Source organism: Pseudomonas sp. KT_2_4 (assembly GCF_041410225.1).
GTDB lineage: Bacteria > Pseudomonadota > Gammaproteobacteria > Pseudomonadales > Pseudomonadaceae > Aquipseudomonas > Aquipseudomonas paracarnis.
The window spans coordinates 3,641,812-3,699,482 of the sequence record NZ_CP166962.1; the positions used below are offsets into that span (position 1 = coordinate 3,641,812).

The window sequence follows — 57,671 nt, forward strand, 5'->3', positions numbered from 1 at the left end:
TAATGGACGATTTCGCCCGTTACTTGGATAAACAGCGACGTAAACGTCGCGAGTACATTTATTGTGGCTCGCTGTACGTGGCGCAACAGAAGCTGGATATCAAGAACTGGCGCGACAGCCAGCAATCCCCAGGCTTCCTGGCGCCGGAACGCGCCTGGATGGACGAGATTGTCGGCAACATGGGTTATGTCGATGCCCTGCGCGAAGTCAGCCGCGAAGGCGACCAGTACAGCTGGTGGCCAGATAACGAACAGGCTGAGATGCTCAACCTGGGCTGGCGTTTCGACTACCAGCTGCTGACCCCAGGCCTGCGCCGGTTCGTACGCAGTGCACGCCTGCCGCGCCAGCCGCGCTTCTCGCAGCACGCGCCGCTGATCGTGGACTACGACTGGACATTGACCATCTGAGGTCGTTTTCCAGGCACAAAAAAACCGACACTGATGTCGGTTTTTTTGTGGCCGTTCGGTTACTTGACCAGGCGCCAGGTCCACGGATAGCGATAGGCAATGCCTTTGTTGGCCTTGATACCGGCGATGATCGTCAGTATCAACGCCCCGATCACCAGCACGGTCATCAGCAAGAAGCCAACAACCACGAAGCCCAACAAGAGGCACACCAGCCAGGCGATCGCCACGGTGATCTGGAAATTCAGCGCCTCCTTGCCCTGGTCATCGATGAGCGGGTCCATGTCCTTCTTGAATTGCCACAGGATCAACGGCCCCAGCAAGCTGCCGAAGGGGAATACCAACCCCAGGAATGCCGCAAAATGACACAACATTGCCCACTGGCGTACTTCCTTGGACGGGGCCGGGACCGGCAACTGGCTGTCATTCATGGCGCTTCTCCTTGGGGCCGGCTCAGTCAGCCAGCGCGGCGTTCTGCAATTCAAAGATTTCGGTCATGCCTTTCTGGGCCAAGGCCAGCATGGCGTTCAGCTCAGCCGGCTGGAATGGCGCGCCTTCGGCAGTGCCCTGCACTTCGATGAAACCACCGGTGCTGGTCATGACCACGTTGAGGTCGGTCTCGGCGGCCGAGTCTTCCAGGTAGTCCAGGTCCAACACAGGCTCGCCCTGGTACATGCCAACCGACACAGCGGCGATCATCTGCTTGAGCGGGTCACCCGCTTTCAGGCCGCCACGCTTCTTGATCACTTTCAGTGCGTCGACCAGGGCCACCATGGCGCCGGTGATGGACGCCGTGCGGGTGCCGCCATCTGCCTGGATCACGTCGCAGTCGACGTAGAGGGTCACGTCACCCAGCTTGGACATATCCAGGGCAGCACGCAGGGAACGGCCGATCAAGCGCTGGATTTCCAGGGTACGCCCGCCTTGCTTGCCACGGCTGGCTTCACGCTGGTTACGCTCGCCAGTGGCGCGCGGCAGCATGCCGTATTCAGCGGTCAACCAACCCTGGCCCTGGCCCTTGAGGAAGCGCGGCACGCCGTTTTCGACGCTGACAGTGCAGATGACCTTGGTATCGCCAAACTCGACCAGTACGGATCCCTCGGCGTGTTTGGTGTAGTTGCGGGTGATGCGGATCGAGCGGAGCTGATCGGCAGCGCGACCACTTGGACGTTTCATAGGGGATACCTGTACTGAGGACGAAAAACTGCCGAGCATTATAGAGCCGCAAGCCGGTTCGGGGCACTTCTAAAAAATCCGGTTACCAATGCCCGGGTTTGGGCGCCTACCTCCCACTGCGCTACAATCCTGCGCCTCCAGACTGTAGGAGCGAGCTTGCTCGCGAAAAACGCCAACAATTACGGGGCTTCCTGATTCAGCGCGGCGCCTTGCGTTCTTCGCGAGCAAGCTCGCTCCTACAGGTCGGCCTGGCCAATTTCTATTTATCCAACGCGAGGTACCTCCATGGTGCACAGCATGACCGCCTTCGCCCGTGTCGAAAAAGCCGGGACCCAAGGCACCCTCAGCTGGGAACTGCGCTCGGTCAACAGCCGTTACCTGGAGCCGCACCTGCGCCTGCCAGAGTCGTTCCGCGACCTCGAAGGCGCCGTGCGTGAAGCGCTGCGCCAGGGCATTTCCCGTGGCAAGCTGGAATGCACCCTGCGCTTTACCGAAGAAACCACCGGCAAGCCGCTGCAGGTCGACCGCGACCGCGCCGCCCAACTGGTGGCCGCTGCCGAAACCATCGCCGGCCTGATCAAGCAGCCGGCCGCATTGAACCCTCTGGAAGTATTGGCCTGGCCCGGCGTGCTGGTGGCCGACGCGGCTGACCCACAGGCCCTGAATGCCGAAGCCCTCGCCCTGTTCAACCAGGGCCTGAAGGAACTCAAGGCCGGCCGTGAGCGCGAAGGCACCGAACTGGCGCGCCTGATCAGCGAGCGGCTGACATCGATCGAAGCCGACGTAGTGACCCTGCGTGAACTGGTACCGCAGATGCTCGCCACCCAGCGCCAGAAGGTCCTAGACCGCTTCACCGACATGAAGGCCGACCTCGACCCGACGCGCCTGGAACAGGAAATGGTCCTGCTCGCACAGAAGAGCGACGTGGCCGAAGAACTCGACCGCCTGAGTACCCATATCCTTGAAGTGCGCCGCGTACTCAAGTCGGGCGGTGCCGCCGGTCGGCGCCTGGACTTCCTGATGCAGGAACTCAACCGCGAAGCCAATACACTGGGCTCCAAGGCGTTCGACCCGCGCAGCACCACGGCGGCGGTCAACCTCAAAGTGTTGATCGAGCAAATGCGCGAACAAGTACAGAATATTGAGTAAGGCACCCTCCATGACCCACAGCACCGGCACCCTTTACATCATTTCCGCCCCTTCGGGCGCGGGCAAGAGCAGCCTGGTCAAGGCCTTGACCGACGCCGACGAGCAGATCCGCATTTCGGTCTCCCACACCACCCGCGCCATGCGCCCGGGCGAGGTAGACGGCGTGCACTATCACTTCGTCGAGCGTACCGAGTTCGTCAAGATGATCGAACACGGTGACTTCCTCGAGCGCGCCGAAGTGTTCGGCAATCTCTATGGCACCTCGCAAAGCCACCTGCAGCAGACCCTGGACGAAGGCCACGACCTGATCCTGGAAATCGACTGGCAGGGCGCCGAACAAGTGCGCCAACTGATGCCCAAGGCTCGCTCCATCTTCATCCTGCCGCCCTCGCTCCAAGCCCTGCACCAGCGCCTGACCAACCGCGGCCAGGACAGCGACGAGATCATCGAGGGGCGCATGCGTGAGGCCGTCAGCGAAATGAGCCACTACGTCGACTACGACTACCTGATCATCAATGATGACTTTGCCCACGCACTGGACGATTTGAAGGCGATTTTCCGCGCCAACCAACTGCAGCAAAAGCGCCAACAGCAACGTTTCGGCAAATTACTCGCCGAATTGCTCGGCTGATTGGCTCTTCCCAAAACAGCTGCAAGGGCCTTACATTGGCACTTGTAGCGGTTTTGCGAAGGCCTGCCAAAAATCAGCGCTTCCCTAAACGCTGGTGATTTTTTAAACTGCTCAGTCCGCTCGCCCAACCGGGCAGCGCGCATCTTGCATTCGCTCCGAGGAATACCATGGCCCGCGTAACCGTTGAAGACTGCCTAGAACACGTGGATAACCGCTTTGAGCTGGTCATGCTCTCTACCAAGCGTGCCCGTCAACTGGCCACTGGCGGCAAAGAGCCCCTGGTCCAGTGGGAAAACGACAAGCCTACCGTTGTAGCCCTGCGTGAAATCGCTGAAGGCCTGATGAGCTACGAGTTCATCGCCAACGCCGAAATCGTTGAAGACGAACCGCTGTTTGCAGCGTTCGAAGGCGAGTCCAACGAGGACGTCTAAGCCTATGCCTGGTCGACGTAGCACGGCGCGGGGTCACAGCCATCGGCAGGAGTTCACACTTTGCCGAGCATAGACGCCCTCGCCGATCGCTTATCGGCCTACCTCGGCGCCGACCAGGTCAACCTGGTTCGCCGAGCGTATTTCTATGCCGAACAAGCCCACGACGGCCAGCGCCGCCGCAGTGGCGAGGCGTATGTCACCCATCCTCTTGCGGTGGCCAATATTCTTGCCGACATGCACATGGACCATCAGAGCCTGATGGCCGCGATGCTGCATGACGTGATCGAAGACACCGGCATTGCCAAGGAAGCGCTCAGTGCGCAATTTGGCGAAACCGTGGCCGAACTGGTCGATGGGGTCAGCAAGCTGACCCAGATGAACTTCGAGACCAAGGCCGAAGCCCAGGCGGAAAACTTCCAGAAGATGGCCATGGCCATGGCCCGAGACATTCGGGTGATCCTGGTCAAGCTGGCCGACCGGCTGCACAACATGCGCACGCTGGAAGTGCTGTCCGGCGAAAAGCGCCGACGCATCGCCAAGGAAACCCTGGAAATCTATGCGCCCATCGCCAACCGGCTGGGCATGCACGCCATTCGTATCGAATTCGAAGACCTCGGCTTTAAAGCCATGCACCCCATGCGTTCGGCGCGCATCTACCAGGCGGTCAAGCGCGCACGGGGCAATCGCAAGGAAATCGTCAACAAGATCGAAGAGTCCCTGAGCCATTGCCTGGCGATCGACGAGATCGAGGGCGAGGTCAGCGGTCGGCAAAAGCACATTTACGGCATCTACAAGAAGATGCGCGGCAAGCGCCGGGCCTTCAACGAGATCATGGACGTGTACGCGTTCCGGATCATCGTCGACAAGGTCGATACCTGCTACCGCGTGCTGGGCGCTGTACATAATTTGTACAAGCCGCTGCCGGGCCGGTTCAAGGATTACATCGCAATTCCCAAGGCCAACGGCTACCAGTCGCTGCATACCACCCTGTTTGGCATGCACGGCGTGCCGATCGAGATCCAGATCCGCACCCGCGAAATGGAAGAGATGGCCAACAACGGCATCGCCGCCCACTGGCTGTACAAGTCCAGCGGCGACGAGCAGCCCAAAGGCACCCATGCCCGTGCGCGCCAATGGGTCAAGGGCGTGCTGGAAATGCAGCAACGTGCCGGCAACTCCCTGGAATTTATCGAAAGCGTGAAGATCGACCTGTTCCCGGACGAGGTCTACGTGTTCACGCCCAAAGGCCGGATCATGGAGCTGCCCAAAGGCTCCACGGCGGTCGACTTTGCCTACGCAGTGCACACCGATGTCGGCAACAGCTGCATCGCCTGTCGCATCAACCGGCGCCTGGCCCCGCTGTCCGAACCACTGCAAAGCGGTTCCACGGTGGAGATCGTCAGCGCACCGGGCGCTCGCCCCAACCCGGCCTGGCTCAACTTTGTGGTCACCGGCAAGGCGCGTACGCATATTCGCCACGCGCTGAAATTGCAGCGCCGCTCCGAATCCATCAGCCTGGGCGAACGCCTGCTGAACAAAGTGCTCAACGGCTTCGACAGCGCCCTGGACAAGATCCCGCAAGAGCGCGTGCAAGCGATGCTCCATGAGTACCGCCAGGAAACCATCGAAGACCTGTTGGAAGATATCGGCCTGGGCAACCGCATGGCTTACGTGGTTGCGCGCCGCCTGCTGGGCGAAGGCGAACAGTTGCCGAGCCCTGAAGGCCCGCTGGCAATTCGCGGCACCGAGGGCCTGGTGCTCAGCTACGCCAAATGTTGCACGCCGATCCCGGGCGACCCGATTGTCGGCCACTTGTCCGCGGGCAAAGGCATGGTGGTGCACCTGGACAACTGCCGCAACATCACCGAAATCCGCCACAACCCGGAAAAATGCATCCAGCTCTCGTGGGCCAAGGATGTCACCGGCGAATTCAACGTCGAGCTGCGGGTTGAGCTGGAACACCAGCGCGGCCTCATCGCCCTGCTGGCCAGCAGCGTCAACGCCGCCGACGGCAATATCGAGAAAATCAGCATGGACGAACGCGATGGTCGCATCAGCGTGGTCCAACTGGTGGTCAGCGTGCACGACCGTGTGCACCTGGCCCGCGTGATCAAAAAGTTGCGCGCCTTGACCGGTGTGATCCGCATCACCCGCATGCGTGCATAACCGATCCATTACAAGGAGTCATTCATGACCAAGACAGTTATCACCAGCGATAAAGCTCCAGCCGCCATCGGCACTTATTCCCAGGCGATCAAGGCGGGCAACACCGTCTACATGTCCGGCCAGATCCCGCTGGACCCAAAGACCATGGAACTGGTTGAAGGCTTCGAAGCCCAGACCGTACAGGTCTTTGAAAACCTCAAGTCCGTGGCTGAAGCTGCCGGTGGTTCGTTCAAGGACATCGTCAAGCTGAACATCTTCCTCACCGACCTCAGCCACTTCGCCAAGGTCAACGAGATCATGGGCAAGTACTTCGAACAACCTTACCCAGCCCGCGCCGCCATCGGCGTGGCCGCCCTGCCAAAGGGTGCACAGGTTGAGATGGACGCCATTCTGGTCATCGAGTAAAACACCCGGCGCAGCCCCAAAAGGCTGCGCCGACTTCGTTTCAGAAGGATTTCGTAATGCGCAAAGCGCTTGTAGCCTCTTCGTTGCTCGCCCTGTTGCTCGGTGGCTGTGCCAGTAACCCCGCCGACCTGGATGTAAGCGGTACCTGGATCAACCAGGCCGCCATCGACGCGGCAGCCAAGGGCGGCCCTTTGCGTGAAGCCCTGCAGTCTTATGGCCCCAACCTTGAGTGGGAGGTCAACACCAAGGCCTTGCAGGCCCGCTACTACAACGGTTTTGAAGTGGCGGAAGGCAAGTTGTCGGGTGAAGAGCCCGGCGCATGGAACGTGGATTTCTATGGCAGCTCTGCCACCGAACTCAAGCGCAAAGGCAAGCAACTGCTGCAAGTGGCCAACGACAACGAGCCCGAGCAGCTGTTTGCCCGCGCCAAAGACCCGGCCCCAGAAGGCGCGCCACTGGGCGCCAACTTCGAACGCGCGCTGTACGCGGCCTATATGGGCGGCGACTGGAAGATCAGCGACGGCACCGGCAGCGGCGCCACGGTGCAGTTCCAGGCAGACGGCAAGGTCGCCGGCCTACCGGGGGTTGATCGTTATTCACTCTGTCTGGCAGGCGATTGCGCCTCCATGAGCGGCGGCTATGACAGCATCTGGCTGCAACTGAACGGCCAGGGCAACCCTTGGATCTTCGCGCGCAAGGGTGAGCAACTGGAGATCTTCCAGGCGATCAATACCGCACAGGCCGATGAAGTGCCTTCGTTTACGCCAGGCCCTCGCCAATGGTTGCTTGAAAAGTAATAAAAGCCTCACCCAAATCCAAATGTGGGAGCTGGCTTGCCTGCGATGACGGTATTACATCCAACAAAGATGTGATTGATATACCGCTATCGCAGGCAAGCCAGCTCCCACATTTTTTGCGCGCTTCAGCCTTTCAGAATCGCCGCATAGCCTTCCCGGTAAGTCGGGTATGTCGGCATCCAGCCAAGCGCCTTGATACGCGCATTACTGCATTGTTTGCTGCCAGCACGGCGCACACTTGCATCTTCAGCCCACTCGGTCACGCCCAGGTACTCGCGCAACCAGGCCACCACCTCGGCCAGTGGTGCCGGCGCATCGTCAACGCCGATGTAGACCTTGTCCAGCGAACCGCCCTTTTCCACATGCCGCAGCAAAAAGGCGAGCAGGCCCGCGGCGTCATCGGCGTGGATACGGTTGCCATACAACGGCGGGTCAATCGCTACGCGATAGCCTTGGCGAACCTGAGTGAGCAGCCATTCACGACCCGGGCCGTAAATCCCGGTCAGTCGCACGATGGTCGCTGGAATACCGCTGTTGAGCGCCACCTGTTCAGCCTCCAGCATCACCTGCCCGGAATAGCCCTTCGCTTGCGTCTCGGACGTTTCGTCGACCCACTCGCCGTTTTGCTGCCCATACACACTGCTGCTGGAGACAAACAGCAAATGCTTGGGCGTCTGGCCGTAGTCTTCCAGCCACTCCAGCACATGCAGCAACCCTTGCACGTAGGCGGCGCGATAGCCGGCTTCGTCGTGGTCAGTGGCAGCGGCGCAGTACACCAGGTAATCCACCCCGCCGATGGGCCAGGTGTCAGGGCAGTCCTTTTTGAACAGGTCGCCGGCGATGCCGATCACCCCGTCGGGCAGGCGCGAAATATCGCGGCGCAGGCCATGAACCTCCCATTCCGAGGCCAGCAATTGGCTAGCCAGCCGACTACCCACATCACCGCAACCGGCAATCACAACAGAAGGCACAGACATCACAAAACTCCATTCTCAAAGGCGCAGATTAGCCGCGCGAGTGGATCAACGGCCAGTAAAAAGCGAAATAAAGTAACAGTGCCACTTTAGTTAACAAGAATTACTTGCAATAATAACCGCCCATTTGTCCTCGACCCGAAATGGTCTGGAAGGACGATCACCCATTTTTTCTCTCAGGTCCGGCCAGCATGACACGTCATACAAACCCCGCTTCGCCAACCAAGCTTCACAGCCCCTCCCGCGCCTGGCGTGCGATTGCTGCGATGCTGTTCAGCGTATTGCTGGCACCGACCGCCGCATTCGCTGACGCCACTGCCCCCGCCGCTCCGGCAGCTGCCGAGCAAAATGCCGCTACTGCGGCAACGCCTGCCGTCGCGCCAGTGGCCACCGACCCGGCCCAGGCCGCCGGCGCCGCCGCACCTGCCGACGAAACCGGCGTGGTGCTTGAGGAAGACAACACCCTGGGCATGGCCCACGACTTGTCGCCATGGGGCATGTACCAGAATGCTGACGTGGTGGTGAAAGCCGTCATGATCGGCCTGGCCATCGCCTCGATCATCACCTGGACCATCTGGATTGCCAAAGGCTTCGAGCTGTTGGGCGCCAAGCGTCGTCTGCGTGCTGAAATCGTCCACCTGAAAAAAGCCACCACCCTCAAGGAAGCGAGCGAAACCGCGACCAAGAAGGGCACCCTGGCCAACCTGCTGGTGCACGACGCGCTGGAAGAAATGCGCCTGTCGGCCAACACTCGCGAAAAAGAAGGCATCAAGGAACGCGTCAGCTTCCGCCTGGAGCGCCTGGTTGCCGCCTGTGGCCGCAACATGAGCAGCGGCACCGGCGTACTCGCCACCATCGGTTCCACCGCGCCCTTCGTCGGCCTGTTCGGTACCGTGTGGGGCATCATGAACAGCTTCATCGGCATCGCCAAAACCCAGACCACCAACCTCGCCGTCGTTGCCCCCGGCATCGCCGAAGCCCTGCTGGCGACCGCCCTGGGCCTGGTTGCCGCGATTCCTGCGGTGGTGATCTACAACGTCTTCGCCCGTTCGATTGCCGGCTACAAGGCTCAGGTATCGGATGCATCGGCTGAAGTCCTGTTGCTGGTCAGCCGTGACCTCGATCACCTGCCTACCGAGCGCAGCTCGCAACCGCACATGGTGAAAGTGGGGTAATCGGCCATGGGCCTGCATTTGAATCAAGGCGACGACGAACTCGTCGAGAACCACGAAATCAACGTCACGCCGTTTATCGACGTGATGCTGGTGCTGCTGATCATCTTCATGGTGGCGGCACCGCTGGCGACCGTGGACATCAAAGTGGACCTGCCCGCGTCCAGCGCCAAGCCGGCGCCGCGGCCAGAGAAACCGATATTCCTCAGCGTCAAGGCGGACCAACGCCTGTTCCTGGGCGAAGAAGAGGTCAAGGCTGAAACCCTGGGGCCGGTGCTGGATGCCAAGACCCAAGGCAAGAAAGACACGACGATCTTCTTCCAGGCCGACAAAGGCGTGGACTATGGCGACCTGATGAGCGTGATGGATGCCCTGCGGGCAGCCGGCTACCTCAAGGTAGGCCTGGTCGGACTTGAGACGGCAGCCAAGAAATGATCACGACGCGCCACAAACTGACGCGTTATGGCACCAGCCTCGCCGTCGTGCTGGGCGTGCATGCCGTCGCGATCATCATCGCGCTCCAATGGTCCGCGCCGCAGGCGATCCAGCTGCCACCCGCCGCCATGGTCATCGACCTGGCGCCGCTGCCAGCGCCACCGCCGCCTCCAGCACCGCCCAAGGTCGTTGCGCCGCCGCCACCACCGGTCGAAGAGCTGCCCCTGCCGAAGCTGGCCGAGGCGCCCAAGCCAACGATCCAGGTGCCCAAGCCGGTCAAGCCCAAGCCTAAGCCACAACCGCCAAAGCCGGTGGAGAAGAAGCCCGAGCCGCCCAAGGAGAAACCTTCCGAGGAGCCACCGAGCGAAACGCCGCCGAGCAACGCACCTGCGCAGAAGTCCGCCCAGCCTACACCGGGCCCGTCGGCACAGCAGCTGGCCGCCCAGGCATCCTGGCAAAGCACGTTGCTGGCGCACCTGCAGAAGTACAAGAAGTACCCGCCCGGCGCCCAACGCAGTGGCAAGGAAGGTATGAACCGCTTGCGCTTCGTGGTCGATGGCGAAGGCAATGTGCTGTCCTACGAACTGGAAGGCCGCTCCGGCAACGCCGACCTGGACCGTGCAACGCTTGAGATGATCCGCAAGGCTCAGCCGCTACCCAAGCCACCGGCAGACCTGTTGAAAAACGGCAGCGTCGAACTGGTCGCGCCGTTCGTCTACAACATCGACAAGCGTCGCCGCTGACAGAGCACTGTGGGAGGGACTGGTGCCCTCCCACATTCGCTTTATTACCTCAGCAAAATTCCGACACTCCCCACTCAATCCCCAGCAAAGTTCTGATAACGTGCGTCTATCGATTGCAGCCGGTATGCTTGGCCCGCAACCTCATGGACGCCCGCTATGACTCTCACAGAATTACGCTACATCGTGACCCTCGCCCAAGAACAGCACTTCGGCCATGCAGCCGAGCGTTGCCACGTCAGCCAGCCGACGCTGTCGGTGGGTGTGAAAAAGCTTGAAGACGAACTCGGTGTGCTGATTTTCGAGCGCAGCAAGAGCGCCGTTCGCCTCACCCCGGTGGGCGAAGGCATCGTTGCCCAGGCGCAGAAGGTCCTGGAACAGGCGCAAAGCATTCGCGAATTGGCCCAGGCCGGCAAGAACCAGCTGACCGCGCCGCTCAAGGTCGGCGCGATCTATACGGTCGGCCCCTACCTGTTCCCGCACCTGATCCCGCAACTGCATCGCGTCGCGCCGCAGATGCCGCTGTATATCGAAGAAAACTTCACCCACGTGCTGCGCGACAAACTGCGCAACGGCGAGCTGGACGCGATCATCATCGCCCTGCCCTTCAACGAAGCGGACGTGCTGACCCTGCCGCTCTACGACGAGCCGTTCTATGTGCTGATGCCAGCCTCTCACCCGTGGACCAAGAAGGACACCATCGACGCCGGCCTGCTCAACGACAAGAGCCTGCTGCTGCTCGGTGAAGGCCACTGCTTCCGCGACCAGGTGCTGGAAGCCTGCCCGACCCTGACCAAGGGCAACGACGGCGCCAAGCACACCACGGTGGAATCCAGCTCCCTGGAAACCATTCGCCATATGGTCGCTTCCGGCCTGGGCATTTCGATCCTGCCGCTGTCTGCGGTAGACAGCCATCACTACGCCCAGGGCGTGATCGAAGTTCGCCCACTCACGCCGCCGGTGCCGTTCCGTACCGTGGCGATTGCCTGGCGCGCCAGCTTTCCGCGCCCCAAAGCGATTGAGATCCTCGCGGACTCGATCCGTCTGTGTTCGGTGGCCAAGCCGCCCGTTGCGAGCTAAGCCACGGTATGACTGAGCTGTCGCAGGTGTCGGTGACGGCACTCAAGGGTGTCGGTGAGGCCATGGCCGAGAAGCTGGCCAAGGTCGGCCTGGAGAACCTTCAGGACGTGCTGTTCCACCTGCCCCTGCGCTACCAGGACCGCACCCGCGTGGTGCCCATCGGCCATTTGCGCCCTGGGCAAGACGCGGTGATCGAAGGCACCGTCAGTGGCGCCGACGTGGTGATGGGCAAGCGCCGCAGCCTGGTGGTGCGCCTGCAGGACGGCACTGGCGGCTTGAGCTTGCGCTTCTACCACTTCAGCAACGCGCAGAAGGAAGGGCTCAAGCGTGGCACCCGCGTGCGCTGCTATGGCGAGGCACGCCCAGGCGCATCGGGCCTGGAAATCTACCACCCGGAATACCGCGCCATTACCGGCGATGAGCCGCCACCGGTGGACACCACGCTCACGCCGATCTACCCGCTGACCGAGGGCCTGACCCAGCAACGCCTGCGCCAGTTGTGCATGCAGACCCTGACCATGCTCGGCCCGCAAAGCCTGCCCGATTGGCTGCCCCTGGAGCTGGCCCGCGACTATCAGCTGGCGCCCCTGGCCGATGCGATCCGGTATTTGCATCACCCGCCCGCCGATGCCGATGTGGACGAACTCGCCCTCGGTCATCACTGGGCCCAGCATCGCCTGGCCTTTGAAGAACTGCTCACGCACCAGCTGTCCCAGCAACGCCTGCGCGAAAGCATGCGTTCCCTGCGCGCCCCGGCGATGCCCAAGGCCACGCGGCTGCCTGCGCAATACCTGGCCAACCTCGGCTTTGCGCCGACCGGCGCGCAACAGCGCGTGGGCAATGAAATCGCCTACGACCTCAGCCAGCAAGAACCGATGCTGCGGTTGATCCAGGGTGACGTAGGCGCCGGCAAGACCGTGGTCGCTGCCCTCGCCGCCCTGCAAGCCCTGGAAGCTGGCTATCAAGTGGCGCTGATGGCACCGACGGAAATCCTCGCCGAACAACACTTCATCACCTTCAAGCGCTGGCTCGAACCGCTGGGCCTGGAGGTGGCGTGGCTGGCTGGCAAGCTCAAAGGCAAGAACCGCGTGGCCGCCCTGGAGCAGATCGCCGCCGGCGCACCGATGGTGGTGGGCACCCATGCGCTGTTCCAGGACGAAGTGCAGTTCAAGAACCTTGCGCTAGTGATCATCGACGAACAGCACCGATTTGGCGTGCAACAGCGCCTGGCCCTGCGCCAGAAAGGCGTGGGCGGGCGCATGAACCCGCACCAGTTGATCATGACCGCCACGCCGATCCCACGCACCCTGGCCATGAGCGCCTACGCCGACCTCGACACCTCGATCCTCGACGAACTGCCGCCGGGGCGTACGCCGGTCAACACCGTGCTGGTCACCGACACCCGACGTGTCGAAGTGATCGAGCGCGTGCGCGGTGCCTGCGCCGAAGGCCGCCAGGCGTACTGGGTGTGTACCCTGATCGAAGAGTCCGAAGAACTGACCTGTCAGGCCGCCGAAACCACTTATGAAGACCTCACCAGTGCCTTGGGTGAGCTCAAGGTGGGGTTGATCCATGGCCGTATGAAACCGGCGGAAAAAGCCGCAGTGATGGCCGAGTTCAAGGCCGGCAACCTGCAATTGCTGGTGGCTACCACCGTGATTGAAGTGGGCGTGGACGTCCCCAACGCCAGCCTGATGATCATCGAAAACCCCGAACGCCTGGGCCTGGCGCAGCTGCACCAGCTACGCGGGCGGGTTGGCCGGGGCAGTGCCGCCAGCCACTGCGTGCTGCTCTATCACCCGCCACTGTCGCAGATCGGTCGCCAGCGACTGGGCATCATGCGCGAAACCAACGACGGTTTTGTTATCGCCGAAAAAGACCTCGAACTGCGCGGCCCCGGTGAAATGCTCGGCACGCGCCAGACCGGCCTGCTGCAATTCAAGGTCGCCGACCTGATGCGCGATGCCGACCTGCTGCCCGCCGTGCGCGATGCTGCGCAAGCATTGCTCGAACGTTGGCCCGATCACGTCAGCCCCTTGCTCAACCGCTGGCTGCGGCACGGCCAGCAATACGGCCAAGTGTGACGCCTGACGCACTTATCCGACCAACACCCGTATCAAGCTGGTTATACTCCAATGAATGTAAGAAATTGGATCAGGCCATGTCAGAAGTTGCCCTCGCCACAGCCCCACTGACCGCCCCGCCGGTCATTCGGGCGCTGCTCGCAAAGCTCGCCATCCCCTACACGGAAGTCATCGAACAGCCTGGCCTGAACCCTGCACAAAAGGTCCAGGCGGTGTTGCTTGAAGATGCGGTTGGCGCGCTCATGGTGCTGTTCCCCCAAAGCCAGTTGCTGGACCTCAACCGCCTCGCCGAACTCACCGGTCGCCGCCTCACGGCCGTCGCCCCCGAGCGTGTCGAGCGCATGCTGGGCAAGCATGACCTGAGCCTGCTGCCGGGTTTGCCGCCCCTGACCAGTTCGCCGTGCCTGTACGAAGGCCGCTTGCTCAATGAGCCGAGCCTGCTGGTGCATTCGGGCGAAGCCGGGCTGTTGCTGGAAATCCCCAGCGACGCCTTCAAGAGCCTGCTCACCAAGGCCAGCGCCGCGCAGTTCGGGGAACCCTTGAGCAACATCCGCCCGAATCTCGACCGCCCCAATGATGACCGTGAGGAAATCACCCAGGCGATGCAAGCCTTCACCGCGCGTCGTATTCAGCAGCGCCTGGAAGCGACCATCGAGATTCCACCGCTGGCCGACACCGCGCAGAAGATCATCAAGCTGCGCGTCGATCCCAATGCCACCATCGACGACATCACCGGCGTGGTGGAAACCGACCCGGCCCTCGCCGCCCAGGTCGTAAGCTGGGCCGCGTCGCCCTACTACGCTTCGCCGGGCAAGATCCGCTCAGTCGAAGACGCCATCGTGCGCGTGCTGGGCTTTGATCTTGTGATCAACCTGGCGCTGGGCCTGGCCCTGGGCAAAACCCTGAGCCTGCCCAAGGACCGCCCGCACCTGTCCACGCCGTACTGGCACCAGTCGATCTACACCGCCGCCGTGATTGAAGGCCTGACCCGTGCCATGCCCCGCGCCCAGCGCCCGGAAGCCGGCCTGACCTACCTGGCAGGTTTGCTGCACAACTTCGGCTATCTGCTGCTGGCCCACGTGTTTCCGCCCCACTTCTCGCTGATCTGCCGGCACCTGGAGGTCAACCCGCACCTGTGCCACAGCTACGTCGAGCAACACTTGCTGGGCATCAGCCGCGAACAGATCGGCGCCTGGCTGATGCGCTATTGGGACATGCCGGACGAATTGTGCACCGCCCTGCGCTTCCAGCACGACCCGACGTACGACGGGCAATACGCCGAGTATCCGAACCTGGTGTGCCTGGCGGTGCGCCTGTTGCGCAGCCGGGGGATTGGCTCCGGGCCGGATGAATCCATTCCGGACGCATTGCTTGAGCGCCTGGGCTTGAGCCGCGAGAAGGCGGAGGATGTGGTCGGTAAAGTGCTGGATGCCGAAGTGCTGTTGCGCGAATTGGCTTCGCAGTTCAGCCAGGGGTAAATCTGGCGCTTGTTACACCGCTATCGCAGGCAAGCCAGCTCCCACAGTGACCGCGTTCCAACGTTGAAATAGGGTCAACTGTGGGAGCTGGCTTGCCTGCGATGAATTCAACTCGGTCTACCTGACCGCCTACTTCTTTTTCTTCGGCTTCAAATACTTGGTCAGCCCCTGGAACCAGATCACCAGTGCCGGGTTGCCCTTGATCTGGATCGACTTGTCCTGAATCCCCGTCATGAACGCCAGTTGCTTGTTCTTCGCCTGCATCGTGGCGAAGCCGTAGGCGGCATCCTTGAAGGCAATGGCGAAGGCCGGCGCCGGGTGGACACCTGAGCGGCTGGTGATGCGCTGGTCTTTGACGATGAAGTGACGGGCAACCTTGCCGTCGAGGGTCTGCAGCTGGAAGGCCAGGTCTTTGTCACCCAGTTGCTGCTGGAAGGCGGGGTTGGTGCGGCTGGCTTTGCCCATCATCAGGCCCAGCACCCACAGGAGAAGACGAAATTTCATGCACACGGCCTCGGTGTATTTATTGGAGTGGCCGCAGCAGTGTAACGATTTGCAAAAAGAACGCCACCGATCTCGCGCTTTAGGCGCAGATCGGTTGGCGTTTAACGCTTATAGCAACAAGTACTTAAACGTTAGGACATGGCACTGGCGCCCAATCGGCCAGGTTTGGATTGCGGCAGGTTGCTTCGATCTGGGTCTTGCCCGCACTGGCGACCTGCTTGCTTTCAGCTTGCTTGGCCTGCACGGTCTGGATGCTACGTTCGGTGGTTACCGCTTCTTTCGGCACTGTCGGCAGCACCGGCTTCTTGGCTGGCTTGACGGCTTTCTTGCCCTTGGCCGGAGCGACCACTGGCGTGGTATCGGCGGTGGCCACGGTCACCACATCGCTGCGCTGTACGCCGACCTGTTGCAGGTCTTTCTCGTACGCCTGGGTGTAGTTGTTCAGGTCTTCGCTGGCCTTGCCGTTGACCGTCACGATCAGGTCATTGGATTCCTTCAGACCTGCGACGATTTCCGCCAGGCGCTTGCGGCCTTCGGTGTCGTTGACGGTCTTGGCCTTGCGATCAGCCACCAGCTTGGTGAATGCGCTCTGGTAGCACTGCTGCGAGGCCTTGGCATAGGCGGTGCTGCGGTCGATGTCCGAGGCGCTTTTGTTGAAGTCGGTGGAGTAGGACGCGATGCGCTGGTTGTCATCGGTGATCTGTTTCTGGCGCTCGGTGTAGTAACCCGCCGCACCGCCAGCCAGGGCGCCGCCTGCGGCACCGATCGCGGCATTGCGGCCACGGCTGTCCTTGTCGCCGGTCAGCGCGCCCAGCAGGGCACCGCCGGCCGCGCCGATCGCGGCACCGGTGACGACCGACTTGGTCATGTCCGAATCGGTGGCGCGCAGGTGCTGCACCGGCTCGTAGCAGTTGGGGTAGTACTCGACCTTGGTGCTCGACGCCACCTTGGACGCAGGCGACGTAGCGCAACCAGTCAACACGGTACTGAAACCAGCTGCGATCAGCAGCAGGTGACGCTTGGAAACCGCCTTACGGGAAAAAAGCATAGATGTGATCTCTGTTAAGTTTGACTTGCCCAGCACGGCCCACCGCCGCCTGAGTCCCTTCCAAGCTCGCTAGACAGCCAACGATCAAGACCGCTGACCGCTCGCTGCGAGCAATTCCTTCAAGATCGTTGCCGGGTCGGCCCGCTGTTGCTTGCGGTAGTTGCCGACATGGCGAACGAACAGTGTCGCGCGCGTCACCAGGCTCTTGCCGAGCACTGGCTTGCGATCCAACTCTTCCTTGATCCGTTGAAACTGCGCCTGGATCACCGCATCGGTGTAGCGCGTGCCGGTGGCCAGGTTGTCGATGTAAATCGCCACCGCGCCGTCCAACGCGCTGCGTCCATTGGTAATGGCCATGTCAAACAGCTGCGCGCTGGCCTCGTCCTTGCTGTCCACCGCCTGCTGGCGACTCTTCTGCAGGTTGGCCAGGCGGATGTTGTAGTTGCTGATGGTCTCGGCCACCAACGCCGCCGACTGGATCAAATTGCCCGCGGCTTCTTCGCGTTGCTGGGCGATCAGCGACACGTTGCGCTTGAGCTCTTCGTTGACCAGGCCCAGCTCGGCTTGAAGCTTGGGATCGACACTGGCGGCGATGATGCTGTCCAGGCGCTTGGTCGGGTCCTGGGCGTCGTCGATGGCATCGGTCAGCGCGGCCAGGCGGCCTTCCTTCTGCCATTGGGCAAACAATTCCTTGTAGCGCGAGCGCGGCGCCGACAACGCGCCAATCGCCACGCGAAAGCCGGTGGTCTCGTTGCTTTGCTCGGTGCCATCAGCGGCAAACAACGGGTATTCGCGGCGCATGCCGGTGAACAACGTGCCCTCGCCTTCCAGGTAGTTGCCGCCCTTGACCACAAAGCCGCCGTAGGTGCCCTGGCGGCGGCCAGCGTGTACCAGCTGGAAGGATTCCTGGACCATTTCCGCGGCGTTGCCGATCACGTCGAACATGCCAATGGGGTTGGGCAACTTGGTACCGATGGGCATCAACCGCGCCGCCTGGCCGGTGCCGCCGGCCACTTGGTTGAACACCGCGTAATCGGCCAGCGGACCATCGCTTTCACTGCCCTCGGCGCGCCGTGGATACAGACGGCCTTCGAGGTCCTGGCGGCTCACCGCCTGGCCGCCGCGTGCGGCGTACTCCCACTCCACTTCGGTGGGCAGGCGCACAAAACCCAGGCCGCCGTCTTCGGCCGACGCACCGCGCCCGCTTACCGGCAGCAGTTCGCGGTGGTATTTCATCAGCCAGGCGCTGTACACCGCCGAGAAACGCTCGGCTTCAAAGCGCGACAGTTTCACCTTGGGCAAACGCCCGGCCATGCCGCTGGGCGCCTCACATGCGGGAGCCGGTTCTCCGCTGGCCAGGGATTGCGCCTGGGCCATCACCTGGGCGTACTGGCGAGCAGTCACTTCGTATTTGCCGATAAAGTACAGCATGGGCTTGAGCGGGGTCTTGGCGTCGGTCTTCGGCATCTGCGGCGCGATGACCTTGCTCCAGTCCTTGGGCAAGTCCTTGAGGGTGAACTGGCCGTTGATGAAGTCGCGCCGGTAGCCGGAAATAAACGACTGCTGATAACCCGCCTCGCCTTCGGCAAAGGGGTAGCCCAGGTTGATTTCACGGTCATCCAGGGTGCCCTGGGCCAGAATGTAGGCGTAGCGGAATACCATGTTACCTTCGCAGGGCAGCGGCAGGCTCACGTCGTCCGGCAACGGCTTGGGGTTGTCGAGCTTGTCACTTGCCTCATCGGCCCAGGCCAGCGAGGCCAGGCTCAGCGCCACGCAGGCGCCCAGTAATTTATACATCTCTGATTCCTTCAGAAGCCTGGATACGTGCCACCCGCCAACCACCACAGGCGGCCGCCACGGCACTGACACCGAGCACCGCCACCAGGGCCAGGCCATAATGGCGCGCCAACAGGTGGCTGGCGTACTCGCCCGGCACCTGCACAAAAAGCTTGTTCAACGCCGCCTCAGCCAGGCCATACAGCCCAACGCTGAGCACAGCGGCAAAACCCGCGCTGTATAGCGCTTGCAGCAGCACAAACAGCAACAAGGCGGCGGTGGAAAACCCCAACAGGCGCAACACCGAGAGTTCACGGTGCTTACGCGCTACCGCCGCCAGGGTGCCCGCGAAAATCGCCGCAAACGCCCCGGCCAACGCCAACCCGGCGATGATCCAGAACACAATCGACAGGTTGCGGCTCAACGATTGCACTTGAGCGATGGTGTGCGCCTGGGTTGAAACCAACAGGTTCTGCCCGGCGAAATACACCCGCAACGGTTCCACATCACTGAGGCTGCGCGCGTACAGGCGAAACGCCGGGTAGATACGCTGTTCGCTCACGCTCGCCGCTTCACCGGCCCAACCCAACGCCGGCACCGCACGGCCATCGCGATAATCTTCCGCTGCCTCCAACAACGCCAGATCGGCAAACAGGCCCTCGCGAACGAAGGCCTCCAGCGGCAACACCGCCAGCACCTGCAACCGCGTGCGCTGGGCCTCGACGCGCCCCGCCACTTGCCGCGCAAAGCTGGTTTCCAGCCAGTCACCGGGCCTTGCCGCGAGCTTTTCGGCGGCGGTATGGCTGAGCACGATCTGGTCCAGGCCGTGGGGCATCGGCAAGCCTGCCAACAACGGGTCGCCTGCGGCAGTCGGCAGCATTTCCAGGGTCAGGGTGCCCACCTGCGCCGTGGCGGCAATTTGCCGTGTGCGCGGCACAGCAAACGCCACCTCGCTGCGCTCACCCAGTTGCGCGATAAACGCCGCGCTGAATCGACCACCGCCCAATGGGATGATTTCACGGCTGGCGGGGTCGGTCTCCAAGCGTTCGGTCAAACTGCTAACCAGTCCAAATTTCAGCCCGAATAACACCAGCAATGGCGCGATAACCGCCACCAATGCCAACACAGAACAGGCCGACAACCACCCATCGTTGCGGTAGTCCTGCCACGCAAGCGAAGCAACCAGGCCGATGCGCATTAGCACGCCTCCCCGAGGGTTGCGGTGACGCCGCCGTCTGGATCGCGCTGGCAACTGATACGCCGCACCTGCAAGCCACTGGCGCGGGCCAGCGGTTCATCATGGGTGGCGATCACACAGGCCGTACGGTGTTCGCGGGCCTGGGCCAGCAGCGCCTGCATCACGCGTTCGGCGTTGAGCGGGTCCAGGGACGCCGTCGGCTCATCAGCCAGCACCAGTTGCGGCCCATGGGCCAGGGCCCGTGCACAGCTGACCCGCTGGCGTTGGCCCACCGACAACGCCGCCGGGCGCTTGGCCAACTGATCGCTGATCTGCAACTGCTCAGCCAGGCGCGCCACGCGGCCGTCATCCTGCAAGCCCAGCAGTTGGCGCGACAGCGCGATATTGCCGCGCACGTCCAGAAACCCCAGCAACCCCCCGGTCTGCGGCACATAGCCCAAGTGCTGGCTGCGTAACGCGGCCAGCGCCGATTGCCGGTCGGCACGCCACAGCGCGCCGACGTCGTGTTGGTTGAATGCAAACTGCCCCACCTGATCCGGCGCCAACACCAGCGCCAGCAGGTCGAGCAAGGTGCTCTTGCCGCAACCACTGGGGCCGACAATTGCCAGTTGTTCACCCGCGCCCAGCTGCAACGCAGGGATCACCAGGCTGTAGCGCTGGCTACCGACGCCCCGGCTCTTGTGCACCGCGCTCAGGTTCAACATTACGGCAGCGTCGACAGCGGCACGCGATACAACGCATCGCCCGGTTCGGCATCGCCGAAACGGACCCAGTTGGCCACGTCGTTATGGAAGGTTTCATACAGACGGATTTTCGAATCCAGCTCGTCGATAAAGTCTTCCTGCTCGGCCACGCTCAATGACAACCACAGGTCCTGGGTCATGTTCAGCGACTTGCTGCGGTACGGCAGGCCCTCCAGGTATTCACCGAGCAGGCCGCCGTCAGCCAGGTTGCCGCCCTTGCGCAGGGCCTGCGGGTCGCGGCTCATATAGGCCGAGGCGCTGGCGATTTCCTGGAAGAAATCCTTGGGCGAGCTTTGGGTCTTGCGCGCCGCATCCACGATCAACTTCAACGATTGTTGCAGATCGTTGAGTTGCAGCTTGGTCAACATCACGCACACCTGGAACGCTGGCAGCGCCGGGTTGGTCAGGTCACGATCAGCGGTCCAGGCGCTGACCAATTGCGGTGCCTGGCTCGCGGTCTTGCGCCCGAGAAAGTCCATGTGCATGGCATAGCCGACGGCGGCGGACTTGTCCGCCAGGCTCGGCGCGGCACTGAGCAACGGCACGGGCTGCGGCGTGTTGCTGCGCACCTGATGCACCAGGTTGGCGAACACCGTGCCGATCTCATCGACGCGCTCACCCAGCTTGCGCACATCGCCCCCTGGCACCGGCGTGTACAGGTCGCCGATCTGCGGGTTGGCGTCGGCGGTGAGGACGCGATACTGGCTCTCGGCGCCGGCATGGGTTTTCTTGCCGGCATCGGTGCGCAGGTGCAGCGCGTAGATCTTGATCTGCTTGCCCAGCGCCGCCTGGCGCACTTCCGCTTCGTTCATCTGGGTGGCGGCGAACGGGTCGTTCTTGCGCAGCGCGCCGGCATCGGAGACCAGCAGGATGATGCGCCCGCCGTAGCCGGACCAATCCATGCCGTCCACTGCCTGCATCACCCCGGCAAACGCATCTTCGTTGAACGAGTGGCTGGACACCGTCGACGCTTTGACCTGGCGCGCCATATCCAGAAAGCGCTGCGGGTCGCGGCCTTGGTCGAGGCTGATCAGGGTCTTGGCGACATACTCAAGGCCCGGCGTTTTCTGGATGCTGCTGCGAAAGCCGACCATGCCGAAGCTGACGCTGTCCAACTCGCCACGCTCAGCAATGCGGGTTTGCAGCTCATGCACCACGTCGCGAATCTGGTCGATGTAGGGCTGCATCGACACGGTGGTGTCCACCACCAGCACCACCGCCGTGCGGAACGCGTCGGCATTGGCGCTGAGCGTCGGGCTGGCGGGTCTGGCAGCGGCGCGGCTGCCTGGGTCGATGGAGGCCACGTTGAGCAACTGCACCGGCTGGCCGTTGTCGTCGAAGCTCTCCTTGGAATCGAAGATCGGCAACAGGTAGAACTGGTTCTGCGGCACCGCGCTGGCGGTGGGTTCCAGGGCCAGGACTTGCTGGTTGTCTTCACGGTTGTTCTGCGCCTTGGCCAAGGCGCTTTTCGCTGCGGCAGGGTCGGCCAGCAGTTTTTCCACCTCACCGGGCTGGCGCAGGAACATCACGGGAGCCCGGCCGGAGCGCTCGGTGAACTTGAGCACCAGGCTTTGTTTCCAGTCGCTGACCTGGGAGGCTGGCAGCCAACCGTCGCTGCGACCATCAGTGGCCGCGCCGACGCGTACCCACTGGCTGCCATCGACCTCTTTGCGCTGGTACACGTAGAGCACGGAAAACGCCGGCAGCGCTTTACCCGGCGTACTCCCGGCGTCCGCTGAAAGCTGGGCGCCGGGTTTGCTGAGTACACGCTGGAACAAGGTTTTCTTGCCTGCCATCAGCAACGGGCGCTGACCGCCATCCACTTCAGCGACAGCCACGGGCGGCGTCACCTTGGGCACCACGGCGGCTGGCGGCTTGGCCGGTTCATCGCCGCCGCTCAACCACCAGTAGCTGGCGCCACCAATGGCCAACGCGACGGCGACTGCCACGGCGGCCAAAGCCAATACCGGCCCACGGCGCTGCTCGGACGGGGCATTGTGCTGCGTCGGCGTCACCACCGGTTGACGCACTATTGGCTGCGGCTGCGGTTTATCCGTCGGAATGTCGATGGTGACAGGGGTCATACCCGCCAGATCAAAGCTCAATGGAATCGGCAGCGGCCGCACCAGCGTGGCATCCGATTCATCAGCCGGCAGTTGATCCAGCGCCAACAACAACGCTGCCGCATCCGGATAACGTTCCGCCGGGTCCTTGGCCAACAACTTGCGCAGCACGCCCTGATAGCGCCCATGGTGCACAGGCAATTCCGGCAAGGGTTCGGTCAGGTGCGCCAGCGCCGTGGAAAGCGCATCGGTGCCGTTATAAGGCAGCTTGCCGACGAGGATTTCATACAGCACCACGCCCAGCGCGTAGAGGTCGGCGCGGCCATCGATCTCCTGGCCCCGCGCCTGCTCCGGGCTCATGTAGCTCGGCGTGCCCACGGCAAACCCGGCCTGGGTGAACTGGGTGCGATCGTCCAGCGACTTGGCAATCCCGAAGTCCGACAACACTGCCGTGCCATCGGCGCGAAACAGAATGTTCGCCGGCTTGACGTCGCGGTGCACCAGCCCTTGGGCATGGGCATAGCCCAGGGCCGAGGCAATCTGGCGGATCAGCGTCACGCCCTGCTCCGGGGTCAGCCCAGCAGCGATGCGCTCCTTGAGCGTGCCGTTGGGCAGGTATTCCATGGCCATGTAATACAGCTCACCGACGTTGCCGATGTCATGGATGGTCACCGTGTGCGGGTGCGACAAGCGCGCCAGGGTCTTGCCCTCGCGCAGGAAGCGTTCGCAGAAACTCGGGTCGGCCGCCAGCGCCGCCGCCATCACCTTCAACGCCACCTTGCGCTCCAACGAGCGCTGGGTCGCCAGGTACACGCTGGCCATGGCGCCTTCGCCAATCTCGCCTTCGATGTCATAACCTGGGATGACGATGTTCATGACGAGACCTTCACGACGAGGGTGGTGATGTTGTCCGGTGCGCCGCGATTTAGGCCCAAGTGCACCAGGCTGCGCACGATTTCATCCGGTGCGTCATGGCTGAGCACCTCGCGGATTTCGTGGTCTTCGACGGTTTTGTTGAGGCCATCGCTGCACAGCAAATAGCTGTCGCCGGGAGCGATCAACAGGTCCACCGAGGCGACGTCCAACTGGGCCTCAACGCCAATGGCGCGGGTGACGATATTGGAGCGCGGGTGGGTGCGGGCGTCGGCTTCGCTGAGCAGGCCGCTGTCTTGCAGGTCTTGCACGTAGCTGTGGTCGCGGGAAATGCTTTCCAGCACGCCGTCGCGCAAGCGGTACAGGCGGCTGTCGCCGGCCCACAGGCACACCCCGCGCAAGCCGCGCGCGGCAAACACCACCACGGTGCTGCCCATCATGGTCACGCCACGGTTGGCGGTTTCTTCGCGCACGGCCGCGTTGATGCGCAGCAGGTCATTGCGCAGCGCCGCCGAGTATTCATCCAGAGAGCGGCCCAGCGGCACATGGCGCAGGCTGTCGACGATCAAGCTGCTGACATAGTCGCCCGCCGCGTGCCCGCCCATGCCATCGGCCACCACCCACAGGCGGTTTTCCGGCAGATCCAGAAAGGCATCTTCGTTGACTTGGCGAACCATGCCCACATGGCTTTTGCTCGCGGATTCGTACGTCACGCCCATCTACACCACACCTTCTTGTCCGAGCAAAAACTGCGCAAAATCGCTGGCGGCAGGCAGGCCCTGGCACCGTAATAAACCGGGGGAGATACGCTGCGAGCCTCGCCCCCACCACAGGCTTGCGCCCTCGCACGCCTGTTCGGCCAGTGCGGTCATACGCTGGTGCGGCACGGTGGCTGCCACCCTTTGCAGGCCGGCGAAACGGCTGTCCACCGCCCGCGGCTCGCTGGCCGGCACACCCAACTCGTCGAGCCCGGCGTTGAAGCTTTCGAAGGTCGCGCCGCTGTCGAGGGTGCTGAGCAACAAGGTTTCAGCCTGCTCGAACCAGGCGTCCGAACCGCCCACCAGCGACGCCGGGTTGGTGTCGTGATCCAGCAAGGTCACCACCGCCAGCGGAAAGTAACGCCCGACCCGGTCAATGCTCGGCATCACCACGCCCGCCGCCGCGTCCGGCCCGCACACGCCCGGCGCCAGCACAAAGCGCCACAACGGGCTGACCAGGTACGCATTCAGCCAGTCAGCGCCGAGGCTGTTCTGGCTGGCGAGCAAACCCGCCGCCAGCCAGCTGTCCCACGGGCCGATAAAGCTCTGCGGCAAGGCGCGGCTGACGAAGTCCCCGCGGCTGGCCAACTTGCCGTAGAAACCCAGGGCCGTCATAGCCGCTCCGGCAGGCTGAAGCCACTGAGCACGCGGCTCTTGAACGGGTTGAAGGCACTGTTGGCGCGCAACTCGTAGGCGATGCTCGCGCCATCGACTCGCAGGCGCAGGTTGAAACGATCCGGCGAGTTGCCTGCGGTGAGGTCTGATTGCTCCAGCAGACGGAACCAGGCCCACGGGCCGTCCAGAGTGATGCCGGAGCGACCACTGGCCGACGGGGGCATGATGGAAATACGCACCACGCCAATGCTGCCCGGGTTCGGCCATTGCATCGCCACCGGCCGGCTCGGGCCGTGGTCGTAGCTCAATTGCTGGCCGTCCAGGTCAAGCAGAAACTGAGTGATGGTAGGGTCCATCGACACCGGCTTGAGTTCGAAACGCACGATGGGTTGGGTGCCACCGGAGCGGAAGAACGCGTCCCGAATCGACGCCGCACGCTGGAAGGTTTGCAGCACGCCAGGAGCAATCCCCAGCTTCTGCGCCGCCCCAGGTTGCCAGCGCCAGGTCTGTGCCGATGTGTCCACATAGGGCTGCAGGTATTTGCGGAAGTAGTTGTCCATCACCCCGCCCACGCCGAAGAACTGGCCGAAGTCATCCAGGGTGGCGTCCCGCGCACTGCCCGGCGACATCGGGTAACGCCCGGCCAACGACTGGCGATACACGTTGACCACCTCACTGACCCAGGCCGCGTTCAGCTGGTTACGCACCCCGCCCATCATGCTGTTGGTGGTGGAATTGACCACCGACTTGACCATGCCCTGCACCAGCGGCGGCTGACGCTCGGCGTTCAGGCTGACCCGCGTGGCCGCAGCCGCCGCCTGGTTCTTGGCCTCACCGAGCAAGGCATCGCCGCTGGCACCGACCATGGCACTGACCTGCACATACAGTGCATTCATGTCCGACAGCAGGCCGTCGATGGCCGCCGGTTCACCTTCGTTTTTGCTGACGATGCTGTTGAGTTCGGCAAAGTGCGCGGTCACGGGATCATCCGCCGGTGCCGGTGCATTCGCCGTCGGTTGCGCCTCGCCCAGCAAACTGCCGAGGCGCTCCTTGAGCTTGTCCACGCCGCCTTCCACCGGCACGCCTTTGGCGGCCAGTTGGCGTTCTTCGGCTTGCAGGTCGGTTTCCCTGGCAACCGCCACCAGCAGCTTTTTCAGCGGCGAGGTGGGACCGGAAATCACCCGCAGCACATCGGCGGCCTGTGCCACGCTGGTGATCGGCACAAAGTCGATGTCGGCGAGCAACGCGTCCCACTGGCGCTGGTAATCCTGGAAGTACAAACGGCGCACGTCGGCGGCCAGGCTCACCACGTTCTGCTGGTCGGCCTGTTCATGGCCCAGCACCCATTGCTCTTCGGCCAGGGTGCCGGTCTGGTTCAAGCTGCTGAGCAAGAACGCCTGGCGATAGCCTTTGGCGGTAAAGAAACCACTCAACGGCTCACCCAACGGCTTGCCGCTCTTGCGGCTGAACACTAGCGCGGCATCGCGACCGGCGGCTTCGTTGAGGCGAAAGTCCGGGATACCTTCGGGCAGTTTCTGGCGCTTGACGCGGTCGTACACGCGCTGGGCTACCGGCAATTGCTGCAACTGCCGACGCAAATCGTCGATCAGCCGTGGGTCCAGGCGTGCGCTCGGCGGGTGGCGTTCGAACAGCGCCTGCAAGTGCCCGGCCAGGGCCTGACGCTGGTCGGCCGGCAGGTCGCGGGGCAGGTTGCGGTCCCAGTCCAGGGCGATCCAGGCCTTGATGAAGTCCGGGTCGTAATGCTCGGTGTCGGCGAGCATCAGGTAAGCCTTGAGGCCCTCGTAGAGAAAGTCCGAGTTACCGCCGCCGTGCAGTTGCTCTTCGATACGCGTCACCAGGCGTGGCGCGAACACGGCGATCAACAGTTTGCGGTACACGCTGGCGGACTCGGCTTCGAGCATATCGCCCTGGTACAGCCCCAGCCCTTCGGACCAGCTCGGCGAATCCCCCGCCAGGTTCTTCACCGCATTGAGCAACGGCAGCACGGCGAGCACTTCCCGCTGTGCCGGGCTCAGGTTCTGTACGGTCTGGCCCAGGGGCGCGACCTTCTGATCGACCTGGGCGATATATGCCTGGTTGGCGCGATAGCTCACCCACCACAGGCCGCTGACCACCACCACCAGCGCGACGGTGGCCGCCAGTACGCCACGGGCGATCCACTTGCGGCGCCGCTCGACTTTCGGGTTCACCCCCACCAGGCCGCGCTCGGCAAAGGCCACGGCGGTGAAAAGTTTTTCGATGAAGTAACTGCGCCCGGTGCCGCTCTGGCGCGCCAGGTGCTGGCGGTCCAGGTTCATGCTCTGGGCCATGGCACCGATCAGGCGGTCAATCGGGCTGCCTTCCTGGGTGCCGCTGGTGAAGTACACGCCACGCAGCAACACGCGCTCTTCAAAGGCGTTGGGTTTGAACACGCCTTCGAGGAAGTTTTGCAGGCAATCTTTCAACGCGCCGAACTGCTGCGGGAAGCCGTAGATCAGGTCGCGTCGTGCCGGGTCGCGTTCCTGTTGCAAGCGCTCGACCAGGCGTTCGTTGAGGCGCTGCTCCAGGCCGGCGAATTCGCTTTGCAGGTGCGCCAGCGGGCTGTCGCTGTTTTTGCCGTCGTCCAGGGCAAAGGTCATGCCCCACACCTGGGCGCGCTCTTCCTTGCTCAGGTTGTCGAAGAACTCCATGAAGCCCGGCACCAGGTCGAGCTTGGTGAGCATCAGGTAGATGGGGAAACGCACGCCCAGTTGCGTATACAGCTCCTGGATGCGCAGGCGAATCGCGGCAGCATGGGCTGCGCGCTCGGCGTCGGTGCCCAGCAGCAGATCCGAGAGGCTGATGGCGATAAAGGCACCGTCGATAGGCCGGCGCGCACGCTGCTTTTTCAGCAAGTCGAGAAAGCCCAGCCAGGCGGCTTTGTCCACCGTGGAGTTGCTGTCCTGGGTGGTATAGCGGCCAGCGGTGTCGAGCAATACGGCCTGGTCGGTAAACCACCAGTCGCAGTTGCGCGTCCCCCCCCACGCCCCGCACCGCACCGGCGCCCAATTGCGCCGCCAGTGGGAAATGCAGCCCGGAATTGACCAGCGCGGTCGTCTTGCCCGAGCCCGGCGGGCCGATGATCACATACCACGGCAACTCGTAGAGGTTGCGGCGCTCATCGCCGCCCAGCTTGGCCTTTTTCAGCAGTGCCAGGGCTTCGTCCATGCGCTGGCGCAGCGTGGACAGCTCTTCGGCGGTCGCAACGCTGTTGGGGTCGACCGGGGTTTCTGCGGCCAGGCTGCGCATCACTTCGGCGGCCTGGCGACGGGCCTGGATAATGCGGAACACGCGGTAGGCCACCCACAGCGCAAACACCAGCACGATCAGCGCCCAACGGCGCCCTTCGGGCACCAGCACGTCCAGCAGCGGGCCAACAAACCAGATGATCAGGCTCAGGGCAATCAGGCCCAGCACGGGGATCACCCAGCGAATCATGAAACTGAAAAACGCCTTCACTCGACGCCCTCCGCCAATACGGTGATTTCAACCCGACGATTGCGGGCACGGCCTTCGGCAGTACTGTTGGTGGCCAACGGCTCGGTGTCGCTGCGGCCTTCGGCGCTGAAGCGTTCGGCCTGGCCGGTCTTGGCCGCGAGAATCGCCAGCACCGACTTGGCCCGGGCTTCGGACAACGCCCAGTTGGACGGGAAACGCAACGTGGCAATCGGGCGGTTGTCGCTGTGCCCGGTGACACGCACCTGGCCCTTGACCTTGCGAATGGCGTCAGCGATGCGCAGCATCAGCGGCTGGTAGTCATCGACGATGCTGGAGCTGGCCGAGGCGAACAGCTCATCGCCACGAATGGTCACGACAGAGCGGTCGACCTTGTCTTCCACCGCCACGCGGCCGGCCTTGATGTCGTCGGCCAGGAACCCGGCCAGGCGCGGGCGCTCAATCACTTTGGGCTGCGCCACCGGACGGTCGATGGCCTGCACCGGGATCTCGCCCAGGGCATGAATATTCTTGAACACCGGCTCGGCGTCCGAGGCCAGCTTCAGGCGCAGGCCGAACAGCAACGCCAACAGCAGCGCCAAGCCAATCGCCACGGCAATCCATGGCGGCATGAATTGCGCCAGGCGATCACGGGCCACGGTTACACCGCGCCAGTGCGGCGACAGCTCACGCTCGTGCTCGCCACGGGCGCTGCGTATCGCTGCGGCGGTGCGTTCACGCAAGGCTTCCAACTGGCTGCGCCCGTCGGTCATCACGCGGTAACGCCCTTCAAAACCCAGGCACATGCACAGGTACAACAGCTCCAGCAGGTACAGGCGTTCCCGTGGGCTTTGCAGACAGTGGTCAAGCAACTGGAAAACCTTTTCGCCACCCCAGGCTTCGTTGTGCACGGTGATCAGCAGGCTCTGCTTACCCCAGTCACTGGTGCTGCCCCACGGCGTGCTCAGCACCGCTTCATCCAAGGCAGTGCACAGCGCGTAACGGGCCAACAGCACTTCATTGCGTGCCACACCGGCGGCTTCGGCGCGTTCTTCGAACTGGCGCAGGTACGCCAGCAACTGCGCACGCAGGCTGGCCGGCGCGGGATGGGCGATGGTGTTGCGCAACCGCGTCAACAACGCCAGCAACGGGCCGGCGGCACTTTCCAGCGGGTTGAGGCCCTGGCTCTTGCCGGTGAGGATCGGCGCAGCCGGCATCGACAGCGGCGCAGGTTCGGCACGCGAGGGTGCAGGCTCTCGGCCACCCGGGCGCGGCATGAACTGGGTGCGGTCATCATCATTGGGATGCATCGCCAATTATCCTCGGATCGCCCAGAAGGCCAGGTTCAAGCCCGGGAACTGCCCGGCGATATGGAAGGCGAAACCGCCGGAATTATTCAGCTGCTGCCAGTGCTCGCTGCCACGGTCCAGCTCGTAGTAGGTGCTGCCAGCGTGGTAAGGCAACTGGCGTGGCGCCACCGGCAACGGCAGCAGGCCGATGCCCGGAAGTTGCAGGTTGACCATGTCGCGGATGTGCTCCACCGAGCCGACCTTGCTCTGCTGGCCGAAACGCGCACGCAGGGTTTCGCCGGGCACATCGGCGCGTACCACGAGGATGAAACTGGCGTTGTCGAGCAGGGTCTTGTCGGCCAACATCGCCACATGGATGCCGTAGGCTTTCTCCACAATGGGGATCGGCGTGGCCTTGCTGTCGATGAGCATCGACAGCGCTTCACGCAGGGCCGCCATCACCGGCATGAAGCTCAGGGCCAGGTCGTCGTGCTGGTACTGCGGGTATTCGTGTGGACGGCGGCTGGAGGTTGAGAAGGTGGAAAACTCACCGGCCAGGCTGACCAGTTCGCTGAAGAAGCGCTCCGGGTGCAACGGGCTCAACTGGCTGAAGTGCTGGATCAGCGGCTGGGCGCGGTTGACCAGTTGCAACAGCATGAAGTCGGCGATCTCAGAGGCCCCCCCGGCACCCGAGGCCACCACGCGGCCGGCCAGGGCTTCGCCACGCTGGTGCAACAGGCCCAGCAGTTCGCTGCGAAAGGCCGTCAGCGGCTTGCTTGCGGCCACGTCCAGCACGGGCGGGATGTAAGTGTCATCGAGCACCAACGCACGGTCGGCACGCTTTTCCTTGATGCGTACCAGGCCGATGGCGGCGTAGTCGCTGATGCCGTCCTGCGCCGTCAGCAGGCGCAATGCCCGCGACCCCACCGCAACCGGTGCACGGTTTTCGAACGGGGCGTTGTCGTCGCGCACTTCACGCACCTGGCTCACGTAGCGCGCCGCTTCCAGGGCTTCACCCTCGTCCACCGTGTCACGGGCGCCGGCGCGCTTGAGCGGCAGGGCCAGGTACACCAGGCCGTCGCGCAGGTTGTCGTCGATGTTCAACGGGCTCGGCGCCAGGTCGTCCTGGGGAATATTGAACGGCGTGCCATCGGGCAGCAGGCCGCGGGCCGACACAATCGCCAGCTTGCCCTGGGCCAGCAGGCCCTGGTCGATCAGCAGTTCGGAGAACCCCCAGGCACCCGCTGACAACGGACGGCTGCGGGCATCGATCAGGTTTTCCAGGTAACGGTCATGCTGCTGGAAGTGCTGCGTTCCGATGAACATGCCTTCCGACCAGACCACGCGATTGTTCCAGGACATGGGGGCTCCGATTGCTTGTTATTGGGCTGGGCTGGATGGGGAAGCCACGACGTCGGCGCGCACGGCATGCACGTCGAGGCTGATCTGGTATTCGCTGTATTGGCGCGGCGGCACGTTGATGACCGTGCGCCATTGCGCACGGTCCAACTCGCGGTAGCCCACCAGCAAGCCGATCTGGCGCGTGGACGGGTCGAGATCGCGCTGCAGGCTCAGTTGTTGGCCGGGCTGCACCATCACTTCGTCCTGGTCCAGCAGGTCGAGGCCGAGGGTCGATTGCGCACGGTCCGCCAGGGCGAAGTAATCGGAGCGTGAAAAGGTCGCGGCGTTTTTCAATTCGAAAATGCGCACCCGCACCGGCGCGGCCTGGCCGTTGGCACCGGGGTTAAGCCCGGCAATCGCATGAAAATGCAGCTCAACGGCGGCCGTGTCAGCTTCGGCCTCGGCAGCCGCCTGGGGTTTGGCAGTGTCGTTGGCACACGCCGTCAGCAGCAGCGCGGTGGCGGCTGCGAGTAAAAACCTGGGAATCATCCTGCGTCCTCAATGACGTATTTAGCTATCCGTTTTATCCATTGGTGCGAGGCGTTTTCAGCGTCGCTGTCGTGCACTGTGTTCTTCGTAGGCCCGGCTGAATTCGCGACCGAACAGGTCCTGGAAATCGTCCTGGGCCTCGCGGGAAATGTTGCTGTAGAGCTCGGTGAACTGCTGCCAGTACTGGGCCTGGCGCGAACCGTTGAACAGACTCGAGAGGCCGCCGGGTTTGCCCATGCGCTCCTCCAATTGCGCCGGTTCAAAGCGCGTGAGCAGGTGTTTGATCGCCGCTTCCACGCCAGCCATCACGGCCAACTGGTGGGCGCGCAGGTCGTCGAAACTGTCACGTACGGCGAGGTCCGGCGCCATAAACGCCTGGTTGCCATGACGCAGCAACAGCAGTAACGCTTCATCGGCATTCGGGGCGAATTTCAACGGGTTGTTTTCGGCGGGGCGGATCATCGTCTGCTGCATGCGAAACTCGCCCTTGAGGCTGGCACGGGCGCGCAGTACGTCGATCAGGCCCTCGACCATCAGCCGGTAGCTGCGGCCGATGCTTTCCATCTGCGCGCAAGCGTCGGCTTTGTCCAGGCGCAACTGGTCCAGGCCCGCACCGCGCAGAAAGGCTTGCAGGAGGTCCGGTTGTGGCTCGGCATTGGCCACGGGGAGCGCAACAGGCTCGACCACAGGTGGCGGCGGGATGATCGGGTCTGGGGCGGGCGCAGCATTGACCACGGGCGCGGGCGCGTCGCCGAACAGGTCCCAGTCTTCGGGAATCACCGAGCCTTGCACCAATGGCTTTTCGGGCGCCGGTACGGTCACTGGGGCCGGGGGGCGAAAATCGTGTTGCTCGGACGGCACATGGTCCGCCACGGTGGGCGGCGGCACGGCGGTGGGGCTGAGGAAGTCGAACAGGTCTGGCAAAGTTTCCATGGCCGAGGCGCCCTGGAACTGCGGCGCGATCATCGGCGTGGGCGCAGGTTGGCTCGCCACGGCGCCCATCAGCGCTTCAAAGCTATTGGGTGAGTCACCGGCAAATGGCTGGCTGTCGATGGCCTGCACGTTGAAGTCGATACGCGCCTGGATTTCGTAATCGCCGATGCGGATCAATTCACCGTCTTGCAACGGCTCGCTGTTACCCCGACGCATACGAATACCCGCCTTGACCAACTCCACACCATTGGTGCTGTTATCGGTCAAATAATAACGGCCATCTTTGTATTGAATAACGCAATGTTGCGAAGAGACGAGACGCTCAGGGTCGGGCAATACCCAGTCATTGTCAGAACTGCGGCCAATAGCCATCACGCCCTGATCCATGGACTTTTCGGGGCATTGCCCAGGTGTGATCTTGTGATAACTAGTGATAGTCAAACACAGCGACATCTTGCCTCCTTGCTGATACATCGCGCGCAGTCTACCCAGGAGGCAGCACCGCCCTGGAGAGTCCCGTCCTGTCGTACAAACGACCGCCAAAATCTGCTTTTACCAGCATGATCGCTGATCTTAACTGGCCTCCATGACAAAAATCCGCTCTGGGCGCGCCTTTCGACTCGCCAGTCGCGCAGGTTGTTAAACACCGCACATCTGTCACAGAGGGCGAATAGCTTACCTTGACAAGCCATAAGTACTACACCAAAAATGCACAACTTCTTGAACATCAGTGATGGCACAGTAGTGGCGCGCTGAGTGTATGACCAAGAAAACATGCAAAGTTCATTACGCAACTAATGCATGCGTTGCCCGCCATCCAGCGGGCCGATAAGGAGATCGAATTCAGTGGATGTGCCGTTGCTGCTCACCGCCGTTTCCGCGACGTCGCCCTGTGGCGAGGACATGGAATATGACGCGCAATTTCTGCAATTGGAACGTGATGCCAAGGGCCAACCCGAACGCAGCATGGGCGACTCGATCCTGCCCGCTGAGCCGCCCGAGTGGCGCAGCATCCAGCAGCAAAGCCTCGACCTGTTGCAGCGCAGCAAAGACCTGCGCATCACCCACTTTCTGCTGCAAAGCACCCTCGCCCTCCAGGGTGTGGCCGGGCTGGCCGAAGTCCTCACGCTGATCGACGCCTTGCTGCGCCAATACTGGGCCGAGCTGCACCCGCGCCTGGATGCCGACGATGACAACGACCCCACCGTGCGCATCAACGCCCTTACCGGCCTGACCTGCGAGACCAATATCCGTCTGCTGCGCGAAAGCATCCTGACGCGCTCGCGCACCTTCGGGCCCGTGAGCCTGCGCGCAGCGCTCAACGCCAGCGGCCTGCAGAGTTTTGCCGATGAGCAGTTGGGCAACCAGCAACTCAACGCCGCGTTCCTGGACAGCGACCCCGAACAACTGCAAGCCACCCGTGACGCCTTGAGCGCGGCGCGTGCGGCGTGCGAGGCCATTGAGCAACAGGTCAATGACCAAGTCGGTTCCGCCCAGGGCGTGGACCTCAGCGCCTTGAAGCAGCCGCTCAAACAGGCCCTGCAACTACTCAACCAAGCGGTGCCAGGCACCGACAGCAGCAGCGATCCCGAGGCCGTCAGTGAAGACAATGCCCCCTCGGTCGATAACGCCGCCGCGCCCGCAGCTCCTCGCCCTTCTGGCGACATCGCCACCCGCGACGATGTGCTGCGCAGCCTCGACAAAATCCTCGCGTACTACACCCGCCACGAGCCTTCGAGCCCGCTGCCGGTGCTGTTGAACCGAGCCAAGAATCTGGTACATGCCGACTTTGCGGCCATCGTGCGCAATCTGATTCCCGATGGCATGTCCCAATTTGAAAACCTGCGCGGCCCCGAAAGCGAGTAAGCCGCCGGACCGTGCAGTAACAACACCGTCGCTCAAGCGACCAGGAGCAGCAACGTGGCGAAGCAAAGTTCTCAGAAATTCATCGCGCGCAACCGTGCGCCTCGAGTGCAGATCGAGTACGACGTCGAGCTTTACGGCGCCGAGAAAAAGGTCCAGCTGCCCTTCGTGATGGGCGTGATGGCCGACCTCGCCGGCAAGCCTGCCGAGCCGCTGGCACCCGTGGCCGACCGCAAGTTCCTTGAGGTGGACGTCGACAACTTCGACTCACGCCTCAAGGCCATGCAGCCACGCGTCGCGTTCCACGTACCCAATGAGCTGACAGGCGAAGGCAACCTGAGCCTGGACATCACCTTCGAAAGCATGGACGACTTCAGCCCGGCCGCCGTGGCCCGCAAGGTCGACTCCCTGAATCAGCTGCTCGAAGCCCGCACCCAATTGGCCAACCTGCTGACCTACATGGACGGCAAGACTGGCGCTGAAGAAATCATCATGAAGGCGATCAAGGACCCGGCATTGCTTCAGGCACTTGCCAGCGCGCCCAAGCCTGCAGGGGAGCAGTAATCATGACGGACAATACCGCCCGCGAAGGCAGCCAGATCCTGGGTACCACCGAAGAAGCCAGCGAGTTCGCGAACCTGCTGCTGCAAGAATTCAAGCCCAAGACCGAGCGTGCCCGCGAAGCCGTTGAAACCGCGGTGCGCACCCTGGCTGAACAGGCCCTGGCGCAAACCGACCTGGTGTCCAACGACGCGATCAAGTCGATCGAATCGATCATCGCCGCCATCGACGCCAAGCTCACCGCCCAGGTCAACCAGATCATCCACCACCAGGATTTCCAACAACTGGAAAGCGCCTGGCGTGGCCTGCATTACCTGGTCAATAACACCGAGAGCGATGAGCAACTGAAGATTCGCGTGCTCAACATCTCCAAGCCAGACCTGCACAAGACCCTGAAGAAATTCAAGGGCACCGCGTGGGACCAGAGCCCGATCTTCAAGAAGATGTACGAAGAAGAATACGGCCAGTTCGGTGGCGAACCTTACGGCTGCCTGGTGGGTGACTACTACTTCGACCAGTCGCCGCCCGACGTGGAACTGCTGGGCGAGCTGTCAAAAGTCTGCGCCGCCATGCACTCGCCTTTCATCGCTGCGGCCTCGCCGACCGTGATGGGCATGGGTTCGTGGCAGGAACTGTCGAACCCACGCGACCTGACCAAGATCTTCACCACCCCGGAATACGCCGGCTGGCGCTCGCTGCGTGAATCGGAAGATTCGCGCTACATCGGCCTGACCATGCCGCGCTTCCTGGCACGCCTGCCGTACGGCGCCAAGACCGACCCGGTAGAAGCCTTCGCCTTCGAAGAAAACACCGACGGCGCCGACAGCTCCAAGTACACCTGGGCCAACGCCGCCTACGCCATGGCAGTGAACATCAACCGTTCGTTCAAGCACTACGGCTGGTGCTCGCGCATCCGCGGTATCGAGTCTGGTGGTGAAGTGGAAAACCTGCCGGCCCACACGTTCCCTACCGATGACGGTGGCGTGGACATGAAGTGCCCGACCGAAATCGCCATCAGTGACCGCCGTGAAGCGGAACTGGCGAAGAACGGTTTCATGCCGCTGCTGCACAAGAAAAACACCGACTTCGCCGCGTTCATTGGCGCCCAGTCGCTGCAAAAGCCTGCCGAATACGACGACCCGGACGCCACCGCCAACGCCAACCTGGCCGCACGCCTGCCGTACCTGTTCGCCACCTGCCGTTTCGCCCACTACTTGAAATGCATCGTGCGCGACAAGGTCGGCTCCTTCAAAGAGAAGGACGAAATGCAGCGCTGGTTGCAGGACTGGATCCTCAACTACGTCGACGGCGACCCGGCGCACTCCACCGAAACCACCAAGGCCCAGCACCCGTTGGCGGCGGCCGAAGTGATCGTGGAAGAAGTCGAAGGCAACCCGGGGTATTACAACTCCAAGTTCTACCTGCGCCCGCACTATCAGCTTGAAGGGCTGACGGTGTCGTTGCGCCTGGTATCGAAACTGCCTTCGGCAAAAAGCGCATAAGTAACGATTGAGCTAGCTCGTTCCCACGCTCCGCGTGGGAATGCCGCCCGGGACGCTCTGCGTCCCGGTGACGCGTAGCGTCACAGGATGCGTTACCACGCAGAGCGTGGGAACGATCACCCAATCAAGTGGCATGGGCCACACAGGGAGAAAACATGGCTGTTGATATTTTCATCAAGATCGGCGACATCAAGGGCGAGTCCATGGACAAGGCCCACAAGGACGAAATCGATGTGTTGAACTGGAGCTGGGGCATGTCCCAGTCCGGCAACATGCACGTCGGCGGTGGCGGTGGCGCGGGCAAGGTGAATATCCAGGACCTGTCGCTGACCAAGTACGTCGACAAGGCTTCGCCCAACCTGATGATGCACTGCGCCAGCGGCAAGCACATCGACAAGGTCAAGCTGACCGTGCGCAAGGCCGGTGGCGAGAGCCAGGTCGAGTACATGGTGATCAACCTGGAAGAAGTGCTGGTCACCTCCTTGAGCACCGGCGGTTCGGGCAGCGATGATCGCCTGACCGAAAACGTCACCCTGAACTTCGCCCAAGTGATGGTCGACTACCAGCCGCAGAAAGCCGACGGCACCAAAGACGGCGGCGCCATCAAGTTTGGCTGGAACATCCGCTCCAACACCAAACGCTGATAGCCCTTGTGGCCGTGGCCCGGTGCCACGGCCATTGTGTCCCTCTCGCAACCCGTCCGTGGAGCTGCTTTGGTGGTAACTGAAATCGCTTCCCGCGACCGTCTGCAACCGTCCCTGCTGGACCGGTTGACCGACGACGACCCGACCAACCCCAAGGAAAGCGCCGACAAACGCGTGCTGTCCCTGACCCAATTGAAGGCCTCGGTGCTGCGTGACCTGGCGTGGTTGCTTAACACCACCTCGTTACTCGATACCGATGCCACGCTGCACACCCCGGCCGGCACTTCGGTGGTCAATTACGGCCTGCCAGCACTGGCGGGCAACAGCGCGTCGAGCGTCGATATCAAAGCCCTAGAAGCCTTGATTTACCAGGCCATCGCCACTTTCGAGCCGCGTATTTTGCGCCACACATTGCGGGTCAAGGCGCGCATGGGCCATGGCGAGATGAATCACAACGCCCTGAGTTTCGAGATTGAAGGCGACCTGTGGGCACAGCCGGTGCCGTTGCGTTTGCTGTTGCAGACCGACGTGGACCTGGAGTCCGGCCATGTGCGCGTGCTCAATGCCGACCAGCGGAGACGCCCATGAACCCGCGCCTGCTGGAGCTGTACAACCAGGAACTGCACCACGTGCGCGAAAGCGCCGCCGAGTTCGCCAAGGAATACCCGAAGATCGCCAGTCGGCTGACCCTGTCCGGCATGGACTGCGCCGACCCGTACGTCGAACGTTTGCTTGAAGGCTTCGCCTATCTCACCGCCCGCGTGCAGCTCAAGCTCGACGCCGAGTACCCGACCTTCACCCACAACTTGCTGGAAATCGCCTACCCGCACTACCTGGCACCGACGCCGTCGATGACCGTAGTGCAATTGCAGACCGACCCCGATGAAGGCTCCCTGGCCGGCGGTTTCCCGCTGCCCCGGGACACGGTGCTGCGTGCCGCCCTGGGCCGTGAAACCCAGACCTGCTGCGAGTACCGCACCGCGCACCCGGTGACGCTGTGGCCGTTGCAGGTCAGCAACGCCGAATATTTCGGCAACCCCGCCGCCGTGCTCGGACGCCTGGCCGCCAGCGAACCGAAAGCCAAGGCGGGCCTGCGCCTGACCCTGCGCACCGGTGCCGAGCTGCCGTTCAACAGCCTCGACCTGGATACCTTGCCGCTGTACCTGAGCGGCGCTGATGAACAACCGTTTCGCCTCTACGAACAACTGCTGGGCAATGCCTGCGCGGTGTTTGCGCGCCAGCCCGGTGGCGATTGGGTCGAGCGCCTGCCCCAGGGCGCGTTGCGCTCGCGGGGGTTCGATGATGCCGATGCGGCCATGCCGGTGGTGGCGCGGGCGTTCCAGGGCTATCGCCTGTTGCAGGAGTACTTCGCCCTGCCCCATCGCTTCCTGTTCGTTGAGTTCGCCGAGTTGAGACGCGCGGTCAAGCGGTGTGACGGCCAGGAGCTGGAACTGATCGTGTTGTTCGACCGCCACGAACCGAGCCTGGAAGGCAGTGTCGGCGCGGCGCAGTTCTTGCCGTTCTGCACGCCCGCCATCAACCTGTTCCCCAAGCGCGTGGACCGCATCCACTTGTCCGACCGGGTCAATGAACACCATGTGATCGCCGACCGTACCCGGCCGATGGATTTCGAGATTCACTCCTTGAGTGGCATTACCGGCCATGGCACCGGACCGGAGCAGCCGTTCTTGCCGTTCTATGCGGTGCGCGATCCGTCGCGCTATGGCCGCGACCAGGCCTATTACAGCGTGCGCCGCGAGCCACGGGTGCTGTCCAGCGACCAACGCCGCAATGGCCCACGCTCCACTTATGTGGGCGGTGAAACCTTCGTCAGCCTGGTGGACAGCCGCCAGGCGCCGTATCGCCATGACCTGCGCCAACTGGGCGTGACGGCGCTGTGCACCAACCGGGACCTGCCGCTGTTCATGAGCGTGGGCAACGGCAAGACCGACTTCACCCTGGCCGACAGCGCGCCGGTACTGGCCGTGCGATGCGTCGCCGGGCCAAGCCGCCCGCGTGCCAGCCACGCACATGACGCCAAGGCCTGGCGCCTGATCAGCCAGTTGTCGCTCAACTACCTCTCCTTGAGCGAACAGGGCCAGGGCGCCGGCGCCTTGCGCGAATTGCTGCGCCTGTACGGCGACAGCAATGACGCCGCCCTGCAATTGCAGATCGAAGGCCTGCGCGAAGTCAGCAGCAAGGCGGTGACCCGACGCTTGCCGATGCCTGGCCCGATTGTGTTTGGCCGCGGCCTGGAAATCACCCTGGAGTTCGATGAAAACGCGTTTCGCGGCACCGGCGTGTTCCTGCTCGGTGCAGTGCTGGAGCGCTTCCTGGCACGCTACGTGTCGATCAACAGCTTTACCGAGACGGTGATCCGTACCACCGAACGCGGCGAGATCATGCGATGGAAAGCCAAGCCCGGACGGCGTCCGACCCTGTGAGAACCCTGGACGCGATGCACCAGGAGCCCTGGGAATATGACTTCTTCCAGGCATTGCGGCGCATCGAGTGCGAAACGCCCGAGCTGCCACGCCTGGGCCATTCCCTGCGCCTGGCCGATGATCCGCTGCGCCTGGGGCAGCAGGCCGATTGCACCTTCGCACCCGCCACCCTCGCCTCGGTCGCCCCCGGTGGCGACGGCAAGCCGGCGCGGTTGGAGCAGTTCTTCTTCGGCCTCGGCGGCCCCAACGGGCCGCTGCCGCTGCACATCACCGAGTACGTGCGCGAGCGCCAACGCAACAACGCCGACAGCACCAGCAAGCAGTTCCTGGATGTATTCCACCATCGCCTGCTGACCCTGTTCTATCGGGCCTGGGCCGAGGCGCGGCCAACGGTCAGCCATGACCGCCCGGACGATGACTACTGGTCCGCCCGCCTCGCCGCCCTGAGTGGCCGCGGGATGCCGAGCCTGCTCAATCAAGGGCTGATCCCCGATACCGCGAAGCTGCATTACAGCGGCCATCTGTCGGCGCAAACCCGCTACCCGGATGGCTTGAAAGCGATCCTGGGCGAGTACTTCGGCCTGCCGGTAGAGATCGAGGAATACGTCGGCCAATGGCTTGAACTGCCCGAACGCAGCCGCGTGGGGGTCAGCGCCAACCAGTTGGGCGTGGACTTCTGCCTGGGCAGCCACGTATGGGACCGCCAGCACAAATTCCGCATCCGCCTGGGCCCGCTCACGCTGGATAACTACATGGGCATGCTGCCCGGCCAACAGCCGTTCAACGAGCTGGTGGCGTGGGTGGCCGAGTACCTGGGCCATGAATTGGACTGGGACTTGAACCTGGTTTTGCAACAACCCGAAGTACCGGCGCTGCAACTCAACGGCCAGTTCCGCCTGGGCTTCAACACCTGGCTCGGCCAACCTGCGCATGACGCCAACGACCTAATCCTGGCCCGGCATTACGCCGACCACGCCACCACCTCAAGGAATCCAGAGCATGGGTGAAATCAGTCGCGCCGCACTGTTCGGCAAACTCAACAGCGTGGCCTACAAAGCCATCGAAGCCGCCACCGTGTTCTGCAAATTACGGGGCAATCCGTATGTGGAACTGGCCCACTGGTTTCACCAGTTGTTGCAACTGCAGGACTCCGACCTGCACCGCATCATCCGCCAGTTCAACGTGGAGCCGGCGCGCCTGGCCCGCGACCTCACCGAAGCCCTGGACCGACTGCCGCGCGGCTCCACGTCGATCACCGACCTGTCCTCCCATGTGGAAGAGGCCGTAGAACGCGGCTGGGTGTATGGCAGCCTGATGTTTGGCGAAAGCCAGGTACGCACCGGTTATCTGGTGCTGGGCATCTTGAAGACACCGAGCCTGCGCCATGCGCTGCTGGGCCTGTCCGGCGAGTTCGACAAGATCAAGGCCGAGGCCTTGAGCGAGCGCTTTGACGAATACGTCGGTGACTCGCCGGAAAATGCCTTGAGCGCCAGCGACGGTTTCAATGCCGGTGTGCCAGGCGAGGCCAGCGGTGCCATGGCGCCCAGCGCGATGGGCAAGCAGGAAGCGCTCAAGCGTTTCACTGTTGACCTGACCGAACAGGCCCGCAGCGGCAAGCTCGACCCCATCGTGGGCCGTGACGAAGAGATTCGCCAACTGGTGGATATCCTCATGCGTCGGCGCCAGAACAACCCGATCCTCACTGGTGAGGCCGGGGTGGGCAAGACCGCCGTGGTCGAAGGTTTCGCCCTGCGTATCGTCGCCGGTGACGTGCCGCCTGCGCTCAAGGACGTGGAGCTGCGCAGCCTCGACGTGGGCCTGTTGCAAGCCGGCGCCAGCATGAAAGGCGAGTTCGAACAGCGCCTGCGCCAGGTCATCGAAGACGTGCAGGCCTCGCCCAAGCCGATCATCCTGTTTATCGACGAAGCCCATACCCTGGTGGGTGCCGGTGGCGCTGCCGGCACCGGTGACGCAGCCAACCTGCTCAAGCCTGCCCTGGCCCGTGGCACCTTGCGTACCGTGGCTGCCACCACCTGGGCCGAGTACAAAAAGCACATCGAGAAAGACCCGGCCCTGACCCGCCGCTTCCAAGTGGTGCAGGTTGCCGAACCGTCGGAAGACAAGGCCCTGCTGATGATGCGCGGCGTGGCTTCCACCATGGAAAAACACCATCAGGTGCAGATCCTCGACGAAGCTCTGGAAGCCTCAGTGAAGCTCTCCCACCGCTACATTCCGGCGCGCCAGTTGCCGGACAAATCCGTAAGCCTGCTGGACACCGCCTGCGCCCGCGTCGCCATCAGCCTGCACGCGGTACCCGCGGAAGTGGACGACAGCCGTCGCCGTATCGAGGCCCTGGAAACCGAGTTGCAAATCATCGCCCGTGAGCATGCGATCGGCATTGCCATTGGTGCGCGTCAAACCAATAGCGAAGCGCTGCTGACCGCCGAGCGTGAGCGTCTGGCCACGCTGGAAAGCCGCTGGGCTGAAGAGAAAGCCTTGGTGGATGAACTGCTCGCCACCCGCGCAACCTTGCGCGAGAAAGCCGGTGTGGTGGACAGCGGCAACGATGAGTTGCGTGCGCAATTGGTCGACCTGCAACAGCGCCTCACCGCCCTGCAAGGCGAAACCCCGTTGATCCTGCCGACCGTGGATTATCAGGCCGTGGCCTCGGTGGTCGCCGACTGGACCGGCATCCCGGTGGGCCGCATGGCGCGCAATGAGCTGGAAACTGTGCTCAACCTCGACCAGCACCTGAAGAAACGCATCATCGGCCAGGACCATGCCCTGCAGATGATCGCCAAGCGCATCCAGACCTCCCGCGCCGGCCTCGACAACCCGAGCAAGCCGATTGGCGTGTTCATGCTGGCCGGCACCTCGGGTGTGGGCAAGACCGAAACCGCCCTGGCCCTGGCCGAAGCCATGTATGGCGGTGAGCAGAACGTCATCACCATCAACATGAGCGAGTTCCAGGAAGCCCACACCGTGTCCACCCTCAAGGGCGCGCCACCGGGCTATATCGGCTACGGCGAAGGCGGTGTGCTGACCGAAGCGGTACGGCGCAAACCCTACAGCGTGGTGCTGCTCGATGAGGTGGAGAAAGCTCACCCGGACGTGCACGAGATTTTCTTCCAGGTGTTCGACAAGGGCGTGATGGAAGACGGCGAAGGCCGGGTGATCGACTTCAAAAACACCCTGATCCTGCTGACCACCAACGCCGGTACCGAGCTGATCTCCCACGTCTGCAAGGACCCGGCGAACATCCCCGAGCCCGAGGAAATCGCCAAGGCCCTGCGCCAGCCTCTGCTGGAGATTTTCCCACCGGCCTTGCTCGGTCGCCTGGTGACCATCCCGTACTACCCGCTGAGCGATGAGATGCTCAAAGCGATCACGCGCCTGCAACTGAACCGCATCAAGAAGCGTGTGGAGAACACCCACAAAGTCGCGTTCGAGTATGACGACGCAGTGGTCGACCTGATCGTCTCGCGCTGCACCGAGACCGAAAGCGGCGGGCGCATGATCGACACCATCCTGACCAACAGCCTGCTGCCGGACATGAGCCGGGAATTTCTGACGCGCATGTTGGAAGGCAAGGCACTGGCGGGGGTGCGGATCAGTAGTCGGGATAATGAACTGCACTACGACTTCAGCGACACCGAATAACTATTGTTGGAATACGGTCAGTGTGGGAGCTGGCTTGCCTGCGATAGCGGTCTGACATTCAGCATTGATGTTGACTGATCCACCGCTATCGCAGGCAAGCCAGCTCCCACAGTTGATCCGGTTCCGTCAGTGATGACGGTATTTACGGGACTACCGATGCTATTCAACCAAGCCTCACGCCTGGCCAAGATCAACAGCCCCCTCGGGCCGGATGTGCTGCTGCTCAACGAAATGGGCGGCGGTGAAGAGTTGGGCCGGCTGTTCAACTATGAGCTGCAACTGACGTCCCTGGACGCCAACATCGACCTGAACCAATTGCTGGGTAAACCGATGAGCGTCGGCCTGCAACTGGCGGACGGCGGCGAGCGGCATTTCCACGGGATCGTTGCGCGGTGCAGCCAGAACATCGACAAAGGCCAGTTCGCCAGTTACCAAGTCACCCTGCGCCCTTGGCTGTGGTTGCTCAGCCGCACCTCCGACTGCCGGATTTTCCAGAACCTGAGCATCCCGCAGATCATCAAGCAGGTGTTCCGTGACCTGGGTTTTTCCGACTTTGAAGACACCCTCAGCCGGCCGTATCGCGAGTGGGAGTACTGCGTGCAGTACCGCGAGACCAGCTTCGATTTCGTCAGCCGACTGATGGAACAGGAAGGCATCTACTACTTCTTCCGCCATGAACAGGACCGCCATGTGCTGGTGCTGGCCGACGCCTATGGCGCCCACACCAGCGTGCCCGGCTACGCGTCGATCCCCTACTACCCCAAGGACGAGCAGCAGCGCGAGCGCGACCATATGCACAATTGGCACCTGGCGCAGGAGGTGCAGCCGGGCTCGCTGGAGCTGAACGACTACGACTTCCAGCGCCCCAGCGCGAGCATCGACGTGCGCTCGGCCATGCCGCGCCCGCACACCGCCGGCGACTACCCGCTGTACGACTACCCCGGTACCTACGTGCAAAGCGCCGACGGCGAACACTATGCGCGCACCCGCATCGAGGCCCTGCAAACCCTGCATGAACAGATTGAGTTCAGCGGCAATGCGCGCGGGCTGGGCTCGGGCCATCTGTTCAGCCTCACCGGTTTCAGTCGCCAGGACCAGAACCGCGAGTACCTGATCGTCGGTTGCCGCTACTTCATCGTGCAAGAAAGCCTGGAAAGCGGTGGCGGTTCAGGCTCGGCGCAGTTTGAAAGCAGCCTGACCTGCATCGACGCCCAACAGAGTTTCCGCCCGCTGGCCAATACTCACCGCCCCATCGTCAAAGGCCCGCAGACCGCCTTGGTGGTAGGCCCCAAGGGCGAGGAAATCTGGACCGACCAGTACGGCCGCGTGAAGGTGCATTTCTACTGGGACCGCCATGACCAATCCAACGAGAACAGCTCGTGCTGGATTCGTGTGTCGCAATCCTGGGCCGGCAAGAACTGGGGCTCGATGCAGATTCCGCGCATCGGCCAAGAGGTGATCGTCAGCTTCCTCGAAGGCGACCCCGACCGACCGATCATCACCGGGCGGGTGTACAACGCTGAGCAGACGGTGCCCTACGACTTGCCGGAGAACGCCACCCAGAGCGGCATGAAAAGTCGCTCCAGCAAAGGCGGCACGCCGGCCAACTTCAATGAAATCCGCATGGAGGACAAGAAGGGCTTGGAGCAGTTGTATATCCATGCCGAGCGTAACCAGGACATCGTGGTGGAGGTGGATGAAAGCCACTCGGTGGGGCATGACCGCAACAAGAATATTGGGCATAACGAGACGGTGACCATTGGCAGTAACCGCCTGCGGGTTGTGCGCAATAACGACACGGTGATCGTGGGCGGTGCCAAGTCCGACAGCGCCGCCACGAGTTACACCATCGAGGCCGGCGAGAGTCTTCGCCTGGTGTGCGGCGACAGCGTGATTGAGCTCAAGGCTGGCGGCGACATCAACCTGACCTGTGGCTCGTTCAACCTGTTTTCCACCGGCAGCAGCAAGATCCAGACGAAGGGCAAGCTGGACATCAACCTGGGCAGCGACAAAGGCACTTCGCCGGGTGCCCAGGGCGTGCAAAGCACGATCAAGTCCGCCGTCGAGTCAAAATTCCCCGGTAAGCCCGGTGCTGGTCAATAACGAGATTTTGTCACCATGAACTACCTGATCAACGAAGCCCAATTCATCCTTCCCGACGCCGAGGTACAGGACACCTCCATCAATATCCTCAAGTTCGCCAAGCTGGGCACCACCCTGGTGGTGAGCCGCAGCCCGTTGGCGGACGGCGAAAGCCTGCAAAGCAATTTTGAAGGCCAGCTGAAAAAACTCGAGCAGCAGGTCAAAGATCTGCGCTATAGCCCTGCACAAGCGGTCAAGGTCGGCCCAGCGCAGGACATCGATGCGTTTGAAGTGCAGAACCACTTCAACAAAGGCAGCGACAACATTTACCAGTATCAGCTGGCGATGCAGATACCTGGCACCCGCAATCTGATTGCCCTGAGCTACGTCAAGACCCAGCCCCTGGGCCCTGCCGAAGCGGCACACTGGGCAACGCTGAAAAACACACTCCACTTCCTCGCCACGCCCTGAGTCGAGTCTGAGCAATGAGTGAGGATCTTTGGGCGGCCCGCGAAGGCGACGCACTGCTGCACACCTCGGTGATGGCCGATATTCTCGGCGGCGTGCTGGAAGTGGCCGCCTATGCGGCGCTCACCACCGTGGGCTGCCTGGCCGTTGCCGGGGCGGTGTTCCTCGCGACGGGTGCAACCATCGCCACCGGCGGTGTAGCCCTGGTGTTGGTGGTGGGCGCGGTCGTCGGTATTACCGCTGGCCTCACGGGGGCGGACTTGAAGATATCCAGTTGGTGCGAGTCCGCCGCCAACTGGGTGTTCCCGCCGGTGATCGATGCCTTCATCACCAGCGGTTCGCACAACGTGTTCATCAATGGCAAAAAGGCCGCCCGCGCCGCAGGCAAGATGACGGCTGTACCGGTCGCGCCCAGCGAGCCGGCAGCGCCGAGCTTCCTGGATATGGCCGGGGAGTTTTTCTCGCAGATGTGGCGCCCGACCGTCGCCTCGCCCGCCCCCGGCACCGAGCCGTGCCCGCTGGACACCGTGGCGTGCAACAAGCATCCGCCCATGCCCCTGCAGTTTATTGCCGAAGGTTCCAGCTCGGTGTTCATCAACGGGCAGCCTGCGGCACGCAGCGGTGATCGCAGTACCTGTGACGCCAAGATTGGGACGGCTGAGGGCCTGATTTCGCCGGATGTGCGCATTGGTGGTGAGACCATTGTGGTGCAGGAGATTCGTAGCGGGAAAACGCCGGGGGTGGGGCTGGCGATTACTGCCTTGTTGATGCTACGCGGCAATGTGAAGTGCTTTTGGAGCAAACTGCCCTGCCTGTTCGGCAGTGTGGTGGTAGGGGCTGGAGTCTCCTATGGCACCAGCAAAATAACCTCTGCGCTCAAGAGCGCCATGAACGGCTCCCCCAACCCCGTGCACAGTGCGACCGGCGCTAAGATTCTAGGTGATGAGGATGAACTGGATTTCGTGCTTCCTGGGCTGTTTCCCATCGATTGGCAGCGTTTCTACAGCAGCCTCGACGCACGGACCGACGGTCTCTTTGGGGCGGGCTGGAGCGTTGCCTATGAGGTATCGGTCGAGATCGATAAAGACGAAAACTTGTTTTATATCGATGAACAGGGAAGGCGCTTGGAGATCGGTTACATCCCTGCGTCCGGCGGAGCATTCGACCCAGTCGAAGGTCTTGCGGTCAGGCGCAGTGGTGACGCAGCGGTCTTGATCGAGAGTACCGACGGCCTGTATCGGCTGTTCGAACTCGACCCGCAGAACCACTCTCGAATGCGCCTGCAACTGCTAGGTGATCGCAATGAAGGGCGGATCTTCCTTGATTACGATGCCCAAGGACGGCTGTGCCGCCTGCGCGACACCCATGACTTGATGCACGTCGACCTAAGCTACACCGCAGAGCATCCTGGGCGTGTAAGCCATATCGAACGCCGTTACCTGCGCCAAGACCATTTCGATGGGCGCTGCGACGTGCTCGTCAGCTATCGCTATGACAGCAACGGCGATCTTGCCGAAGTCTTGGACGCCCAGGGCACGACCCTTCGCAGCTTTGCCTACGACAGCGGCAGGCGCATGACCGTGCACCGATTGCCGAGTGGCATGCGCTGCTTCTACCAATGGGCTCAAGTACCTGGACCAGACGGCTCGGAATGGCGCGTCAGTCGGCACTGGACAGATGCGGGTGATGAATACACCTTCGACTACGACTTGGATGCGGGCATTACGCGCGTCACCGACGGGTTGAGGCGCGTCAGCACTCGGCATTGGAATCCGCAGTTCCAGATCACTCGCTACATCGATAACCTCGGCCATACGTGGCAGTTTGAATGGAGCGAAGATCGCCAACTGCTCGGTGCGATTGACCCGCAAAACGGCCAGTGGCGTTTCAACTATGACGCGTGCGGCAACCTGAGCGCCGTCATCGATCCACTGTCCAGAACCAGCAGCACGCAGTGGCTGGCGCATTGGGCATTGCCCGAGGTGGAAACCGATACTGCGGGCCACAGCTGGCATTATCGCTACGACCAGCGTGGTAACTGCATCGAGGAAATCAACCCCCTGGGCAACCGTACGCGCTATGTCTATGACGGTTTCGGCCAGCCGGTACGCATCATCGATGCGACCGAAAAAACCAGAACATTGCATTGGAACGAATGGAGCCAACTGGTCGAAGAAGTGGACTGCTCGGGTTATCCCACTCGCTATCAGTACGACGCCTTCGGCAATTTGGTGGTGCAGACCAATGCCGAGGGTGAATCGGTGCGCTATCGGTACGGTCCTCAGGGGCTACTACTGGAATGCCAGCTTCCAGATGGCCGCGTCGAACTGTTCCAGCGCAGCGCAAATGGTTATCTGACTGCCCACGTTGACCCTGCCGGCAGCACCACACGCTATGACTATGACGTTCGTGGCTTGGTCAAACAACGCCGGGATGCGCATAACCGTTCGGTGATGTTCGATCATGATGCCTACGGACGACTCCGCAAGCTGACCAACGAGAATGGCGAGAGCTATCGCTTTGAGTGGGACGCAGCCGACCGCATGGTGCAGCAGCAGGATCTGGATCAAAGCCGACGCTGCTACACCTACGATTCACTGGACGATATTGTTGCCGTGGACTATCTACCGGGAACAGAGGGCGAGCCGGTAGCGCCGTTGTCGCACCAGTTTCAGCGCGATCCTGTTGGCCGCCTGGTCAGTAAAACCACCGCGGACGGCACCACGGTCTATGAACACGACCTGAACGACCAGTTGGTCGGTGTCACCTTCACCGCCCTTGATGGCCGCCAGCAGCTACTCGGTTTCAGCTATGACGCGCTGGGGCAACTGCTTGAGGAGCAAAGCTCGGCAGGGTCTGTGCAGCATCGTTACGACGAGCTGGGAAACCTGGTTCAAACCGGCTTGCCCGACGGTCGATGGTTGAACAGGCTGTACTACGGTAGCGGCCACCCGCATCAGTTGAACATCGATGGAAAAGTCATCAGCGACTTTGAGCGTGATCGCTTGCATCGCGAAGTACAGCGTACCCAGGGCCAACTCAAAACGAGTACCGCATACGACCGAAGTGGCAGGGTTCGCTCACGACAGCGTCGCAGCATTGACCAGCCTTGGCAGTTGCCTCCCCTGGTCGAGACGGACTATAGCTTCGACCCCAGTGACAACCTGATCGGGCGACGTCGTATAAACCACCAACATGATCATCAAGAACATCTGGGTTACGACAGCACCGACCGAATCCTTTTAAGCCACCAAGTTGGCCGGACCGAAACATACGCCTATGACGCTGCGGCCAATCTGCTGGACCGCCCAAATCAAGGTGGTCTCATACGACATAATCGCCTGCTCGTCTATCAAGACATACGGTATGCCTATGATGCTTTAGGAAGAATGATCGAAAAACGCAGCTCTGCTCGTGGCTTGCAGCGCTTTGCCTACGATGCGGAAAGCCGGCTGGTTGAAGTGCGAAATGAGAGCGGCCACGTGGTCAGGATGACCTATGACCCCCTAGGGCGGCGGATCGAAAAAACCGAGCATGATTACAATGGCCGCCCGTTGGGCCAGACGAGTTTCACCTGGGATGGTTTACGTCTGTTGCAGGAGTTCAAACACAGCCAGACCAGTCTGTATCTATACGAAGGTGAAAGCTACGTGCCCCTGGCCAGGATTGACGGCATCGGCCCACTGCAAAAAACCCGCTACTACCACAATGATCTTAACGGACTGCCGGAGCGACTGACCGAGGCCGATGGGCAAATTACCTGGCGTGCGACTTATCAGGTGTGGGGCAATACCTTGGAAGAGGTGCGGGAGCCACATTACATTGAAGAGCAAAATCTACGATTCCAAGGGCAGTATCTGGATCGGGAGACGGGGCTGCATTTTAATACATTCCGGTTTTATGATCCCGACGTGGGGCGTTTTACAACGCCGGACCCTGTCGGGCTAGCAGGAGGTTTTAACCTTTATCAGTATTCTCCTAACCCCTCGGGATGGATCGATCCGTTGGGATGGGCACCGTGCGGCTCAACCACTGCTAAGCTTCAAGCGCATGCCAATGCAGCGAAGAAGGCTGTCTACAGTAACCCCCAAAGGTCATTGACCCCGAGGCAAAGAGCAGCGGTGAAACGAGCCTATGATAGAGGCGATCTCGGACAAGCACGTTCTCGCTATCGCAGGTATGTAGGGCAGAGAATTGATGCAAACTTCAAAACCAGAGTAAAAAATGATCCATCATTGGGACACCTGGAGGTATCGAAATCAGGGCAGCGTCTTCCCGATGTGTATGAAACTAAAACTAAAACCTGGTGGGACCTCACGACTAAGGCTGATTGGAAAAGAGGCACGCATCAGCGGCGTTATGGGGACTGGGGCAATGGTTATGAAGGAATATTATGGTGAATGACAAAATGCCATCATTCGTACTGTCAGGCATACAGCAAGACGGGCTTGTGTTACCTAAAAAAACGCGTTTTGAAAAAGAACGTGTTATCGATTGTAAATTAAAAGATGCGAAGCTCTCCGATCCGATTTTCGATCAGTGTATATTGGAAAGCTGCAGCTTTGAGAAAAGTGATTTTTCCGGTTCAAGATTTTTCAATAAGACCTTATTAGCCCATTGCCACTTCAAGACGGTTGACTTTCAGGCTTCAGGCTTCAGCAACAGCAAATTCGAGAACTGCACTTTCATAAAGTGCAACTTTCGAGAAGCGTCTTTGAAAGATTGCGAATTCAGCAACTGCATATTTACCCAGTGCAAGATCATTGACAACTCGTTCAATGCCAGCAAAATAAAAAACCTCAAGTTTTCGGGAAAATTACAAGAGGTAAGTTTCATATCCGAACCGCCCAACACCCCCCTTCTTGTTGATTTTGAATTGTGCAAACTGGATTGGGTAACGTTTACAGACTGTGATCTTGAGCAGATCATTCCCCCTGCAGATCCCCAGCACATTTTTTTCAAAGACGTGTCTGTTCGCGCCCGCAAAGCGCTCGCATTGATTATCTCTGAGCCAGAAAACCCGATCAATAAGTTATTGAAACGCCGTCTGCAAAAGCTCACAACGCAACGAGGCGCACTCTTCAATATCAAGAATCTTGAAGAGTACGAAGGGCCGGAATTCACCAAACAATTTATCGAGTTTCTTCAGGGCACTTAAAAACAGAGGGGCAATCCTGAATTAAAAGTTCTGATGATCGGAGCCAAAATTAATGACAGGACGCTAAAAATGGGCAGATCACTCAGATCAAAGTCGACACAAAAGTCAGATAAACCTGTCACCTTCATTGGTGCTCTTGCCCATAAAAAGAGACAACGTTATTTAAGCCAATAACGCTCGTCGCATTGCCTGCCCACTTGTTAAATAAACACTATATCTCCCTTACACGCCTGGTGTTTTCTGCGATCTCTGATTCTGAACAATCTTCAATAAATTGATCATTTCATTTATGTGTTCCTGACGTTTTTCAATATTGTCCATACGAGACTCTTCAGTCGGCGCCACTGATGATTCGGCCGCTTCGTACGGTTCGTAAAGAAGTTTGAAACGTTTAGCGAGCTCCGGCATTTGCTCTTCGATTGCATCCATCGACGCCTCAAGGTTCTTCAGGCGCCCATCTGTGTCCTTAGGCGCTTGATCGCTCGGCTGCACCGCATTCGCTTCTGCTCCTAAGTTGAGAAAAATAAACAGGTTGGCCGTTGCCTCATTTTTTATTTCAGCACCGGTGAGGCGAGCCTCCATTTTTTGCTCTTTCGTCGCGGCAGGGTCTACGGTTCCAATCGTGCCATCTGCATTCTGTACTGGCGCTCCTGGCATCTGACTTTGCGCTGTAAATTTATTCTGGAAGTAGTTAGACGTGAATTGCTGGCCGACAGTGAAGGGGCTGCTGATTATGTTGTTTGCACTGGCCGTTATAAAAGCATTACGCACACTGGCCGCTACTGATGGAGGGGCCGGCGGCAAGTTCTGTGGCTGACTCACAATGTTTTGCGCGGTGCTCACTACACCACTCGGAGTGTTCGGCACAGCCGTTGGTTTTGTTGGAGTAGGTGTGATTGGCTTAGGCTTCACAGTTGGCTTAGGCGTTACCGTTGGCTTAGGCTTCACAGTTGGCTTAGGTGTGGACACGGCAGGGGAAGATCCACCATTAGTTCCGCCAGTTCTAGGTTTGCCTGGAGTGTGAGGTTTGCCTGGAGCGCCAGGTTTGAATTTAAGATCTTCGGGGGCAGGAAGGTCTAATTGATCGGGTCCCAAATTATTAGCAATCGCAGCACCCATTTGCCTTTTTTTAGCAGCGATCTCCTCCGGGGTCGCTGCTATGCATTTAAATACCTGCTCGTCCGCGCCACTCGAAACGCCCTCAACGTTAGCGGTGGCTGCTCCGGCAGCACCCGACGCCGACGGAGCCTTCGCTTCTACTTTTTTCTCGTGGGGTAATTGGACAGGTGGAACAAAAGGCAGATCAAGAACTTTCATATATACACCTCTAAATGAGTTTAGAGAGCGCTCCCTGCAGTCTCGCGCTATATGTGTCCTGTCGTTTGGATGTAGTTCCACACTGAGTCAATATAGAAACTCTATAACATCGATTCGATCAATGGCTACTGTACTCACTTATATCTACGCAAGAGGCAACGTCTGTTGTGGTGGCAAAAATGCTTCTCTCGCACAATAAAAATGGACACCCGACCCAGTCGGCGTGCCCATTTTCTTTACCGCCCCGCCTCCCTTCGAGACGGTACCGCTTAACTTACGGGTTGACGCTGTCTTTGAGCGACTTGCCCGGCTTGAACGCTACCGTGTTGCTCGCCTTGATTTTCACTGGCTCACCGGTTTGCGGGTTTTTGCCGGTGCGGGCGCCGCGGTGGCGTTGCAGGAAAGTGCCGAAGCCGACCAGGGTGACGCTGTCCTTGCGGTGCAGGGCGCCGGTGATTTCTTCGAGGACGGCATTGAGGACGCGGTTGGCCTGTTCTTTGGTGAGATCGGCTTTTTCAGCGATGGCGGCTGCGAGATCTGGTTTACGCATATGTGAAGCCTCTTTGACGGTTTTTTGTTGTTATGTCCGTGCTGCTCTCTGGTGGAGCAGCGCCAAGGCGCCGCAGGCTCTACTCTGCGGCAGACGGGAGTGAGGATGGCACGCCCTCGGGCGCCGCGCCAGTCTCGCGGCGGCCTTTCTCGGGGTATGAACGTGATGTTTGCGACAGAACGGGTGGTATTTACGCCAGTAACGGCGGAAGTTCTTTGTTCAGCGCCAGTTTTTCCATGACAGCGCTGCCGGTCAGTGCATAACCCAGCAGACGGCCGCTGGCATCGCGGCACAGGGCCTTGATGTCGGCACCCTGCCCTTTGACGCTCCAGACGCCTTCGGTGCCTCGTGGCGCAGGTGATACCACCAGCGGGCAGACCGGGGTTTTCACGGTGATGGGCATCGGCCCATAGCTCACCGCCGTGGCATTGCCAGCCAAGGTTTGTGCCAGGGCGCGAGCGCAGCTCATCAGCGGCATCACGTACAACAGGTTCAGGCCATCGACCTCGGCGCAGTCGCCCAAGGCGTAGATATTAGCGTGGGAGGTCTTGAGGTGACGGTCCACCATGATTCCGCGGTTGATTTGCAGGCCAGCGGCTGCGGCCAGGTCTACGCGTGGGCGCAGGCCGATGGCGGACACCACCAGGTCACAGTGGATCACTTCGCCGTCCGAGAGGTGCGCTTCAAGGCCATCAGCGGCGCGTTGCAGGCGATTGAGCACCGGGCCCAGGTGAAAGCGCGCGCCGATGCCTTCGAGCCCGGCTTGCACCGCGGCGGCCGCCGCCGGGTGCAGCAGGGTCGGCATGACTTGCTCACAGGGCGCGACCAGGTCGATTTCATAGCCGCCCAGGATCAGGTCGTTGGCAAATTCGCAGCCGATCAGGCCGGCGCCGAGCAGCAGCACGCGCCGTTTGCCAGCAGCAGCGGCACGAAAGCGTGCGTAGTCTTCCAGGTCGTTGATCGGGAAAATCAAATCAGCCGCATCGCCTTCGACCGGTACGCGCACGGTTTCTGCGCCCCAGGCCAGGACCAGGTCGCGATAGGTCACCGCTTCCTCGCCGATCCACAGACGCTTGTGGCCTGGGTCGATGCCGCTGATACGCGTATGGGTGCTCACCTGGGCCTTGAGCTGCTCGGCCATGGCGCCGGGTTCGGCCATGCTCAGGCCATCGGCTTCCTTGTTCTTGCCAAAGCCGGTGGAGAGCATGGGCTTGGAGTAGGAGCGTCCGTCATCGGCAGTGATCAGCAGCAATGGGGTCTCGCTGTCGAGCTTGCGAAACTCCCGGGCGACGTTGTAACCGGCCAATCCTGTGCCGATGATCACGACAGGTGCGTTCATTCCTTTCTCCTTGTAGTACGTTTCTTAAATTCGGGATTACGCGATTTCGATCATTTCGAAGTCCGACTTACCCACGCCGCAGTCCGGGCACAGCCAGTCTTCCGGGACGTCCTGCCACAGAGTGCCTGGTGCAATACCGTCATCCGGCCAGCCGTCCGCTTCGTTGTAAATAAGGCCACAGACGATACATTGCCACTTCTTCATTACGTGCTTCCTCAGGTTCAGGCGTGTTGGCCGGCGGTCGATGGATCCAGCGTTGCCGCGCGGCTCAGGGCGTTTTGTACTGATCGGGGCCGGCAGATGCAAGCACGTTCGACGCAAACGGCCGGTTTGGCGCGGCAAAAGTTCAGGGTGCCATGGTAAGCTCGCCGCCTCTTTTGCTGCCAATACTGACTCACCGTGCCGCACTCAATCGCCCTTCCCGATGCTTGCCAATGGCTGACCCAGAGCCTTCTGAGCCCCTTGCCCACGCCCTTGACCCTCAACTGGCTATTTGACGAAGGCTCGCTGACGCGACGGCTGACGTGGCTGTCCAACGAGGCTTTCAGCGTGACGCCGCTGTTCGAAGGCTGGCAACCGTTGCGCGATGATGAATGCGCCGCCCTGGACCTGCCGCCGGCCAGTATCGGCTGGGTACGCGAGGTGTATTTGCGCGGGCACGGCCTGCCTTGGGTGTTCGCCCGCAGCGTGGCGGCCCGCAGTGCTTTGCAGGGCGATGGCCTGCACATGGACGAGCTGGGCAGCCGTTCGCTGGGCGAGTTGCTGTTCTGCGACCGCGCCTTCACCCGCCAGGCCATTGAAGTGTGTCACTACCCTCGTGCCTGGCTGCCGACAGCGGACCAGGCCGATAATCTGTGGGCACGCCGCTCGCGCTTCGACCGCGGAGCGCTGAGCGTGCTGGTGGCGGAAGTCTTTTTGCCAGGTTTCTGGCGCGCGTTGCACGATCATCCGGAGAACTGCTGATGTACCAACGTCTGCTCAAGTCCTTGAACCGCCTGAACCCCAGGGCCTGGGATTTCATTCAGTTGACGCGCATGGACAAGCCCATCGGCATCTACCTGCTGCTGTGGCCGACGCTGTGGGCCCTGTGGATCGCCGGCAAGGGTTCGCCGTCGCTGATCAATATCGTGATTTTCGTGCTGGGCGTGGTGCTCACCCGGGCCGGCGGCTGCGTGATCAACGACTGGGCCGACCGCAAGGTCGATGGCCATGTGAAACGCACCGAGCAACGCCCGCTGGTGAGCGGCAAGATCAGTTCGAAAGAAGCGCTGGTGTTTTTTGCCGTGCTGATGGGCATCAGTTTCCTGCTGGTGCTGCTGACCAACGCCAGCACCATCCTGCTCTCCCTGGGCGGCCTGGCTCTGGCGGCGAGCTACCCGTTCATGAAGCGCTACACCTATTACCCCCAAGTGGTGCTGGGCGCAGCGTTTTCCTGGGGCATGCCGATGGCGTTTACCGCCGAGACCGGCCATTTGCCTGCCACCGCGTGGCTGCTGTACATCGCCAACCTGTTGTGGACGGTGGGCTACGACACCTATTACGCCATGACCGACCGCGATGACGACTTGAAGATCGGGGTGAAATCCACCGCCATTCTGTTCGGTGACGCTGACCGCGTGATCATCCTCACCCTGCAAGGCCTGGCGCTGGCATGCCTGTTGCTGGCCGGCGCGCGGTTCGAGTTGGGCGGGTGGTTCCACCTGGGGTTGCTGGCGGCAGCGGGCTGTTTTGTCTGGGAGTTCTGGTACACACGGGACAGGGACCGCATGAAGTGCTTCAAGGCGTTCTTGCATAATCACTGGGCGGGGTTGGCGATTTTTGTCGGGATCGTGGTGGATTACGCGGTTCGCTGAGGATTCTGTGGTGGCTGTTGGGACGCCATCGCAGGCAAGCCAGCTCCCACATTTTGACTGTATTCGCAGATCAAAAAATGGGGAGGGGCTTGCCTCCGATGGATTCAGCAGCGCCGCAGACTTAAGGCTTGATGATGTGCCAAACGCTACCCTTGCCATCACCGGTCTTGTCACCGGCTTTCTTGTCGTCCTTGTAGGTGTAGACAGGCTTGCCTTTGTAGGCCCACTGGCTGGTCTGGTCGTCGCGGGTGATCACCGTCCAATCGCCGGTCTTGGTGTCAGTGGACTCTGCCTTCAGCGGTGGCCAGTTGGTCGCGCACTGGTCCTTGCACACTGATTTGCCATCAGCGTCCTTGTCGAAGGTATAGAGCGTCATCCCCTTGTGATCCACTAACATCCCGTCTTGGGTCATCGCCGGCTCTGCCGCAAACGCCAGGCCTGGCAGCGTCAACACCGCAGATACCAGCAGGGCTTTCCAGGAAACAGTGCTGTAAGTCATCGGAACCTTCCTTTGTGGTTGTCAGGATTCGGACCCAAAGGGTAGTCCAGAGTGCCGTTAATTGCCCAAGCGACTAAATTACTGTCACACGACTGCAATAATTCCGTTATCTAATGCGGCGCAAGACAGTTAAATGACAAGAGGATTGAGCATGGTTGGCAGGAGCATTCTGATCGTTGACGACGAAGCGCCCATTCGCGAAATGATCGCCGTCGCGTTGGAAATGGCCGGCTATGACTGCCTGGAGGCGGAGAACTCCCAGCAGGCCCACGCCATTATCGTCGACCGCAAGCCGGACCTGATCCTGCTCGACTGGATGCTGCCCGGCACCTCAGGCATCGAGTTGGCCCGCCGTCTCAAGCGTGACGAGCTGACCGGGGATATCCCGATCATCATGCTCACCGCCAAGGGCGAAGAGGACAACAAGATCCAGGGCCTGGAAGTCGGCGCCGATGACTACATCACCAAGCCGTTCTCTCCACGGGAACTGGTGGCGCGCCTCAAAGCCGTGCTGCGCCGCGCCGGCCCGACCGATGGCGAAGCGCCTATCGAAGTCGACGGCTTGATCCTGGACCCGATCAGCCACCGCGTGACCATCGACGGCAAGCCTGCCGAGATGGGACCGACCGAATACCGCCTGCTGCAGTTCTTCATGACCCACCAGGAGCGTGCCTACACCCGTGGCCAACTGCTCGACCAGGTATGGGGCGGCAACGTCTATGTGGAAGAGCGCACTGTGGATGTGCATATCCGCCGCCTGCGCAAAGCCTTGGGCGATGCGTACGAGAATCTGGTACAAACCGTGCGCGGCACCGGCTATCGGTTTTCTACCAAAGGCTGAGCCAGTCCCTTCCTCCCTAAACAGCTGACAAGGACGCATGTTTAAGTGAACCAGAACTGGCACGGCACCCTGATCCGCCACATGCTTCTGTTGATCACTGCCTGCCTGCTGGTCGGGCTGATCAGTGGCTATTACGGCTGGAGCCTGGCCGCCGGCATCGCGTTGTACCTGGGCTGGACCCTCAAACAATTGCTGCGCCTGCATGAATGGCTGCGCCAGCACAAACCCGACGAAGCACCGCCCGATGGCTACGGCCTGTGGGGCGAGGTGTTCGACAGCATCTACCACCTGCAACGCCGCGACCAACGGGTACGCGGGCGCCTGCAAGCGGTGATCGACCGGGTGCAGGAGTCCACCGCCGCACTCAAGGACGCGGTGATCATGCTCGACAGCGACGGCAACCTCGAATGGTGGAACCGCGCCGCCGAGACCCTGCTGGGCCTCAAGACCCCTCAGGACAGCGGCCAGCCGGTAACCAACCTGGTACGCCACCCGCGCTTCAAGGAGTACTTCGAGCAGGACAACTACGAAGAAGCCCTGGAAATCCCCTCGCCCACCAACGACCGCGTGCGCATCCAGCTGTACCTGACCCGCTACGGCAACA

At 61.6% G+C, this 57,671-nt stretch carries 49 protein-coding genes and 1 pseudogene (2 of these 50 only partly in view); 29 read left to right on the top strand and 21 right to left on the bottom strand.

What is annotated here, in order from left to right; all coding sequences use genetic code 11:
- Window positions 1-407: the 3' portion of an exodeoxyribonuclease III gene (locus AB9N64_RS16950; RefSeq protein ID WP_003195493.1), read on the top strand. 373 nt of this gene lie to the left of the window's left edge; 407 of the gene's 780 nt are visible here — the last part of the coding sequence; the start codon falls outside the window, past its left edge; the stop codon is at window positions 405-407.
- Between the two features lie 59 nt (window positions 408-466).
- Here the strand turns inward: AB9N64_RS16950 and AB9N64_RS16955 are convergent, their stop codons facing one another.
- Window positions 467-835, bottom strand: a complete 369-nt coding sequence (locus AB9N64_RS16955; RefSeq protein ID WP_003195495.1) for a DUF4870 domain-containing protein — start codon at window positions 833-835, stop codon at window positions 467-469.
- Window positions 836-857: 22 nt separating this feature from the next.
- A complete protein-coding gene (gene rph, locus AB9N64_RS16960; RefSeq protein WP_003195497.1) occupies window positions 858-1,580 on the bottom strand; it encodes a ribonuclease PH in 723 nt (240 codons plus the stop codon).
- A 285-nt stretch (window positions 1,581-1,865) separates the two neighbouring features.
- Between rph and AB9N64_RS16965 the strand changes: the two genes are divergently transcribed.
- From AB9N64_RS16965 to AB9N64_RS16990, 6 genes are all read left to right on the top strand, one after another.
- Window positions 1,866-2,729, top strand: a complete 864-nt coding sequence (locus AB9N64_RS16965) for a YicC/YloC family endoribonuclease (RefSeq protein ID WP_014720484.1) — start codon at window positions 1,866-1,868, stop codon at window positions 2,727-2,729.
- 10 nt (window positions 2,730-2,739) lie between these two features.
- The gene (gene gmk, locus AB9N64_RS16970; protein WP_003195506.1) at window positions 2,740-3,360 is read left to right on the top strand and encodes a guanylate kinase; all 621 of its coding nucleotides are present in this window, start codon (window positions 2,740-2,742) and stop codon (window positions 3,358-3,360) included.
- 167 nt (window positions 3,361-3,527) lie between these two features.
- Window positions 3,528-3,791, top strand: coding sequence for a DNA-directed RNA polymerase subunit omega (gene rpoZ, locus AB9N64_RS16975; protein ID WP_003195508.1), 264 nt, complete (start codon window positions 3,528-3,530; stop codon window positions 3,789-3,791).
- Between the two features lie 60 nt (window positions 3,792-3,851).
- Window positions 3,852-5,957 (top strand): bifunctional GTP diphosphokinase/guanosine-3',5'-bis pyrophosphate 3'-pyrophosphohydrolase, encoded by a 2,106-nt coding sequence (gene spoT, locus AB9N64_RS16980; RefSeq protein WP_003195510.1) that lies wholly within the window; start codon window positions 3,852-3,854, stop codon window positions 5,955-5,957.
- 24 nt (window positions 5,958-5,981) lie between these two features.
- Window positions 5,982-6,362, top strand: a complete 381-nt coding sequence (locus AB9N64_RS16985; RefSeq protein WP_003176922.1) for a RidA family protein — start codon at window positions 5,982-5,984, stop codon at window positions 6,360-6,362.
- A 56-nt stretch (window positions 6,363-6,418) separates the two neighbouring features.
- Window positions 6,419-7,159: a hypothetical protein gene (locus tag AB9N64_RS16990; protein ID WP_014720485.1), complete on the top strand. Its 741-nt coding sequence runs from the start codon at window positions 6,419-6,421 to the stop codon at window positions 7,157-7,159.
- Between the two features lie 125 nt (window positions 7,160-7,284).
- On the opposite strand, the gene AB9N64_RS16995 is transcribed toward AB9N64_RS16990, so the two are convergent.
- Window positions 7,285-8,136 (bottom strand): SDR family oxidoreductase, encoded by an 852-nt coding sequence (locus AB9N64_RS16995; protein ID WP_020302849.1) that lies wholly within the window; start codon window positions 8,134-8,136, stop codon window positions 7,285-7,287.
- A gap of 188 nt (window positions 8,137-8,324) precedes the next feature.
- Here AB9N64_RS16995 and exbB point away from each other — a divergent pair, with 188 nt between their 5' ends.
- The 6 genes from exbB (at window position 8,325) to AB9N64_RS17025 (ending at window position 15,122) form a co-directional block, all read left to right on the top strand.
- Window positions 8,325-9,308, top strand: a complete 984-nt coding sequence (gene exbB / locus AB9N64_RS17000; protein ID WP_032873316.1) for a tonB-system energizer ExbB — start codon at window positions 8,325-8,327, stop codon at window positions 9,306-9,308.
- Between the two features lie 6 nt (window positions 9,309-9,314).
- A complete protein-coding gene (exbD, locus tag AB9N64_RS17005) occupies window positions 9,315-9,740 on the top strand; it encodes a TonB system transport protein ExbD (RefSeq protein WP_003195519.1) in 426 nt (141 codons plus the stop codon).
- Window positions 9,737-10,483 (top strand): energy transducer TonB, encoded by a 747-nt coding sequence (locus AB9N64_RS17010; protein WP_003195521.1) that lies wholly within the window; start codon window positions 9,737-9,739, stop codon window positions 10,481-10,483. The genes exbD and AB9N64_RS17010 overlap by 4 nt, the downstream gene beginning before the upstream one ends.
- Before the next feature lie 156 nt (window positions 10,484-10,639).
- Window positions 10,640-11,560: a hydrogen peroxide-inducible genes activator gene (locus AB9N64_RS17015; protein WP_003195523.1), complete on the top strand. Its 921-nt coding sequence runs from the start codon at window positions 10,640-10,642 to the stop codon at window positions 11,558-11,560.
- Window positions 11,561-11,568: 8 nt separating this feature from the next.
- The gene (gene recG, locus AB9N64_RS17020) at window positions 11,569-13,644 is read left to right on the top strand and encodes an ATP-dependent DNA helicase RecG (RefSeq protein WP_003195525.1); all 2,076 of its coding nucleotides are present in this window, start codon (window positions 11,569-11,571) and stop codon (window positions 13,642-13,644) included.
- Window positions 13,645-13,721: 77 nt separating this feature from the next.
- A complete protein-coding gene (locus AB9N64_RS17025) occupies window positions 13,722-15,122 on the top strand; it encodes an aminoacyl-tRNA deacylase and HDOD domain-containing protein (protein WP_014720489.1) in 1,401 nt (466 codons plus the stop codon).
- Window positions 15,123-15,251: 129 nt separating this feature from the next.
- On the opposite strand, the gene AB9N64_RS17030 is transcribed toward AB9N64_RS17025, so the two are convergent.
- The 13 genes and pseudogenes from AB9N64_RS17030 to tagH all read right to left on the bottom strand — a co-directional run bounded on the left by AB9N64_RS17030 (window position 15,252) and on the right by tagH (window position 32,739).
- Window positions 15,252-15,626 (bottom strand): hypothetical protein, encoded by a 375-nt coding sequence (locus tag AB9N64_RS17030; protein WP_003195530.1) that lies wholly within the window; start codon window positions 15,624-15,626, stop codon window positions 15,252-15,254.
- Window positions 15,627-15,750: 124 nt separating this feature from the next.
- Window positions 15,751-16,674, bottom strand: a complete 924-nt coding sequence (gene tagQ, locus AB9N64_RS17035) for a type VI secretion system-associated lipoprotein TagQ (protein WP_003195532.1) — start codon at window positions 16,672-16,674, stop codon at window positions 15,751-15,753.
- A gap of 84 nt (window positions 16,675-16,758) precedes the next feature.
- Window positions 16,759-18,471, bottom strand: coding sequence for an SUMF1/EgtB/PvdO family nonheme iron enzyme (locus AB9N64_RS17040; protein WP_020302847.1), 1,713 nt, complete (start codon window positions 18,469-18,471; stop codon window positions 16,759-16,761).
- A complete protein-coding gene (locus tag AB9N64_RS17045) occupies window positions 18,464-19,648 on the bottom strand; it encodes an FtsX-like permease family protein (protein WP_019818122.1) in 1,185 nt (394 codons plus the stop codon). Before AB9N64_RS17045 ends, AB9N64_RS17040 begins: the two co-directional genes overlap by 8 nt.
- Window positions 19,648-20,352, bottom strand: coding sequence for an ABC transporter ATP-binding protein (locus AB9N64_RS17050; protein WP_019818123.1), 705 nt, complete (start codon window positions 20,350-20,352; stop codon window positions 19,648-19,650). Before AB9N64_RS17050 ends, AB9N64_RS17045 begins: the two co-directional genes overlap by 1 nt.
- Complete coding sequence (locus AB9N64_RS17055; RefSeq protein ID WP_019818124.1) at window positions 20,352-23,330, bottom strand: serine/threonine-protein kinase; 2,979 nt, start codon at window positions 23,328-23,330, stop codon at window positions 20,352-20,354. Before AB9N64_RS17055 ends, AB9N64_RS17050 begins: the two co-directional genes overlap by 1 nt.
- Window positions 23,327-24,046, bottom strand: coding sequence for a PP2C family serine/threonine-protein phosphatase (locus AB9N64_RS17060; RefSeq protein ID WP_003195541.1), 720 nt, complete (start codon window positions 24,044-24,046; stop codon window positions 23,327-23,329). Before AB9N64_RS17060 ends, AB9N64_RS17055 begins: the two co-directional genes overlap by 4 nt.
- On the bottom strand, window positions 24,047-24,700 hold the full coding sequence (gene tagF, locus AB9N64_RS17065) for a type VI secretion system-associated protein TagF (RefSeq protein ID WP_014720494.1): 654 nt from the start codon (window positions 24,698-24,700) through the stop codon (window positions 24,047-24,049).
- Window positions 24,697-28,198 (bottom strand): annotated as a pseudogene (gene tssM / locus AB9N64_RS17070) (type VI secretion system membrane subunit TssM). The gene tagF and the pseudogene tssM overlap by 4 nt, the downstream one beginning before the upstream one ends.
- Window positions 28,195-29,484 (bottom strand): DotU family type VI secretion system protein, encoded by a 1,290-nt coding sequence (locus tag AB9N64_RS17075; RefSeq protein WP_275968231.1) that lies wholly within the window; start codon window positions 29,482-29,484, stop codon window positions 28,195-28,197. The pseudogene tssM and the gene AB9N64_RS17075 overlap by 4 nt, the downstream one beginning before the upstream one ends.
- Before the next feature lie 6 nt (window positions 29,485-29,490).
- On the bottom strand, window positions 29,491-30,825 hold the full coding sequence (tssK, locus tag AB9N64_RS17080; protein ID WP_019818126.1) for a type VI secretion system baseplate subunit TssK: 1,335 nt from the start codon (window positions 30,823-30,825) through the stop codon (window positions 29,491-29,493).
- Window positions 30,826-30,843: 18 nt separating this feature from the next.
- Window positions 30,844-31,353 (bottom strand): type VI secretion system lipoprotein TssJ, encoded by a 510-nt coding sequence (tssJ, locus tag AB9N64_RS17085; protein ID WP_019818127.1) that lies wholly within the window; start codon window positions 31,351-31,353, stop codon window positions 30,844-30,846.
- A 57-nt stretch (window positions 31,354-31,410) separates the two neighbouring features.
- Window positions 31,411-32,739, bottom strand: coding sequence for a type VI secretion system-associated FHA domain protein TagH (tagH, locus tag AB9N64_RS17090; protein WP_060766897.1), 1,329 nt, complete (start codon window positions 32,737-32,739; stop codon window positions 31,411-31,413).
- Window positions 32,740-33,132: 393 nt separating this feature from the next.
- Between tagH and tssA the strand changes: the two genes are divergently transcribed.
- The 12 genes from tssA to AB9N64_RS17150 all read left to right on the top strand — a co-directional run bounded on the left by tssA (window position 33,133) and on the right by AB9N64_RS17150 (window position 50,668).
- Window positions 33,133-34,152: a type VI secretion system protein TssA gene (gene tssA / locus AB9N64_RS17095; RefSeq protein ID WP_102665834.1), complete on the top strand. Its 1,020-nt coding sequence runs from the start codon at window positions 33,133-33,135 to the stop codon at window positions 34,150-34,152.
- A gap of 54 nt (window positions 34,153-34,206) precedes the next feature.
- The gene (gene tssB, locus AB9N64_RS17100; protein ID WP_003195557.1) at window positions 34,207-34,713 is read left to right on the top strand and encodes a type VI secretion system contractile sheath small subunit; all 507 of its coding nucleotides are present in this window, start codon (window positions 34,207-34,209) and stop codon (window positions 34,711-34,713) included.
- Window positions 34,714-34,715: 2 nt separating this feature from the next.
- Window positions 34,716-36,212, top strand: coding sequence for a type VI secretion system contractile sheath large subunit (gene tssC / locus AB9N64_RS17105; protein ID WP_003195559.1), 1,497 nt, complete (start codon window positions 34,716-34,718; stop codon window positions 36,210-36,212).
- Between the two features lie 155 nt (window positions 36,213-36,367).
- Window positions 36,368-36,856 carry a type VI secretion system tube protein Hcp gene (locus AB9N64_RS17110; RefSeq protein WP_003195562.1) on the top strand — a complete coding sequence of 163 codons (489 nt, stop codon included), beginning with the start codon at window positions 36,368-36,370 and terminating at the stop codon, window positions 36,854-36,856.
- A gap of 72 nt (window positions 36,857-36,928) precedes the next feature.
- Window positions 36,929-37,444 (top strand): type VI secretion system baseplate subunit TssE, encoded by a 516-nt coding sequence (tssE, locus tag AB9N64_RS17115; RefSeq protein ID WP_003195563.1) that lies wholly within the window; start codon window positions 36,929-36,931, stop codon window positions 37,442-37,444.
- Window positions 37,441-39,300 (top strand): type VI secretion system baseplate subunit TssF, encoded by a 1,860-nt coding sequence (gene tssF, locus AB9N64_RS17120; RefSeq protein WP_371359550.1) that lies wholly within the window; start codon window positions 37,441-37,443, stop codon window positions 39,298-39,300. Before tssE ends, tssF begins: the two co-directional genes overlap by 4 nt.
- A complete protein-coding gene (gene tssG / locus AB9N64_RS17125) occupies window positions 39,264-40,307 on the top strand; it encodes a type VI secretion system baseplate subunit TssG (RefSeq protein WP_014720501.1) in 1,044 nt (347 codons plus the stop codon). Before tssF ends, tssG begins: the two co-directional genes overlap by 37 nt.
- Window positions 40,300-42,960 (top strand): type VI secretion system ATPase TssH, encoded by a 2,661-nt coding sequence (gene tssH / locus AB9N64_RS17130; protein ID WP_122301782.1) that lies wholly within the window; start codon window positions 40,300-40,302, stop codon window positions 42,958-42,960. The genes tssG and tssH overlap by 8 nt, the downstream gene beginning before the upstream one ends.
- 156 nt (window positions 42,961-43,116) lie before the next feature.
- Window positions 43,117-45,063: a type VI secretion system Vgr family protein gene (locus tag AB9N64_RS17135; protein WP_020302839.1), complete on the top strand. Its 1,947-nt coding sequence runs from the start codon at window positions 43,117-43,119 to the stop codon at window positions 45,061-45,063.
- A gap of 15 nt (window positions 45,064-45,078) precedes the next feature.
- Entirely contained in the window at window positions 45,079-45,513 is a 435-nt protein-coding gene (locus AB9N64_RS17140) for a DcrB-related protein (RefSeq protein WP_130174791.1), read from the top strand.
- Between the two features lie 14 nt (window positions 45,514-45,527).
- Window positions 45,528-49,910, top strand: coding sequence for an RHS repeat-associated core domain-containing protein (locus AB9N64_RS17145; RefSeq protein ID WP_371359551.1), 4,383 nt, complete (start codon window positions 45,528-45,530; stop codon window positions 49,908-49,910).
- Window positions 49,907-50,668, top strand: a complete 762-nt coding sequence (locus tag AB9N64_RS17150) for a pentapeptide repeat-containing protein (protein ID WP_169855613.1) — start codon at window positions 49,907-49,909, stop codon at window positions 50,666-50,668. Before AB9N64_RS17145 ends, AB9N64_RS17150 begins: the two co-directional genes overlap by 4 nt.
- A gap of 222 nt (window positions 50,669-50,890) precedes the next feature.
- Here the strand turns inward: AB9N64_RS17150 and AB9N64_RS17155 are convergent, their stop codons facing one another.
- From AB9N64_RS17155 to AB9N64_RS17170, 4 genes are all read right to left on the bottom strand, one after another.
- Window positions 50,891-51,985 carry a type III secretion effector protein gene (locus AB9N64_RS17155; protein ID WP_014720506.1) on the bottom strand — a complete coding sequence of 365 codons (1,095 nt, stop codon included), beginning with the start codon at window positions 51,983-51,985 and terminating at the stop codon, window positions 50,891-50,893.
- A gap of 274 nt (window positions 51,986-52,259) precedes the next feature.
- On the bottom strand, window positions 52,260-52,535 hold the full coding sequence (locus AB9N64_RS17160; RefSeq protein WP_003195589.1) for an HU family DNA-binding protein: 276 nt from the start codon (window positions 52,533-52,535) through the stop codon (window positions 52,260-52,262).
- A gap of 190 nt (window positions 52,536-52,725) precedes the next feature.
- Window positions 52,726-53,874, bottom strand: coding sequence for an NAD(P)/FAD-dependent oxidoreductase (locus AB9N64_RS17165; protein ID WP_371359552.1), 1,149 nt, complete (start codon window positions 53,872-53,874; stop codon window positions 52,726-52,728).
- Between the two features lie 36 nt (window positions 53,875-53,910).
- Complete coding sequence (locus tag AB9N64_RS17170; RefSeq protein ID WP_014720509.1) at window positions 53,911-54,078, bottom strand: rubredoxin; 168 nt, start codon at window positions 54,076-54,078, stop codon at window positions 53,911-53,913.
- Window positions 54,079-54,273: 195 nt separating this feature from the next.
- Here AB9N64_RS17170 and AB9N64_RS17175 point away from each other — a divergent pair, with 195 nt between their 5' ends.
- Window positions 54,274-54,837 (top strand): chorismate lyase, encoded by a 564-nt coding sequence (locus AB9N64_RS17175; RefSeq protein WP_014720510.1) that lies wholly within the window; start codon window positions 54,274-54,276, stop codon window positions 54,835-54,837.
- Window positions 54,837-55,727, top strand: coding sequence for a 4-hydroxybenzoate octaprenyltransferase (gene ubiA / locus AB9N64_RS17180; protein ID WP_014720511.1), 891 nt, complete (start codon window positions 54,837-54,839; stop codon window positions 55,725-55,727). Before AB9N64_RS17175 ends, ubiA begins: the two co-directional genes overlap by 1 nt.
- Window positions 55,728-55,848: 121 nt before the next feature.
- Here ubiA and AB9N64_RS17185 read toward each other — a convergent pair whose 3' ends face one another.
- Complete coding sequence (locus AB9N64_RS17185) at window positions 55,849-56,226, bottom strand: hypothetical protein (protein WP_014720512.1); 378 nt, start codon at window positions 56,224-56,226, stop codon at window positions 55,849-55,851.
- Between the two features lie 151 nt (window positions 56,227-56,377).
- On the opposite strand from AB9N64_RS17185, the gene phoB reads away from it, so the two are divergent.
- Both phoB and phoR read left to right on the top strand, forming a co-directional pair.
- Entirely contained in the window at window positions 56,378-57,067 is a 690-nt protein-coding gene (gene phoB / locus AB9N64_RS17190) for a phosphate regulon transcriptional regulator PhoB (protein WP_003195617.1), read from the top strand.
- 81 nt (window positions 57,068-57,148) lie between these two features.
- Window positions 57,149-57,671, top strand: partial view of a phosphate regulon sensor histidine kinase PhoR gene (gene phoR, locus AB9N64_RS17195; protein WP_178123077.1) — the start only. The gene runs 764 nt beyond the window's last position; the window shows 523 of its 1,287 coding nt (coding positions 1-523); the start codon lies at window positions 57,149-57,151; its stop codon lies off the right edge, out of view.

What these genes read in the sequence shown, in the direction of transcription:
- tagH (WP_060766897.1), bottom strand. Translation starts at nt 32,739, where the DNA reads ATGTCGCTGTGTTTGACTATCACTAGTTATCACAAGATCACACCTGGG.
- tssG (WP_014720501.1), top strand. Translation starts at nt 39,264, where the DNA reads ATGGAAAGCCAAGCCCGGACGGCGTCCGACCCTGTGAGAACCCTGGAC.
- AB9N64_RS17010 (WP_003195521.1), top strand. Translation starts at nt 9,737, where the DNA reads ATGATCACGACGCGCCACAAACTGACGCGTTATGGCACCAGCCTCGCC.
- AB9N64_RS17075 (WP_275968231.1), bottom strand. Translation starts at nt 29,484, where the DNA reads ATGCATCCCAATGATGATGACCGCACCCAGTTCATGCCGCGCCCGGGT.
- tssJ (WP_019818127.1), bottom strand. Translation starts at nt 31,353, where the DNA reads ATGATTCCCAGGTTTTTACTCGCAGCCGCCACCGCGCTGCTGCTGACG.
- AB9N64_RS16990 (WP_014720485.1), top strand. Translation starts at nt 6,419, where the DNA reads ATGCGCAAAGCGCTTGTAGCCTCTTCGTTGCTCGCCCTGTTGCTCGGT.
- AB9N64_RS17050 (WP_019818123.1), bottom strand. Translation starts at nt 20,352, where the DNA reads ATGTTGAACCTGAGCGCGGTGCACAAGAGCCGGGGCGTCGGTAGCCAG.
- rph (WP_003195497.1), bottom strand. Translation starts at nt 1,580, where the DNA reads ATGAAACGTCCAAGTGGTCGCGCTGCCGATCAGCTCCGCTCGATCCGC.
- AB9N64_RS17025 (WP_014720489.1), top strand. Translation starts at nt 13,722, where the DNA reads ATGTCAGAAGTTGCCCTCGCCACAGCCCCACTGACCGCCCCGCCGGTC.
- exbD (WP_003195519.1), top strand. Translation starts at nt 9,315, where the DNA reads ATGGGCCTGCATTTGAATCAAGGCGACGACGAACTCGTCGAGAACCAC.
- gmk (WP_003195506.1), top strand. Translation starts at nt 2,740, where the DNA reads ATGACCCACAGCACCGGCACCCTTTACATCATTTCCGCCCCTTCGGGC.
- tssK (WP_019818126.1), bottom strand. Translation starts at nt 30,825, where the DNA reads ATGTCCTGGAACAATCGCGTGGTCTGGTCGGAAGGCATGTTCATCGGA.
- AB9N64_RS17135 (WP_020302839.1), top strand. Translation starts at nt 43,117, where the DNA reads ATGCTATTCAACCAAGCCTCACGCCTGGCCAAGATCAACAGCCCCCTC.
- AB9N64_RS16965 (WP_014720484.1), top strand. Translation starts at nt 1,866, where the DNA reads ATGGTGCACAGCATGACCGCCTTCGCCCGTGTCGAAAAAGCCGGGACC.
- AB9N64_RS17045 (WP_019818122.1), bottom strand. Translation starts at nt 19,648, where the DNA reads ATGCGCATCGGCCTGGTTGCTTCGCTTGCGTGGCAGGACTACCGCAAC.
- AB9N64_RS17185 (WP_014720512.1), bottom strand. Translation starts at nt 56,226, where the DNA reads ATGACTTACAGCACTGTTTCCTGGAAAGCCCTGCTGGTATCTGCGGTG.
- AB9N64_RS17060 (WP_003195541.1), bottom strand. Translation starts at nt 24,046, where the DNA reads ATGGGCGTGACGTACGAATCCGCGAGCAAAAGCCATGTGGGCATGGTT.
- ubiA (WP_014720511.1), top strand. Translation starts at nt 54,837, where the DNA reads ATGTACCAACGTCTGCTCAAGTCCTTGAACCGCCTGAACCCCAGGGCC.
- AB9N64_RS17160 (WP_003195589.1), bottom strand. Translation starts at nt 52,535, where the DNA reads ATGCGTAAACCAGATCTCGCAGCCGCCATCGCTGAAAAAGCCGATCTC.
- tagQ (WP_003195532.1), bottom strand. Translation starts at nt 16,674, where the DNA reads ATGCTTTTTTCCCGTAAGGCGGTTTCCAAGCGTCACCTGCTGCTGATC.
- AB9N64_RS17015 (WP_003195523.1), top strand. Translation starts at nt 10,640, where the DNA reads ATGACTCTCACAGAATTACGCTACATCGTGACCCTCGCCCAAGAACAG.
- tssH (WP_122301782.1), top strand. Translation starts at nt 40,300, where the DNA reads ATGGGTGAAATCAGTCGCGCCGCACTGTTCGGCAAACTCAACAGCGTG.
- tagF (WP_014720494.1), bottom strand. Translation starts at nt 24,700, where the DNA reads ATGACGGCCCTGGGTTTCTACGGCAAGTTGGCCAGCCGCGGGGACTTC.
- AB9N64_RS16955 (WP_003195495.1), bottom strand. Translation starts at nt 835, where the DNA reads ATGAATGACAGCCAGTTGCCGGTCCCGGCCCCGTCCAAGGAAGTACGC.
- AB9N64_RS17140 (WP_130174791.1), top strand. Translation starts at nt 45,079, where the DNA reads ATGAACTACCTGATCAACGAAGCCCAATTCATCCTTCCCGACGCCGAG.
- AB9N64_RS17055 (WP_019818124.1), bottom strand. Translation starts at nt 23,330, where the DNA reads ATGAACATCGTCATCCCAGGTTATGACATCGAAGGCGAGATTGGCGAA.
- AB9N64_RS17165 (WP_371359552.1), bottom strand. Translation starts at nt 53,874, where the DNA reads ATGAACGCACCTGTCGTGATCATCGGCACAGGATTGGCCGGTTACAAC.
- AB9N64_RS17110 (WP_003195562.1), top strand. Translation starts at nt 36,368, where the DNA reads ATGGCTGTTGATATTTTCATCAAGATCGGCGACATCAAGGGCGAGTCC.
- AB9N64_RS17145 (WP_371359551.1), top strand. Translation starts at nt 45,528, where the DNA reads ATGAGTGAGGATCTTTGGGCGGCCCGCGAAGGCGACGCACTGCTGCAC.
- AB9N64_RS17155 (WP_014720506.1), bottom strand. Translation starts at nt 51,985, where the DNA reads ATGAAAGTTCTTGATCTGCCTTTTGTTCCACCTGTCCAATTACCCCAC.
- tssC (WP_003195559.1), top strand. Translation starts at nt 34,716, where the DNA reads ATGACGGACAATACCGCCCGCGAAGGCAGCCAGATCCTGGGTACCACC.
- exbB (WP_032873316.1), top strand. Translation starts at nt 8,325, where the DNA reads ATGACACGTCATACAAACCCCGCTTCGCCAACCAAGCTTCACAGCCCC.
- AB9N64_RS17170 (WP_014720509.1), bottom strand. Translation starts at nt 54,078, where the DNA reads ATGAAGAAGTGGCAATGTATCGTCTGTGGCCTTATTTACAACGAAGCG.
- AB9N64_RS17040 (WP_020302847.1), bottom strand. Translation starts at nt 18,471, where the DNA reads ATGTATAAATTACTGGGCGCCTGCGTGGCGCTGAGCCTGGCCTCGCTG.
- phoB (WP_003195617.1), top strand. Translation starts at nt 56,378, where the DNA reads ATGGTTGGCAGGAGCATTCTGATCGTTGACGACGAAGCGCCCATTCGC.
- recG (WP_003195525.1), top strand. Translation starts at nt 11,569, where the DNA reads ATGACTGAGCTGTCGCAGGTGTCGGTGACGGCACTCAAGGGTGTCGGT.
- AB9N64_RS17030 (WP_003195530.1), bottom strand. Translation starts at nt 15,626, where the DNA reads ATGAAATTTCGTCTTCTCCTGTGGGTGCTGGGCCTGATGATGGGCAAA.
- AB9N64_RS16995 (WP_020302849.1), bottom strand. Translation starts at nt 8,136, where the DNA reads ATGTCTGTGCCTTCTGTTGTGATTGCCGGTTGCGGTGATGTGGGTAGT.
- AB9N64_RS16985 (WP_003176922.1), top strand. Translation starts at nt 5,982, where the DNA reads ATGACCAAGACAGTTATCACCAGCGATAAAGCTCCAGCCGCCATCGGC.
- rpoZ (WP_003195508.1), top strand. Translation starts at nt 3,528, where the DNA reads ATGGCCCGCGTAACCGTTGAAGACTGCCTAGAACACGTGGATAACCGC.
- tssF (WP_371359550.1), top strand. Translation starts at nt 37,441, where the DNA reads ATGAACCCGCGCCTGCTGGAGCTGTACAACCAGGAACTGCACCACGTG.